The sequence below is a fragment of the Streptomyces sp. NPDC058295 genome (assembly GCF_042880655.1).
Lineage (GTDB): Bacteria > Actinomycetota > Actinomycetes > Streptomycetales > Streptomycetaceae > Streptomyces > Streptomyces coriariae.
In genome coordinates, this window is sequence record NZ_JBHVYO010000004.1 from 57,672 (window position 1) to 113,572 (window position 55,901).

A 55,901-nucleotide genomic window follows, 5' to 3' on the forward strand; every position below is an offset into this window, starting at 1 on the left:
GCCTCCTGCCGTTCCTTCAGGAGGCGCCGACCTTCCAAGCGGCGCTCGCGCATGCAGGTACGGCAGCACCGCACAGTCCAGCAGCCCCGACGCCGACCGGTCGCATGCCCCACCTCGGCTACAACCGTCCGGACTTCACCAGTCCCGACTTCTCAAGCCCGGCCTTCGAGGAGCCCGAACGCCGACCGGAGTAGCGGGGGTCGGTGGGCGTGACAACCTCCAAGGCACACGCCTCCGACGGAACGAGGTCGGCGTTAGCAGTGATCTGGGCCGGCGAACGTCGGCCGACCGACGCAGTCCTCGGGCCCAGTACGGGCGCGCAGGCCTTGGAGGGGGCTGCGGGCGGCTGCTCGGAACTGGTTGGTGACGTCAGCCACCAAGTCGCGGTCCGGGAGCTCCAGCAGTCGCATGAAACGTGAAGGCGCCGGGGTCCTCGAGGGCGTCCTCGGCGAGCCGGGTGAAGGCGAAGCCGATCGGTGTACGGGCGAGGACCTGGTACCGCGGCCCTGGACAACAGCGCGCTCGCGGAGCGTCGGCCTCGACCGGTTTGCGCGCGTCTTTCCCCTCGAGGCACTCCTCAATGAGATCGGGCGCAGCGCAAACGGGACCAAGCAGGCGTACACCGACGACGTGCTCGCCGTCATCGACGATATCGCCGCTCGCCTGGCGCCCGCCGATCCGCGCTCGGTGCACACGATGGCCCTCGGCGTGGCCGGTCATGCGGGCTCCGGGGCAGTCGGGGGCGAGAGCGGCGGCCGTCGGGGGCGCGGCCGATCTGGCGGGCGACGGTCTGGATCTCGCTGCTCGTGTAGGCGGTGCGGATCCCGGAGGGTGTCATGCCGCTGGCCTGGGCGAGGGGTTCGAGCTTGTAGGGGCGGTCTCCTCGTCGATGAGTCCGTTGAGGTATTCGACGTATCCGGCCGGGGCGGTGAGGGAGCTGGAGCGGCTCGCGGCTGCAACGGCCACATCGCTTTCCTCAGCGAAGGCACCGCCGGAGATCCGGTTCCGGCGCTGCGTGCGCTGTCGCCGTAGAGGATGAGCGAGCCGAGCTTCGGGCCGGTTCGTCGCCAAGTGGGATGCCACCGACACCTGAACGCGAATATGGGGCCATGGCCGGGCTCAGCCACCCGGGGAGTCAGCCGAGCCAGGCGAGTGGGTCTTCCTCGTCGTCCCCGGATTCCCGGACCGTCGTAAAGGTGACAGGCACTCCCAACTCTGCAAGACCTGCAAGAACGGCCGGCGAGATGTGGAGTCCCGTACCTGACTCGGCGATGCCTGAAACATCGACCTTCACCGTTTTGCCCGCCTCCTTCAGCGCGTCGAGCGCCGGTTTGCGGGGGCTGAGGAGTCCGATGAGTTCCACGGCCTGTTCGTCGGCGCTTTCTGAGTGCCGCTCGTCAACGGTGAGCGTAGCCCAGCCGGGGCCGGAATAGATGTCCACACCGTCGGACGAAGAGAACTCTTCACTGGCGGCGAGTTGCAACTCGGCACGCAGAAAGGCGGAATCCACTTCCCGACCTCAGACAACCAGGGACGTGCTCAAGTTAGCCCACGGCTTCAAATTCGCTCCAGTTTCCATGACCGTTCTTTCAGCGTTCGTTCATATTGGCCGCGACCCGGAGAGGGAATCCCAGGAGTGCGATTCGCTTGAGTTCTTCCGGCTGGAGGGCGAGAGTGCAAGCGTTCCCGGCGAATCCATACACTTCGACGGTCACCTCATACCCCCGTCCGGCCAGTTGCGCGAGCTCGGTCCGCTTGCTTTCCATGATGGAAAGGATGTTGTTCATCTGCTCGTGAAAGTCCCGGCTGACGTGCTCGTCGCAGCTGATACTCCACAGTCCGTCGACGTCGCCCGGCCGAGCCCATTTGCTGGGACCCGGGTTGCGCACGCCAGTGGGCTCCAGCCCGAGAAGGGACGTCATCTCCCCGGGCTGGAGATTCCCTCCACTGATCATGACTGTCACATCTGTCAATACCCAGTCGCGCTTCTTTACTACATCCATGTATGGTTCCTCACAGGTCGAGACATCCTACGTAATCTCGCGGCACGCCGCCCAGTGAACATTTCCCATGCCTGGCTCCAATAGATCTTGCAGCGTGGCTCGTTGGCCGACGGTCGTCGAATTCTCAAACACACTGAAACATCCGGTCCCGGGGCAGGTGCGGCTCCTCGTTCACCACCTGGCAGCGAACACCTCAGGGCCTTCAGGTAGTTTCTGGGCGCCGCCTGCTGTCCCAGCGGATACCTGCGACGCCACGCCCTGTTGTACCGATCCAGAGCGTCCTGGGTGTTCCTCTCGGCGTCAGCCAGACGGACAAGCGCCGCAGCACGTTCAGCCGGATCGCTTGCGTTCAGCCCGAACGCCCACCCCAGCCGCTCGTGCCACACGTCGGCACCATCGACACCCACGCCCGTATCCGCGTCCCTCTTCGCCCGGCAGATCATGCTCTACCTCAAGCCACCATCGCCTTCATTTATCCCAGTCATGCACAGCGCCGTCCGACGCGCGGCCGCGAGGCGGGCCTGCGTGATGCCGGCGGCATCACGCAGCCAGGCGCGCTCCGCCAGGGGCGGGAGCTGCGGCTCCTCCTGGAGCACGGCGTCCACCGACGCGAACAGGTCTTGGTGGCCGTCGTGAACTACGAGGTAGAGATAGCCGGGCTTTGTGGGGTCTGTGCCGCGCTCTGCGCAGGTGGCGCATCCTCCCTGCGAACCACGGATGTTGTGCAGTGTCGGACCTGGATCCAGGACCGTCTCGCACTTCATGCAGCGAGTTTTCCAGGAGAGATCTGTGCTGCCGGGATAAGGCACAAGCGGATCGAGACGCCGAGCCACACCCCGGCTCATGACAGTAGGGCTTGGTCAGCTTCACTCGGGGGTGGCGTGTGGGCATTGCCGGTAGCGTGATCGTCTGCCGCATGGAGGGTCCATGTGTCCGGCCGGCCCGTGCGAGGGGTTCCGGTGGCGAGCGATGGGACCGTGATGAGCGAACTGACGAAGCCCAGAATCGAGGTTCCGGAGGGTGGTGCGCCCACCGAGCTGACGATCCGGGACCTCGTGGTCGGGGATGGAGCCGAGGCACAGCCGGGCCGGGTCGTCCGGGTTCACTATGTGGGTGTCACGTTCGCGTCCGGTAGAGAGTTCGACTCTTCCTGGGAGGAGGACCGGCCGTTCGAGTTCGCTGTGGGCGGTGGCAGGGCCATCAAAGGCTGGGACCGGGGTGTGAGGGGAATGAAGGTCGGCGGCCGACGCGAGATCATCGTTCCCCCGCGTCTCGGATACGGCAGGCAGTCGCCGTCTCCGTTGATCCCGGCGGGCTCGACACTGATCTTCGTCGTGGACCTGCTTTCGGTCGTGGGCGGGCCCGCCGGAGCGAGCCCGGGCTCGACCGGCTCGGCCTGAGCCTGGCGCCTCTGAGGAAGACGGGACACCCCGTCGCTGCCATGTACTTGTTGCCAGGGGACTCGCGGGCCGTCACGAGAGCTCTTGGAACGGACCGAAACCCGTTCAGGTCGCCCCCACGGAGCAGCCCGGCCCGGCCCGGCCTGTCGATCGACCACACCGCCGTGGACGACGTTCGGATGGTCCCTCTGCGCGGCGAGACCGATCACGCCGTCACGAAAAAAAATGAGCTCACCGAGGCCCTGCTGTCCTACGGCAGCGTGACGCGGCCGCGGACCGTGGTGGACCTCAGCGGCGTGACCTTCATGGACTCCAGCGGCATCAACGCCCTCACCGCATGATCGGACAGCTCTACCACTGCCTCCAGAAGCACGAACTCTTCGACGAACAGTCCGCGTTCCCCACGCTGCCCACGTCCTTGGAGGCAGCAGCTGCCTGAGCCAGGGCCAGGCGAGCTCCTACCAACCCATGTCTGAACTTCCACAAGACGACGTTCTCCGACAGCTAGGTGACCTTCGGCGCGACGTTCACAGGCGGCACGGTGGACTTCCATGATGTGACGGGTCCGAGGGCGAGCGCGCAGAAGCGCCGCGCTTCGGCGGCCGTGCCGTCGCAGGTCCAGTACCCGACGTCCGGAGTGCGCCCGAGCAGGTAGACCAGGGCTTCGACTACCTCTTGGCGCTGCAGATGGGTGGCGACGCCGCTGCCGCCGGGCGGGCGGAATCGGACCTGGAGCTAGCGTTCATCCTGCTGCGGCTTGCCGAGGACATCGTCTGGCCCGTGACGACCGTGGACGGAGAGGCAGACCCGTGCGCGGACTCGTTCGCACTGGACGAGATCGGATGAGTACTGGTGTCCGCACTGCGGGAATGGGCGCGGGGCTTCCCCACCACGGCGGCGTTGGGCATTGCCCGCAGCATCATCCGGTTCACGGTGAACGTCATGTGAGCCGTGGAGCTTCGCGGTTCGGAGCCTCCGAAGCTCAGGGGAACCGGGCCTGGGCTCTTCCCGGCGTCGGGGGATGCGCATGCGCACCCCTGCGCACGGTCGGGTGGCCGTTGATCGCCTATCTTGGCGCCTATGCAGTCCTACACGATCGGCCAGGCGGCGCGTCTGCTCGGGGTGAGTCCGGATACCGCGCGACGGTGGGCGGACGCGGGCCGGGTGGCCACGCACCGGGACGAGGGCGGACGGCGCCTCATCGACGGCCGGGATCTGGCTGCCTTCTCCGTGGAGCTGGCCAAGAGCGGTGGCGGCGAGGAGGGTGCCTCGTACACCTCGGTCCGCAACGCGTTTCCCGGCATTGTCACGGCCGTGAAGCTCGGTGATGTCGCCGCCCAGGTGGAGATCCAGGCCGGGCCGCACCGGCTGGTGTCGTTGCTGACGCGGGAGGCCGTGGAGGAACTGGGGCTGGAGGTCGGGGTGGAGGCCACCGCCCGGGTGAAGTCGACGAACGTGCACATCGACCGGACCTGAGAGCGCGGAGCAGCCGTGGCCGCCACCGTTCGCGCAACGTGGCGGTGACCGAACGGACGTCGGCCGCCGGGCCCGTGCCGGGCACACCCCGGCGCCGCCCGTCGCAGCTTGCTCGGCCAGTGCCTCGATTTCGTCGCGATGCTCGACTTCGCCACGATCTTCGGCTTCATCGCGATTCTCGGCTTCGTCGCGATTCTCGGCTTCGTCGTAATCGTCGCCGTCCTTGTCCCCGTCGCCGCGGCGCTGGTATCGCTCGGTGTCCCGCCCATGTGGTGTAGCCGCCGTCCACGCTGATCGTGCTGACGCCGCTGATGTGTCGGGCCCCGCAGCGGTCCTGCGGAAGGACGAGCTGCGGTCCGGAGCCGTCGAGCGGAGAGTCGTCGGTGGTGACCGTGAGGAGGACCGGCGCGCGCCCGAAGTCGGGGGCGATCCGCCCAGGACAGCAGGGCGCGGTGACCATCCGCGCCGGACACCGCGATCAGGAAGCGCAGACGGTCCTGCGCCGGACCGGGTCGAAGCCGGGGCCGGCGTCCACGAGGATCTCGTGCAGCAGCGGTCCGGTGAAGCGGTGGTGCCGGACGCCGCTGGTGGCGCATTCGAAGGTCACCTCGGCCTGATGCTGCGGCGGCCGGCCGAGCAGATCGGGCACGGTGAGTGTGGCCGGCCGGGTCAGATCGCCGGCGAGGACGAGTTCCGCCACCGGGCCGACAGCCGTACCGACGGCTGTTTCAGCAACGGTTTCAGCGATGGTTTCAGCGGCTGCTTCAGCAACAGTTTCGTCGGCTGTTTCAGCAACCGCTTCAGCATCTGCTTCACCGGCCGTACTTGGCGGTCGTACCGGCGGCTGCGAGGGACCGGGTCACGGGCTACCACCTCCTGGATGACCGTACCCGGACCCGTCTGCCGTGCAAACGCACATGCCACCCCTGCCGATCCTGGTTCCAGCTCATGCGAAGCCACAGGAGACTTTCACCTTGCATCTGCGGCAGTATCATCAGCGCATGCACACCTACCGGATCGGGGACGCTGCTGCCTTACTCGGTGTCAGCGCCGACACCGTGAGGCGCTTGGCGGGAAACCCACCGCCGAACGCGACGAGCTGGGCCGCCGGATCATCCCGGGGCCGGCCCTCGCGGCCTACGCCCGGCAGGTGCACCGTGCGGGAGGGGGGTCCACCGGCTCCTCGGCCCGCAACCGCCTTTCCGGCATCGTCACCGACGTGCTCTCGGCGACGTGTCGGCGCAGGTGGAGATCCAGGCCGGACCGTTCCGGGTGGTGGCGCTGGTCAGCCGCGAGTCGGCCGACGAACTGGAGCCGGAGCCCGGTGTTCCGGCGGTTGCCGTGATCAAGTCGACCGACGTGGTCGTCGAGAGACCGTGAATGGTCCGTCAGGACCAGGACGTGATTGTGTCCGTCAGGACCAGAGGGAGTGGACCCGTGATGACCCGTACCGTCCGCCGGACCGGCCGAACGATGCAGGTGGCCGCCCTGGGAGTCACCGCGCTGCTGGCCCTGAGTGCCTGCTCGTCGTCCGACGACTCCTCGTCGACCGACTCGGGCTCCTCCGCGTCCGCGTCGGACCAGCTGTCCGGCACGGTCACCGTGTTCGCCGCGGCCTCCCTCAAGGAGAGCTTCACGACGCTGGGCAAGGAGTTCGAGAAGGCGCACGCCGGCACGAGGGTCACCTTCAGCTTCGGCGGCAGCGACTCCCTCGCCGCGAGCATCACCGGCGGTGCCCCGGCGGACGTGTTCGCGTCCGCCAGCCCCAAGACGATGAAGATCGTCACAGATGCGGGGGACGCCTCGGGGACGCCCGCCACGTTCGTCCGCAACCAGCTGGAGATCGCCACCCTGCCGGGCAACCCCGACAAGATCGCCACCCTCGAGGACCTCACCAAGTCGAGCCTGAAGGTCGTGCTCTGCGACAAGACGGTGCCCTGTGGCGCCGCCGCCCAGAAGGCCCTCGACGCGAGCAAGCTGAAGCTGACCCCCGTCTCCTACGAGCAGGACGTCAAGGCCGCCCTGACCAAGGTGGAGCTGAAGGAGGCCGACGCGGCCGTCGTCTACAAGACGGATGTGCACGCCGCGGGTGACAAGGTGGAGGGCGTGGAGTTCCCCGAGTCTGCCGACGCCATCAACGACTACCCGATCGTCCAGCTCAAGGACGCGCGGAACACCGACGCGGCCAAGGCGTTCATCGCGCTGGTGCAGTCCGCCGAGGGCCAGAAGGTCCTGACCGAGGCCGGGTTCCTCCAGCCGTGACCCTCCCGACCGACAGGTCCGACGTCGCGGCCGACACCGTCCGGGGTGGGCCGCGGCGCCGGCGTGTCAGGGCCCAGGTGCGCGGCGTGCCGCTGCCCCTGCTGGTGCCCGCGCTGATCGGCGTGGCGTTTCTGGTCGTGCCGCTGATCGCCCTGCTGGTACGGGCCCCGTGGCGCAGCCTGCCCGAGCTGCTGACCAGCGCCGAGGTGTGGCAGGCACTCCAGCTGTCGCTGGTCTGCGCCACCGCCGCCACCGCCGTGAGTCTGGTCGTCGGCGTGCCGCTGGCCTGGTTGCTGGCCCGGGTCGAGTTCCCCGGGCGCGGCCTCGTCCGGGCCCTCGTCACCCTGCCGCTCGTCCTGCCGCCGGTGGTCGGCGGTGTGGCGCTGCTGATGGCGCTGGGCCGCAACGGCATCGTCGGCAAGACACTGGACTCCTGGTTCGGCGTCACGCTGCCGTTCACCACCGCCGGGGTCGTGGTCGCCGAGGCGTTCGTCGCCATGCCGTTCCTCGTCATCAGCGTCGAAGGCACGCTGCGCGCCGCCGACCCGCGCTACGAGGAGGCGGCCGCCACCCTCGGCGCCTCCCGTTTCACCGCGTTCCGCCGGGTCACGCTGCCGTTGATCGCGCCGGGCATCGCGGCCGGCGCGGTCCTGGCGTGGGCCCGGGCGCTCGGCGAGTTCGGCGCGACGATCACCTTCGCCGGCAACTTCCCCGGCCGCACCCAGACCATGCCGTTGGCCGTGTATCTGGCCCTTCAGAGCGACCCGGAGGCCGCCATCGCCCTCAGCCTGGTCCTGCTGGCCGTGTCCGTCGCGGTGCTGGCGGGCCTGCGCGACCGTTGGATGACGGCCGGATGACCGATCCCGAGCCCGAGGAGACCGCGGCCGGCTCCCGGGCCGTCACCGACGTCCACGGCGTCCACGGCGTCCGCCGTGCCGGCATGCTCCCGGACGGGCTCGATGTCCGCCGCGCCGGTGACCCCGCGGACGGGCTCGACGCCCACCTGGTCGTGGAGCGCGGCGCGTTCCGGCTCGACGTGGCGCTGAGCGTGGCGCCGGGTGAGGTGGTCGCCCTGCTCGGTCCGAACGGCGCGGGGAAGACCACCGCGCTGCGCGCCCTCGCCGGTCTGACGCCGCTCACCGACGGTCGGCTACGGCTGGACGGCCGCACGTTGGACGGTACGCCGCCGGAGTCCCGCCCGGTCGGTGTCGTCTTCCAGGACTACCTGCTCTTCCCGCATCTGACCGCCCTGGACAACGTGGCCTTCGGGCCGCGCTGCCAGGGCGCGACGAAGGCGGAGGCCCGCGCCCAGGCCGCCGAGTGGCTGGACCGCCTGGGTCTGGCGGCGCACGCCGGCGCCAAGCCGCGCAGGCTGTCCGGGGGCCAGGCCCAGCGGGTCGCCCTGGCCCGCGCGCTGGCGACCCGACCGCGGCTGCTGCTCCTCGACGAGCCGCTGGCGGCCCTGGACGCCCGCACCCGGCTGGAGGTCCGCGCCCAACTCCGCCGCCACCTGGCGGAGTTCGAGGCCGTCGCCGTCCTGGTCACGCACGATCCGCTGGACGCCATGGTGCTCGCCGACCGACTCGTCGTCGTCGAGCACGGGCGGGTCGTCCAGGAGGGCGTGCCGTCCGACATCGCCCGCCATCCCCGTACGGACTACATCGCCCAGCTCGTCGGCCTGAACCTCTACCGGGGGGACGCCGACGGTCACACCGTCCGCCTCGACGCCGGCCCGCCCATCACCACCACCGAGGTCCTGTCCGGCCCCGTGTTCGTAGCGTTCCCGCCGAGCGCGGTCACCCTCTACCGCGACCGCCCGACCGGCGCCAGCGCCCGCAACCTCTGGCAGTGCGAGGTCGCCGGCCTGGAGACCCACGGCGACCAGATCCGCACCGACCTCACCGGCGAACTCCCGCTCGCCGCGGACCTCACGACGGCCGCCGCGGCCGAACTCGATCTGCACCCGGGGGCACGGGTCTGGGCCGCGGTGAAGGCCACACAGACCCACGCTTACCCGGTCTGAGACGACGCCGGGAGCGGGCCCTCCCGAGCCGGGAGCGGTAGGGAGCGGGCCCTCCCGAGCCGGGTGCGATTGGGCGGGCCGGGAGCGGTCGGAGTCGGTCGTGAGCGGTCAGTTGTCGGTCGCGAGCGGTCGGGGATCCGGTCGGGGATCCGGTCCGGCATCGCCTCGGCGAGCGGCCTCCGCGGGCCTACGACGCCAGAAGCGGCGAGCCCCGTGACGGGCCCGCCGCTCAAAACGCGGTCCCCGTCAGGGGGCCCGCCACCCAGGACCTGCCACTCAGCCGGCGGTCAGCGTGATGTCCCGCTCCTGCGCCGCGTGGAAGCGGGGCAGCGGCAGGCTGCCCTGGGGGCGGAGCTCCATCAGCGTGGCCTCGACGTGGGCCGCACCGGGTTCGAGGTCGGCCGGACTGGCCTTGCCGGTGTTCTTCCAGGCGTGCACGGCGCCGTCGCACACGGCACGGGTGCCGCCGATGCCGTGCCGGACCTTGCCGGAACCCTGACCGACGGAGGAGCTGACGAAGACGGGACCCGTGCTGCCGAGACAGCGGTAGGTGCCCGAGAGGGTGACGGTGCCGTCCGAGGCGATGCTGCCGACCTGGTCGACGGTGACGGACTCCGACGGATCGGCGGTGGCCGTGACCGTCGGGGCGGCGAGCAGGAGCAGTACGGCACCGACGGCCGCGGAGAGGGCGGGACGCAACGACATGGGAGAACCTCCTGTTGTGGGGGCCTCCACAGGTACCGGGCGGGCGCGCCCGGGGCGGTGATCGTCACTCCTTCGGTGGCGAGTCCGCACCTGTCGTCGACGAACGGTCCCGGAGTTGTCCTGGTGCTGTCACGCTTGCGGGCACCCTCTGGAGATGCGGGCGGGACGGGCGCATGGTCTGTCCATGGGGGCCGACCGGACGGCCGACCCCACCGACGTGGAGGTACTCCATGTGTTCCCATCAGCTTCCCAGCGCTTCTGCCGACGCCCGGCCGGTCCACCTCGCGCACATCGTCGCCGCCCACCCCGAGCAGGGCTGGAACCTGCTGTGCGACGGCACCATCGTCTTCGACGACTCCGGCGAACTGCTGCCCGACGGCCGGGTCGTGGACCCGCACCGGGTGACCGCCGGAGCGCTGGCCGTCGCCGCCTGACCTTGATCATCGAGGCGGGCCCGACGACCCCCTCCACCGAAGCCGGTTGCTGATACCGGTTACCGATGCCGGTTACCGAACCTGGTTGCTGATACCGGTTACAGAAACGCGTCGCGATACCCGTTACGGAAACGGGTCGCTGATACCGCTCACGGAAACACGTCACGGAATCGGGTTGCTGTTACCGGTTACGGAAACACGTCGCGACACCGGTCACGGAAACGCGTCGCTGGCACCGATCACGAAGTCGGGTTGCTGATACCGGTCACGAAATCGGGTTGCTGATACCGGTTACTGGCCCGGTTCACTCGAGTACCGCGAACCCGTCCAGTTCGACGAGTGCCTGCTCGTCCCATAGGCGCACGATCCCGACGACCGCCATCGCGGGATAGTCGCGACCCGCCAACTCCCGCCAGATCGCGCCCAGCGCAGAGGCCGCCTCCCGATACGCGGCGACATCCGTGACGTAGACGGTGACGCGCGCCAGGTCCGACGCCGTACCGCCCGCTGCCCTCAGCGCTGCCAGCAGATTCGTCAACGCGCGGGTGAACTGCTCCGGCAGCGACTCCCCCACGATCTTTCCGTCGGCGTCGAGCGCGGTCTGGCCGGCCAGGAAGACGATCCGCTGACCGGCGGCGACGACGGCATGGGAGAAGCCGAGGGGCGGGGAGAGTTCGGGCGGGTTGACGCGATCGATGGTCACCTTGCCTCCAGGTCGGCGAGTTCGGCGTACAACTCCCTCGCGATGATGCCGCGTTGGACCTCACTGGCACCCTCGTAGATCCGCGGCGCGCGCACCTCCCGGTAGAGATGCTCGAGCAGGTGGCCGCGACACAGGGCCCGTGCGCCATGGAGTTGGACGGCCGTGTCGACGACGTACTGCGCGGTCTCGGTGGCGAACAGCTTGGCCATCGCCGCACGCTTCGGGACGTCCGGGGCGCCACTGTCGTACGCCGACGCCGCGGCGTGGACCATCAGACGCGCGGCCTCCGTGCGCAGGGCCATCTCCGCGACCTGGTGGGCCACCGTCTGAAGGTCGCGCAACTTGCCGCCGAAGGCGTCCCGTCGCGCGGTGTGGTCCAGGGTCGCGTCGAGGGCGGCCCGCGCCATACCGACGGCGAAGGCTCCGACGCTGGGGCGGAACAAGTTGAGCGTGCCCATGGCGACCCGGAAACCGCCGTCGGGTTCGCCGAGCACGTCGTCCACCGTCACCGGGACCGCATCGAAGCGGAGAGCGCCGATGGGATGCGGGGAGAGCATCTCGAGGGCGGAGCCGGTGAGGCCGGCGCGGTCGGCGGGAACGAGGAAAGCGGTTACGCCCCGGGCACCTGCTCCCGGGGTGGTGCGGGCGAAGACGGTGTAGAAGTCTGCCTCGGGAGCATTGGAGATCCAGCACTTCTCCCCGGTGAGCCGCCAGCCGTCCGGTCCGTCCCGCTCGGCGGCCAGGGCCAGGGCCGCCGCGTCCGAGCCCGCGCCCGGCTCGCTCAGAGCGAAGGCGGCTATCGCGGTGCCGTCGGTGACGCGGGGCAGCCAGTACTGCCGCTGGGCCGGGCTGCCGTGGGCGTGGACCGGATGCGCGCCCAGCCCTTGCAGCGCGAGCGCGGTTTCCGCCTCCGTGCAGGCGTAGGCGAGGGACTCGCGCATCAGGCAGAGGTCGACGGCACCGGACGTGAACAGTCGCGGCAGCAGGCCGAGCCGGCCGAGTTCGGCGACGAGCGGGCGGTTGACCCGACCCTGCTCGCTCTTCTCGGCGAGTGGGCGCAGCCGTTCGGCGGCGAGGGCACGCAGTTCGGCGCACCAGGCGGCCTGTGCTGGTTCGAGCGAGAATGCGGGCATCGCCTGTCCCCTCTGCCGTACGTAACCTGCTGTTCCTGTTTCCGCTGTTCCAGATTCTGCTGTTGCTGTTTCCGCTGTTCCTGTTCCTATTTCTGCTGTTCTTGCCGTGACTGTTTCCGCTGCGCCTATCTCTGCCGTTGCCGTTTCCGGTTGACTGTTTCCGCTGCGACTTTCCCTGCCGTTCGTGTTTCTGCTCTACCTGTTTCTGCACTCCCTGTTTCCGCTCTGCCTGTTTCCGCTCCGCCTGTTTCCACCCTGTTTCCGCTGTGCCCTGCTTGCCGCAACGGCGTCGACTTTCCGCAACCGTTTCCGCCGGGCCGGGCCGGGCCGAACTAGACCAGGCAGGGCCAAGCCGGGCCGGGCCGGTCGCGTCTGGTCCTGCCGTGTTCGTGCCCCGCATGTCCTGCCCGGCCGGCTACCTCTCCTCTCGACGGTATCGCGTACCGTTGACTGTCGTCACCAACGCGCTACGCTCCTTGCGCGACCCCAAGACGACGCCCGCCCGGGCAGCCCAGCCGGACAGTCCATCCAGGCAAGGGGGCGAACGCCCATGAACGTCTCGGCCCACGTCGACACCTTCGCGCGCGACCACCTTCCGCCGCCCGGCCACTGGCCCGACCTCCGTTTCGAGCTGCCCGAACTGGACTACCCCGATCGGGTGAACTGCGCCGCCGAGCTGCTCGACCACACCACCCCGGACCGACCCGTGTTCCACACCAGCTCCGGGCCGTCCTGGACGTATGGCGAGCTGCGGGCCCGCGTCGACCGGATCGCGCATCTGCTCAGCGGGGATCTCGGAGTCGTCCCCGGCAACCGTGTGCTGCTGCGCGGTCCCACCACGCCCTGGCTCGCGGCCTGCTGGCTGGCGGTGCTGAAGGCGGGCGCGATCGCGGTCACCGTTCTGGCCCAGCAGCGGCCGAACGAGCTGCGCACCATGTGCGAGATCGCGCGGGTGGAGCACGCGCTCTGCGACATCAGAGCCGTGGACGACCTCGCCAAGGTTGAGATACCCGGGCTCCGGATCACGACGTACGGCGGTGACGCCCCCGACGACCTGCTGAACCGGTCGGCGCCGAACGAGCGGTATCAGGCTGTCGAAACCGCTTCCGACGACGTGGCGTTGATCGCCTTCACCTCCGGCACCACCGGCCGGCCGAAGGGCTGTCTGCACTTTCACCGGGACGTACTGGCGATCGCCGACACCTTCTCGCGGCACATACTGAAACCGCTTCCGGACGATGTCTTCGCCGGCAGTCCCCCGCTCGGCTTCACCTTCGGCCTCGGCGGGCTGGTCGTCTTCCCGATGCGGGCCGGCGCCAGCTCGCTGCTGCTCGAACAGGCGGGCCCCCGGCAGCTGTTGCCCGCGATCTCCGCACATCGGGTGACCGTGCTCTTCACAGCCCCCACCGCCTACCGCGCGATGCTCGACGACCTGAACGGCGGAAACGGCCTGAACAGCGGGAACGGCCTGAGCGGCCAGCCCCGCCCCGACGCGCACGACGTCTCCTCGCTGCGCCGTTGCGTCTCCGCCGGCGAGAACCTCCCCGCCGCCACCTGGCGGGCCTGGCACGAGCGGACCGGGCTCCGGCTGATCAACGGCATCGGCGCCACCGAGCTGCTGCACATCTTCATCTCGGCCGCCGACGAACACATCCGACCCGGCACGACCGGTGTCCCCGTCCCCGGCTGGCACGCGCGCGTGCAGGGCCCCGGCGGCAGGCCGGTGCCCGACGGCGAGCCCGGACTGCTCGCCGTGCGCGGCCCGGTCGGCTGCCGCTACCTCGCCGACCCGCGTCAGCAGCAGTATGTGCGCGACGGCTGGAACGTCACCGGCGACACCTACGTCCGTGAGGCCGACGGCTACTTCCGGTACGTAGCCCGCGCCGACGACATGATCATCTCGGCCGGGTACAACATCGCGGGGCCCGAGGTCGAGGAGGCGCTGCTGCGACACCCGGAGGTGGTCGAGGCTGCGGTCGTGGGACGGCCCGACGAGCAACGGGGGCAGGTGGTCGTCGCGTTCGCCGTCCTGCGGGCAGGCGCCCGGCGCGACGCGGAGGCACTGCGCGCCTTCCTCAAGGCGGAGTTGGCCCCGTACAAGTGTCCGCGCGAGTTCGTCTTCCTGGACGCGCTGCCGCGCACGGCGACCGGGAAGCTCCAGAGATTCAGACTGCGCACCGAAGGCCACCTCGCAGGCCGCCTCGCGGGCCACGCCGAAGCCCACGACCACCGCCACGACGAGGGCCGCACCGAGGACCGCACCGACGACCGAGGCGGAGACAGCACCAAAGACCTCACCGAAGACCGAAGCGACGACCACAGCGAAGATCACGTAGGTGATCACACCAATAGTGACCAGCGCTGATACCGAAGACCTAAGATGATCAACGTGTCCGACCAGCCCGCACCCCGGTCTCTCATCGTCACGCTCTACGGCGCGTACGGCCGCTTCGCACCGGGCCCGGTGCCCGTCGCCGAGCTGATCCGGCTGCTAGCCGCGGTCGGTGTCGACGCGCCCTCCGTACGCTCCTCGGTGTCCCGGCTGAAGCGGCGCGGACTGCTGCTGCCGGCCCGCACGGCGCAGGGCGCGGCCGGGTACGAACTGTCCGACGAGGCAAGACAGCTGCTCGACGACGGCGACCGGCGCATCTACGCCACGGCCCCGCCGGCGGACGAGGGCTGGGTGCTGGCGGTGTTCTCCGTGCCGGAGTCGGAGCGGCAGAAGCGGCACGTGCTGCGGTCACGGCTCGCGGGCCTGGGGTTCGGTACCGCCGCACCGGGGGTGTGGATCGCGCCGGCGCGGCTGCACGACGAGACACGGCACACCCTGCGACGGTTGCGCCTCGATCCGTACGTCGACCTCTTCCGCGGTGAGCATCTCGGCTTCTCGCCGACCGTCGACTCCGTCGCCCGCTGGTGGGACCTGGCGGCCATCGCCAAGGAGCACGAGACGTTTCTCGACGGCCACGCGCGCGTGCTGAACGCCTGGCGGCAGCGTCCGGACACGCCGCCGGAGGAGGCCTACCGGGACTACCTCCTCGCCCTGGACTCCTGGCGTCACCTGCCCTACACCGACCCCGGCCTGCCCGCCCACCTGCTGCCCGAGGACTGGCCGGGGACCCGTTCGGCGGCCGTGTTCCGGGGACTGCACGAGCGGCTGCGGGACGCGGGGGCGCAGTTCGCGGGACTGACCCCGCCCGCGCCATGAGTCACTCAGTCGAACCTCAGCTTCTTTGACCGGTCCTCTCAGATTCCTTACCTACCGTTCCACGGGTGGGACGACGGCAGGAAAGAGGACTGTTGCGCATGACCGACAAGCCCAGGACACGGGGGGCCACGGTCTGGCTCACGGGGCTGCCGAGCGCGGCAGGACGACGATCGCCCGTTTCCTGGGCGATCGACTGAGGGCGGAGTGGCATCGGGTGGAGGTCCTCGACGGTGACGAGATACGCCGTTTCCTCTCCGCGGGCCTCGGCTTCTCGCGGGCCGACCGGCACGTCAACGTGCAGCGCGTCGGTCTTGTCTCGGAGGTCCTCGCCCGTAACGGCGTCCTGTCCGTCGTCCCTGTGATCGCGCCCTACGCCGACAGTCGCGAGGCGGTGCGGCTCCGGCACGTGAGGAGCGGCACACCGTACGTCGAGGTGCATGTCGCGACCCCGGCCGAGGTGTGCCGGGAGCGGGACGTGAAGGGGCTGTACGCCCGGCAGGCCGCGGGCGCGCTGACCGGACTGACGGGGCTGACGGGGCTGACGGGGCTGACGGGCGTCGACGACCTGTACGAGGCCCCGGTCGACCCCGAGCCGGCGCTCACGACGCAGGACCGGACCCCGCCGGACTCGGCGGACGCGGTGTTGGCAGGTCGGGGGCTGGTGTGAGCGCGGCGGTCCCAGCTCCCGGACCGGCTCCTGTGCCGGTTCCCAGGCCGATTCCGGAGCCGGCTCCCCTGCCGGCGCACATCCCGGCTCCCGGGGCAGCCCTCCAGGCACCCCAGGCCCCCAGCTCCCCAGGCCCTCGGGCCCCCGAGCCCTCAGACCCCCAACTCGACCTCAACTCGACCTCAACTCATAAGCGTCAGGCGGGGTTTGGGAGCATCCGCGCGTCCGGTGCGCGGTGGTCTGCTACCCGCTCGATAGGGGGCCGGCCAGTCGGCGCCCGGGCCGGTGTAGCCCTGCTCGGCGGCCGCGTGCAGGGTCCAGTTCGGGTCGTAGAGGTGCGGGCGGGCGAGAGCGCAGAGGTCCGTTCGGCCTGCCAGGATCAGTGAGTTGACGTCGTCCCAGGAGGAGATCGCGCCGACCGCGATCACGGGCACCCTCACCTCGTGCCGGATCCGGTCCGCGAACGGTGTCTGGTACGAGCGGCCGAACTCGGGCCGTTCCTCGGCCACCACCTGGCCGGTCGACACATCGATCGCATCGACGCCGTGCGCGGCGAAGGCTCGGGCGATCTCGACGGCGTCGTCGGCCGAAGTGCCGCCCTCGGCCCAGTCGGTGGCGGAGATCCGGACGGTCATCGGGCGTTCCGCGGGCCATGCCGCGCGGACCGCGTCGAAGACCTCCAGCGGGAAGCGCAGCCGCTTGGCGAGCGAGCCTCCGTAGGCGTCGGTCCGGCGGTTGGTCAGCGGGGAGAGGAAGCCGGACAGCAAGTAGCCGTGGGCGCAGTGCAGTTCGAGCAGGTCGAAGCCGGACCGGGCCGCGCGCGCGGCGGCTGCGGCGAACTCCTGCCGGAGGTCGGTGAGTTGGGCTCGGGTGAGTTCGCGGGGCTGTTGGCCGGCCGGCTTGTACGGCAGTGGGGAGGCGGCCACGAGCGGCCAGTTGCCCTCGGGCAGCGGCTCGTCCATCCCCTCCCACATCAGCCTCGTCGACCCCTTCCGCCCGGAGTGGCCGAGTTGGACGCCGATCGCGGTGCCGGGCGCCCGGTCGTGCACGAAGTCGGTGACGCGGCGCCAGGCGTCGGCCTGGCGGCCGGTGTAGAGGCCGGTGCAGCCGGGCGTGATGCGTCCCTCGGGTGACACGCACACCATCTCGGTCATCACCAGTCCGGCGCCGCCGAGGGCGCGGGCGCCGAGGTGGACGAGGTGGAAGTCCCCGGGGAGGCCGTCGGTGGCCGAGTACATGTCCATGGGCGAGACGACGACCCGGTTGCGCAGGGTCAGGCCGCGCAGCCGGAACGGGGTGAACATCGGGGGCGTGCCGGGCGGACAGCCGAACTCGCGCTCCACGGCGTCGGTGAAGTGGGGGTCGCGCAGACGCAGGTTGTCGTGGGTGACGCGGCGGCTGCGGGTGAGCAGGTTGAAGGCGAACCGGCGGGGCGGCTGGTCGAGGTAGAAGCCGATGTTCTCGAACCACTCCAGGCTGGCACGAGCGGCCCGCTGGGTAGAGGCGACGACGGGCCTGCGCTCCTCCTCGTAGGCGGTCAACGCGGAGTGCAGATCGGGGTGTTCGCGCAGGCAGGCCGCGAGCGCCAGGGCGTCCTCGACGGCGAGCTTGGTGCCGGAGCCGATGGAGAAGTGGGCGGTGTGGGCGGCGTCGCCCAGCAGGACGATGTTGCCGTGCGACCAGCGCTCGTTGACGACGGTCCGGAACGTGGTCCAGGTGGAGTTGTTGGATGTGAGCGGGCGTCCGCCGAGGGCGTCCGCGAAGATCTTGGCGCAGCGCTCGACCGACCCCTGTTCGTCGAGTTCGTCGAAACCGGTTGCCCGCCATACCTCCTCGCGCATCTCGACTATCACGGTCGAGGAGCCGGGCGCGTAGGGGTATCCGTGCAGTTGCATCACGCCGAGCGGGGTCTCGGCCACCTCGAAGCGGAAGGCGTCGAAGGCGAAGTCCGCGGCGAGCCAGATGTAGCGGCAGTGGTGGCCGGCCACCCGGGGGCGGAACACCTGGGCGTACGTCTCGCGGGTGGTGCTGTGCACGCCGTCGGCGGCGATGACGAGGTCGTACTCCGTCGCCAGCCGGGCCGGGTGCGGCGCCTCGGCGCGGAAGCGCAGGTCGACGCCGAGGGAGCGGCAGCGTTCGTGCAGGATCTCCAGGAGTCGGCGCCGGCCGAGGGCGGCGAAGCCGTGTCCGGTGGAGGTGTGCCGGGTGTCGCGGCGCACGATGTCGATGTCGTCCCAGCGGACGAAGTCCTGTTGGAGGGCGGCGTAGACCTGCGGGTCGGCGTGTTCGATGCCGCCGAGGGTCTCGTCGGAGAGGACGACCCCGAAGCCGAAGGTGTCGTCGGGGGCGTTGCGTTCCCAGAGGGTGATCTCGCGGGCGGGGTCGAGGCGTTTCAGCAGGGCCGCGGCGTAGAGACCGCCGGGGCCGCCGCCGATGACCGCGATGCGCCGGGGGTGGCCGGTGCCGTCGTGCGGCGGTGGGCCGCCCGCTGCCGGTCGCGGCCCGCCGTGGAGCCGCGGTTCGGCGCCGCCCGGTTCCGTGGACGCGGGTGTCCGCCCGTCGGTCGTCATGGTCACCGCCCCCGCCACTTCGGCGGTCGCTTCTGTGTGAACGCCTCGTGGAACTCGGCGTAGTCCTCGCCGTTCATGAGCAGGGCCTGGGTGGAGGCGTCCAGTTCGACGGACGCGGCGAGCGGCATGTCCAGTTCGGCGGTGAGGAGCGCCTTGGTCTGGGCGTACGCCAGTGCGGGTCCGTCGGCCAGGCGGCGGGCGAGCGCCTGGGCGGCCTCGTCGGATCGGCCCTCGTCCGTCAGTTCGCTGATCAGACCGATGCGCTCGGCCTCGGGGGCGCGGACCGGCTCTCCGAGCATGAGCAGCCGGGTGGCATGGCCGAGGCCGACGACCCGGGGCAGCAGATAGGCGGCACCCATGTCGCCGCCGGAGAGGCCGACGCGGGTGAAGAGGAACGCGAAGCGGGCGCTGGGGTCGGCGATCCGGAAGTCCGCGGCCAGGGCGAGGACCGCGCCGGCGCCGGCGGCCACGCCGTGCACGGCCGCGATGACCGGGAACGGGCACTCCCGTACGGCGCGTACGACCTGGCCGGTCATCCGGTTGAAGTCGAGAAGCCGGGCGGTGTCCATGCCGAGGGTGGCGCCGATGATCTCGTCGACGTCTCCGCCGGAGCAGAAGCCGCGGCCCTCGCCGGCCAGCACCAGGGCGCGGACCGACCGCTCCCGGGACAGCTCGGCGAGCAGATCGCGCAGGTCGGCGTAGGCGCCGAAGGTGAGGGCGTTGAGTTTCTCGGGTCGGGCCAGGGTGACGGTGGCGATGCCGTCGGTGTGTTCGACGCGCAGGTGGTGCCAGTCGGAGGTGCGGGCGGCGGAGCCGGTGAAGGGACTCATGAGGGCGGCCTCCTCGACAGTCACTCCCGAAGTTATCACCTTCTCGTGACTGTCGTCACGAGTACGCGATAGGGGTCCCGGGAAGAATCGCTGTGTCACCGCACGGCATGTTCTCGTCACACACGTCACCGGTCGTCGATAAGGCGGTAACAACGGGATCAGGTGCGCGAGAGGGACCGTTGACCCGGGTAAGTCGCCGGGCAGGGGCCGAAGGTCCCGTACGGCGCCCGACGAGCGCCTCTGCCGGAGGCCGCCGTACCATTCCTAAAGTTGAAAGCAGGACCGCCTGATGTCGATCATCGGAACCTGCGCCATGAACGGACTCGCCTTGTACGAACGCCCCTCCGAGCCGGCCGCCTCCTGGCGTATCGCGCTGCCGCACTCCGCCGCGGCCGTGCCGGTGGCCCGCGCGCTGGTCCGCACGGCGCTGGCCGAGCTGAAGCACGGGGCGGACAGCGACACCGCGGAGCTGCTCACCGCCGAGCTGGTGGCCAACGCCGTGGAACACACCGCCGGGGACGCCCCGATAGAGCTGGTGGTGGAGCTGCAGCCGACCGGCTGCCAGGTCGAGGTGCACGACCCCGACCCGGTGCCGCCCGGCGATCTCACCCGGCCTTCCGGGGAGGAGCCCGACCCCTGGCAGGAGCACGGGCGCGGGCTGCTGCTCATCCGCACCCTCAGCTCGTCCTGTGGACACCGGCCCACCGAGCAGGGCAAGGCGGTGTGGTTCAGGCTGGCCGCCGTTCCGGCGCAGTGGCGCCCGCACCCGGCGTGACGTCGGCCGCCCGCGGCCGCGACGGGCGCGCCTCGCGTCGACCGTGAGCCGTCGACCGTGCCGTCGTCCATGAGTCGCGGCGCCTGTGGCGGGCGTGGCGCGTGAGTCCGGGCCGCCCGCTCAGGCGAGTGTCGCCACCAGTACGGCCTTGATCGTGTGCAGGCGGTTCTCCGCCTCGTCGAAGACGACCGAGTGGGCCGACTCGAACACCTCGTCCGTCACCTCGAGGGAGTCCAGGCCGTGGGCCTCGTGGATCTCGCGGCCGACCTTGGTGCCGAGGTCGTGGAAGGCCGGGAGGCAGTGCAGGAACTTGACGTCCGGGTTTCCGGTGGCGCGCAGGACGTCCATGGTCACGGCGTACGGGCCGAGGGCGGCGATCCGCTCGTCCCAGACCTCCTTGGGCTCCCCCATGGAGACCCACACGTCGGTGGCGACGAAGTCGGCGCCCGCGACGCCCTCGGCGAGGTCCTCGGTGAGCAGGATCGCGGCGCCGGAGTCCTCGGCCAGCTTGCGGGCCTGTGCGATCACCTCGTCGGCGGGCCAGTACGCCTCGGGCGCGACGATACGGACGTCCATGCCGAGCAGGGCGCCGGTGACCAGGTAGGAGTTGCCCATGTTGAAGCGGGCGTCGCCGAGGTAGGCAAGGACGAAACGATCGTCGCCGAGGTTCTTGGCGCAGTGCTCGGTCATCGTGAGCACGTCGGCGAGCATCTGGGTGGGGTGCCAGTCGTCGGTGAGGCCGTTGAAGACGGGCACGCCCGCGTGGGCGGCGAGCTCCTCGACCTTCTGCTGGCTGGACCCGCGGTACTCGATGCCGTCGTACATCCGGCCCAGCACCCGGGCGGTGTCCTTCACCGACTCCTTGTGGCCGATCTGGGAGCCGGAGGGGTCGAGGTAGGTGGTGGAGGCGCCCTGGTCGGCGGCGGCGACCTCGAACGCGCAACGGGTGCGCGTCGAGGTCTTCTCGAAGATCAGGGCGATGTTCTTGCCGCGCAGGTGCTGGACCTCGGTCCCGGCCTTCTTGGCGGCCTTCAGCTCGGCGGCCAGCTCGATCAGGCCGCGGAACTCCTCCTCGGTGAAGTCCAGCTCCTTGAGGAAGTGGCGGCCGGCGAGGGCGGTCGGGACTGTCGCCATGGGGGTCGCTCCAGAAGTGCGGTGAAGAGATGCAGTGCACGGACTGCGGTGGCAAGGACCCTCGGAAGTCTATACGACACCCGGCATTTTTATACAGACGCCCGAGCGACACCCGTATGCCCATACGCCACACCCGCACGACATGCCCGTACGGCGCGCCCGTACGACACGCCCGTAAGGCACAGCCGTAGAGCGCACCCGTACGGCACGCCTCTACAGCACGCCTATACGGCACTCCGTTCGACCGGGCAGCTCATACAGCGCGGTCCGCCCCTCCCCCGGCCCAGCTCGCTGCCGGGGATCTCGATCACTTCGATGCCCTGTTTGCGAAGGTGGGTGTTGGTGGTGACGTTGCGTTCGTAGGCGACGACGACGCCGGGCTCCACGGCGAGCACGTTGCAGCCGTCGTCCCACTGCTCACGCTCGGCCGCGTGGACGTCCTGGGTGGCGGTGAGCACCCGGATCTCGCTCAGCCCGAGGGCGGCGGCGATCGCGCGGTGCATGTGCTCCGGAGGATGGTCGGTGACCTTGAGTTCCTTCTCGCCGACGCCCGGTTCGATGGTGTACGAGCGGAGCATGCCGAGGCCCGCGTACTGGGTGAAGGTGTCGCCGTCGACCATCGTCATCACGGTGTCGAGGTGCATGAAGGCGCGCCGTTTCGGCATGTCGAGGGCCACGATGGTCTCGGCCGAGCCCGCAGCGAACAGCTTGTGGGCGAGCATCTCGACGGCCTGCGGAGTGGTGCGCTCGCTCATGCCGATCAGTACGGCGCCGTTGCCGATGACGAGGACGTCACCGCCCTCGATGGTGGACGGATAGTCCGCCTGGCCCTCGGACCAGACGCGGAAGGTCTCGCCGCGGAACAGGGGGTGGTGCCGGTAGATCGCCTCGAAGTGGACGGTCTCGCGCTGCCGGGCCGGCCAGCGCATGGCGTTGATCGCGACACCGTCGTAGATCCAGGCGGAGGTGTCCCGGGTGAAGAGGTGGTTGGGGAGCGGGTCGAGGAGGAAGTCGTCGAGGTCCATGACGTGGAAGCGCACGGAGGTCGGTTCGGGATGCGCTTCCAGAAACTCCCTCTTGGTCATGCCGCCGACGAGGGCCTCCACCAGTTCCGGGGCGGGAAGTGTCTCGAAGGCGGCGCGGAGGTGGTCGGTGGCGAGCACCCCGTACTCCTTCTCGTCGAAGACACGGTCCAGGACGAGCGCTCGGGCCGCCGGGATCTCCAGGGCCTCGGTGAGCAGGTCGCCGAAGAGGTGTACGGCGACACCGCGGTCGCGCAGTACGTCGGCGAACCCGTCGTGCTCGGCGCGCGCCCGGCGCACCCACAGCACGTCGTCGAAGAGAAGTGCGTCCTTGTTGCTGGGGGTGAGCCTTTTGAGCTCGAGATCCGGCCGGTGAAGGATGACGCGGCGCAGCCGCCCGGCCTCGGAGTCGACTTGGAATCCCATGCCTCCATCCTGACCATCGGGGACCGCCTTCACCCCCTACTGGACCGTTTCCGCACGAGCTTGTTCCCGCCCTCGTCACTCTCCGCCGCCCTCTCCCTCCTTCTCGTCCCCTTGACGACAAAAGGAATCCGCGACTATCGTTTTCTTATCGTCGCACTGACGAGAAACGGAACGAGGGGGGCCACTCATGGCCGACATCACCCGGCGCCTGGGCTGGCGCCATCTGCGCGGCGCCCCGACGGCGCATGTGCGCCACCACCGCTCGGGCAAGCTGGCGCACGACGGTCCCGGGCTCAGCTTCTGGTTCCGCTCGCTGAGCGCGGCGCTCTCCGAAGTGCCGGTGGACGACCGCGAGTTGGCGATGACCTTCCACGCCCGTACGGTCGACTTCCAGGACGTGGCGGTGCAGGCGACCGTGACCTACCGGATCAGCGATCCGGCCGTCGCCGCCGCCCGCCTCGACTTCTCCATCGACCCGGACACCGGGGTCTGGCGCAGTGCGCCCCTGGAGCAGCTCGGCACTCTGCTGACGGAGACGGCGCAACAGCACGCACTGGACGTCCTCGCGCGTACGTCACTGGCGTCGGCGCTGGTGGACGGCGTGAAGTCGGTACGGGAGCGGGTCGCGGCGGGGCTGGCGGCGGAGCCGCGACTGCCGGCGACGGGCATCGAGATCGTGGCCGTGCGGGTCGTCTCGCTGCGTCCGGAACCGGAGGTGGAGCGGGCGCTGCGCACCCCGGCGCGCGAGCAGATCCAGCAGGAGGCCGACCGGGCGACCTACGAACGGCGGGCGGTGGCCGTCGAGCGGGAGCGGACGATCGCCGAGAACGAACTGGCCAGCAAGATCGAACTGGCCCGCCGTGAGGAGCAGTTGGTCGAGCAGCGCGGCACGAACACCCGTCGTGAGGCGGAGGAGAACGCGGCGGCGGACAAGGTGCGGGCGGAGGCGGAAGCCTCCCGGTCCGTGCGGCTCGCGGAGGCGGAGGCGGCGCGGTCGGTCAAGCTGGCGGAGGCGGAGGCCGACACGCAGGTGCGGCTGGCGGACGCCGAGGCGCAGCGCTCGGAGCGGCTGACCCTGGCGGAGGCGGCGCGCACGGTCCGGCTCGCGGAGGCGGAGGCGGCCCGCTCGGTCCAGCTCGCCCACGCCGAGGCCCAGGCGGCGCGTGAGGTCGGCGAGGCGCGCGCCCAGACGCAGGCGGCCTGGCTGCGCGTGCACGCGGACGTCGACGTGTCGACCCTGCACGCCCTCACCGGGACGCGTCTGGCCGAGAACCTGCCGCACATCGACAGCGTGACGATCTCGCCGGACGTCCTCACCGGGCTCCTGTCGAGGCTCGGCGCCGGGGAACGGGAATGAGTCTCGCCCCGCGGGCCGTGCTGGTCCATCGCACCACGGAATACGAGGAGTTGGTGGCCCGGCACGGCACCCACGGCCAGGCCGCCTTCTTCCTCTCCTCGCGGGGCCGGGACATCGAGGAGGTCGCCGAACGCCACCGGCGCACCAGGCGGGCCATGGCGGAGGTGACAGCGGCGATTCCTCTGACCTGGCGTCAGACCCGGGTGGAACGGGCGGACTTGGACCGCTTCCTCTTCGCACCCGAGGATGTGGTGGTCGTGGTCGGCCAGGACGGACTGGTGGCGAACGTCGCCAAATACCTGGCCGGTCAGCCGGTGGTGGGCATCGACACCGATCCCGGCCGCAACCCGGGCGTCCTGGTCCGCCACCGCCCGGCTGACGCCCGGCTGCTCCTGCCCTCCGTGTTCGCCGCGGGCACCGGCACGGACGGGCTGACCATGGTCGAGGCGGTGGCCGACGACACCCAGCGGCTGCTGGCCCTGAACGAGATCTATCTGGGCGCCGCGGGCCACCAGACCGCCCGCTACCGCCTGGGCCTCGACGACGACGGGGGTGCCGCCGAGGCCCAGGCCTCCTCGGGGGTGCTGGTGGGCACCGGCACCGGGGCGACCGGCTGGATCCGGTCGGTGTGGCAGGAGCGGGGCGGCGACGGGGGCGCCACGGGCCCGCGGCTGCCGGGCCCGACGGAGGACCGGCTGGTGTGGTTCGTGCGGGAGGCGTGGCCGTCGCCCGCGACCGGCACCTCGCTGGTCGCGGGCGAACTCGCGGCCGGCGGCCGCCTGACGCTCACCGTCGAGTCGGAACGGCTCATCGCCTTCGGTGACGGAATCGAGAGCGATGCGGTGGAGCTGACGTGGGGGCAGCGGGTACGGGTGGGGCGGGCGGAGACGGCGCTGCGGCTCGTCGGATGAGCCACAGCGTCGACTCCTGCCCGGCGGTGGCGGGTTGACCGTCCCGCCGGCTCCCGCCCGCCGGTGCTGCCCAGGGACGGCAGCCGGTCGGTCGTAGCGGTGGGACGGTCCGGCCGGGTGACGAGCACCGGCTGCGCCCCGTCCAGCCGGACGAACGCGGCGCGGCACAGTTCTTCGCCCGGCGCGTGGCAACCACGCCCCGCTCACAACCGCGGGTCCACCGGCTCCGACTCCAGGGCCAGCACGCCGAAGACCGCCTCGTGGACGCGCCACAGGGGCTCGCCCTCGGCGAGGCGGGCCAGGGCCTCCAGGCCGAGGGCGTACTCGCGGATCGCCAACGACCGCTTGTGGTTGAGGAAGCGCCCGCGCAGTCGGGTGAGGTTGTCGGGACGGGTGTACTCCGGGCCGTAGATGATCCGGAGGTACTCGCGGCCCCGGCACTTGATGCCGGGCTGGACCAGTCGGCCCTCGCCGCCGCGGACCAGGGCCCCCAGCGGCTTGACGACCATGCCCTCGCCGCCTCGGCCCGTCATCTCCAGCCACCAGTCGACACCGGCCCGGACCGACTCGGGGTCGGCCGTGTCGACGTACAGGCGCCGGGTCGTCTGGAGCAGACCCGTGTTGTCGTGTTCCACCAGCCGGTCGAGGAGCGACAGCTGCACGTCGTGGGGCAGGTCGGCGAGGCTGCGGCCCTGGACCGCGAGGATCTGGAACGGGGCCAGCCGTACGCCCTCCAAGCCGTCCGTCGTCCAGCAGTAGCGTCGGTACGCCTCGGTGAACGCGGCCGCGTCCGAGGCGCGTTCACGCTGGCGGGAGAGGAGGTCTCCGACGTCGACACCGCGTGCCGCCGCGCCTTCCAGGGCGGACAGGGTGCCCGGGAAGACCGCGCGGGACGCGGCGCCCACGGCCGCGTACTGCGAGCGGAGCAGCCCCGAGGCCTTCAGCGACCAGGGCATCAGCTCGGCGTCCAGCAGCAGCCAGTCCACCGTGCCGGAGGCGCTGTCGGGTGCGGCCAGCTCCGACCAGAGGCCCGCCTCGTCCACCGCCGTCCGTATCCGGCCGAGGATCTCCTCCGTCACGCTCTCGTCGTCGAAGAACGGCCGGCCCGTGCGGGTGTAGAGGGATCCGGTGGGGCCGTCCACGCCGAAACGCTTGCGCGCTGTTTCCGCGTCCCGGCACACCAGCGCCACCGCCCTCGAGCCCATGTGCTTCTCCTCGCACACGACCCGCGCGACACCGTCCTGCGCGTACTGCGCGAACGCCTCCGCCGGGTGCTCCAGGTAGCCCTCGACGTGCGAGGTGGCCGTGGGGGCCATCGTCGGCGGCAGGTACGGCAGCAGCCGCGGGTCCACCGCGAAGCGGCTCATGACCTCCAGGGCCGCGGCCGCGTTCTCCTCGCGGATCGAGACACGGTTCTGACCCTCGTAACGGGTTTCGACAATGCGTCGGCCGTGCACGTCCGCCAGGTCCAGCGGGCGGCCGTCGTGCCCGCCGGGCGCCTCGGAGCGCAGCGGCTTCGTCGGCTCGTACCAGACCTGCTCCGCCGGTACGTCGACCAGCTCGCGCTCCGGCCAGCGCAGCGCGGTCAGCTTGCCGCCGAACACGGCGCCGGTGTCCAGGCAGATGGTGTTGTTCAGCCAGGTGGCCTCCGGGACGGGCGTGTGGCCGTAGACCACCGCCGCGCGGCCCCGGTAGTCCTCCGCCCACGGGTAGCGCACCGGCAGGCCGAACTCGTCGGTCTCGCCGGTGGTGTCGCCGTACAGCGCGTGCGAGCGGACGCGCCCGGAGGTGCGGCCGTGGTACTTCTCCGGCAGACCGGCGTGGCAGACCACGAGCCTGCCGCCGTCGAGGACGTAGTGGCTGACGAGGCCGTCGATGAACTCCCGTACCTCGGTGCGGAACTCCTCGCTCTCGCTCTCCATCTGCTCGATGGTCTCGGCCAGACCGTGGGTGTGCTGGACCTTGCGGCCGCGCAGGTGACGGCCGTACTTGTTCTCGTGGTTGCCGGGCACGCAGAGGGCGTTGCCCGACCCGACCATCGCCATCACGCGACGCAGCACGCCGGGGCTGTCCGGGCCCCGGTCGACCAGGTCGCCGACGAACACGGCCTGCCGGCCCTCCGGGTGGACGCCGTCCACATAGCCCAACTTGCCCAGGAGACATTCGAGTTCGAAGGCGCAGCCGTGGACGTCGCCGATGATGTCGAACGGGCCGGTGAGGTGGGTCAGGTCGTTGTAGCGCTTCTCGGTGACGACCGAGGCGTTCTCGACGTCCTCGACGCCCCGCAGGACGTGTACCTTGCGGAAGCCCTCGCGCTCCAGGTGGCGCAGCGAGCGGCGGAGTTCGCGGGTGTGGCGCTGGATGACCCGGCGGGGCATGTCGGCGCGGTCGGTGCGGGCCGCGTTGCGTTCGGCGCACACCTCCTCCGGGACGTCCAGCACGATGGCGATGGGCAGCACGTCGTACTGCTTCGCCAGTTCGATCAGCTGACGGCGGGCGTCCTGCTGCACGCTGGTGGCGTCGACCACCGTGCGGCGGCCGGCCGCGAGCCGCTTGCCCGCGATGTAGTGCAGGACGTCGAAGGCGTCCCGTGTCGCGCTCTGGTCGTTCTCGTCGTCGGAGACCAGACCTCGGCAGAAGTCGGAGGAGATGACCTCGGTGGGCTTGAAGTTGCGGTGGGCGAAGGTGGACTTGCCGGAGCCGGACGCACCGATCAGCACGACCAGGGAGAGGTCGGTGACGGGCAGTACACGGCCCTGCTTCGTGGAAACCTGAGTCTCGGTCATGCTGCCTTCGCCTCCTTCTCGTGCACGCTGCTCATGGTGAAAACGGCCATCTGGGTGGGCGGGCCGACCTCCGGGTCGTCCAGGCCGACCGGGACGAACTCGACGCCGTAGCCGTGTCGTTCGGCGACGGCGGCCGCCCAGCCGCGGAACTCCGCACGGGTCCACTCGAAGCGGTGGTCGCCGTGCCGGACGTGTCCTGCCGGAAGGCTCTCCCAGCGGACGTTGTACTCGACGTTCGGGGTGGTCACCAGGACCGTGCGCGGGCGGGCCGCACCGAACACCGCGTACTCCAGGGCGGGCAGCCTGGGCAGGTCGAGGTGCTCGATCACCTCGCTGAGCACGGCGGCGTCGTAGCCCTTGAGGCGGGTGTCGGTGTAGGCGAGCGAGCTCTGGAGGAGCTGGACACGGGAGGCCTGCCGCTCGCCCATGCGGTCCAGCTTGAGCCGCCGGGAGGCGATGGTGAGCGCGCGCATCGACACGTCGACACCGACGATCTCGGTGAAGCGCGGGTCCTTCAGCAGCGCCTGCACCAACTGGCCCTGTCCACAGCCGAGGTCGAGGACCCGGGCGGCCCCGGACGCCGTCAGCGCCGTGACGATGGCCTCGCGGCGCAGCACGGCCAGCGGGGTCGGACGCTCCTCCGTCTCGGCCTCCGCCTCGACCGCGTTGTCGATCTCCTCGACCTCGCTGTCGTCGGCCTCGGCGAGCCGGACCAGCTCCAGCCGTTCCATCGCCTGGCGGGTCAGCGACCAGCGGCGGGAGAGGTAACGGCTGGTGATCAGTTTCTGCTGGGGGTGATCCGACAGCCAGCCCTCACCGGCGCGCAGCAGCTTGTCGACCTCGTCGGAGGAGACCCAGTAGTGCTTGGCGTCGTCGAGGACGGGCAGCAGGACGTACAGGTGACGCAGGGCCTCGGCGACGGTGAGCGTCTCCGCCTCCAGGACCAGGCTCACATACCGCGAGTCTCCCCACTCCTCGAACTCCGTGTCGAGGGCCACCGGTTCGGCGCTCACGGCCCAGCCGAGCGGCTCGAAGAGACCACGCACGAGGTCGACGCCGCCACGGGCGGGCAGTGCGGGTACCTCGATACGCAACGGCCTTTTCTGCGACGGGAGTTCGGGCTTCGCCGTGCACACACCGCGCATCGCGCTGGAGAACACGCCGCTCAGGGCGACCGCGAGCAGCGAGGAGGCCGCGTAGGGGCGGTCGTTGACGTACTGGGCGAGGGCCGCGTCCGGAGCACCGCCCCGGCCCTTGCCCTTGCCGCGCCGGACCAGCGCCACGGCGTCCACCTCCAGCAGCAGCGCCGCCGTGCAGCGCTCGGCATCGGCCTCGGGATAGAGGACGTGGGCCTTGCCGTAGGAGGTGGAGAACGCCTGCGCCTTGTCGGGATGCTTGTGCAGCAGGAAGCCCAGATCGGTGGCGGGACGTTCAGGGGTGCCGGTAGTGCTGATCGTCAGGAACACGTGGGTGCCTCGGTGGGTTCGGAAGAAGGAGCGAAAGCGCTGATCCCGCGCTCACGCACCCCTACAACGTACAGAGAACGCTTCCGCGCCACTCGCGATTTTCCCGGCCGACCGTCGGCCGTCCGCGCTGGTCAGGCACCGGGCGCCGGGGGCGGAGGCGGAGGTGGGCCGTCCCGAAGCGCTACTCCGGGGTGCTTCGCCACGGGCTGACGCCCAGCTTTCCGGTGGTGCCGAGGTCCAGGTGGGGGGTCACCATCACCGGCTCGGCGTCGGACTTGGCTCGTACCCGGACGTACGGGACGTCGACGGCGGTGCCGAAGCCGGTGGTGTTGCGCCACATCAGACCGGCGTTCGCCCGTTCTCCGGGCTTCAGGGTGACCGGCCGGGGCGGGTCGTCGAACCCGGTGACGGTGGAGATGCCGCCGCTGCCCTCGAAGATCTTGACGCCGTCGATCGGCTCGTGGTCCTCGTCCAGGAGGGTCACCTGGGGGTAGCCGTCCACCGTGTAGTCCCGATCGCCGCAGTTCTCCAGGATGAGTCCCACGACGCGCAGCCCCATCGCGGCGTCGCCGTCGTCGGCGGAGACGCGGATCCCGGAGGGCGGGCAGCCCCCGGCCTCGCTCGGCGCCTCGTCCGCCGGGACCTTGGTCACCTCGCCGACCTTCACCGTCGTCACCGCCGACGCTCCCGGCACGAGCGCCCCCGGTCGTACGGTGCCCCGTACCGTCCGGCCTGCCCCCACCGAGCGCACGGTCACCCGCTCGTTGCCCATGACCTCGCCCGCGCTCGTCGTGAAGTCGAAACGGACGGTGTACGTCAGCGCTTCGGTACCGGAGTTGGTGACCTCGTACGCGGCCGAGACGCCGGAATCGGCGGCGAGTCCGGTCGGGAGGCGTTCGGCCTTGACGAGGCCGCCGTCGGATGCGCTGGGGCTCGCGAAGGCGGCGGGGAGGGTCACCGAGGTGATCCGGACCCCGTCCACGGCGGGCTGGGTGACCTGTGTCCGCGGCGTCGAGCCGCTCGCGCCGACGCCGCCGTTCCGGGTGCCGGCCTGTTCCGATCCGCACCCGGTGAGGAGCAGCAGGGCGGCCAGGGCCGGGAGGAGCGGGAGGGGTCTGCGCATCCGGCCACCTCATCAGGGCCGGACCATGCCGACCGTGACGGAAGCCACACCTCCGGTCACAGCCGTGTCACAGATGATCGGCGACGCGTCCCGGCCGTCCGGATAATGGAGACAACGAAGACAACGATGTCCAAGCCGGGCCGGGCGCGCCGCCGTTCACGTCCTCGATCGCCGTACTAGGTCAGCTGCGCCTGCACCTGCGCGGAGATCAGCTCCAGGTGGTCCAGGTCGTGCAGGTCGAGGACCTGGAGGTAGAACCGCCGGGAGCCGGCCTCGGCATAACGGCCGATCTTGTCGACGACCTCGGCCGGAGAACCGGCCAGGCCGTTGGCCTTCAGCTCGTCGACCTCGCGGCCGATCGCGGCGGCACGACGGGCGAGCTCCTGGTCGTCCTTGCCCACGCAGACGACGAGGGCGTTGGAGAAGGTGATCGCGTCGGCCGCGCGGCCCGCCTCCTGCGCCGCGGCCCGCACCCGGCCGAACTGGCGCTCACTGTCCTCGATCGAGCCGAACGGCATGTTGAACTCGTCGGCGAACCGGGCGGCCAGCCGCGGCGTGCGGGTCGCGCCGGTGCCGCCGATCAGCACCGGGATCTTCGCCTGCGCGGGCTTGGGCAGCGCGGGCGAGTCGGTCAGGTCGTAGTACGTGCCGTGGAAGTCGTACGTCTTGCCGAGCTCCGTCGCCCACAGGCCCGTGACGATCTCCAGCTGCTCCTCCAGCCGGCCGATCTTCTCCTTCGGGAAGGGGATCCCGTACGCCGTGTGCTCCTCCTCGAACCAGCCCGCGCCCAGGCCCAGTTCGACCCGCCCGCCGGACATCTGGTCCACCTGCGCGACCTGGATGGCGAGGACACCCGGCAGCCGGAACGTGCCGGCGGTCATCAGCGTGCCGAGGCGGATGCGCTTGGTCTCGCGGGCGAGTCCGGCGAGGGTGATCCAGGCGTCCGTGGGGCCCGGGAGGCCGCTCACGTCGCCCATCTTCAGATAGTGGTCGGACCGGAAAAAGGCGTCGAACCCGAGGTCCTCGGTGGCCTTCGCCACGGCGAGGAGGGTGTCGTAGGTCGCCCCCTGCTGGGGCTCGGTGAAGATACGCAGATCCATACCTCCATCCTGCACTCCGGCTTCCCCGTCAACGCCACCGGTCCCGTCTCCCCCGGCCGTCCCCGGCCGGGTGAACATCGCCCGTGCCGTGCGTGGGGGGTTGCCCGGGCCAGTGACCCGCCCCTCCGGTGATCGTTGGGCGGGCGGAGCCGGACCGGCCGGCGCCCGTGCCGGGCTGGTCAGCGCCGGGACGCCACCCGCAACGGCCCTCCTCACGGGGGGCCAGGGCCGAGGAGGCCGTTATGTCCGAAGAGAGCGTGCCGCAGCAGGGCGGGGCCCCCGCCGCAGCCCAGCCGAAGGGGTTGTTGCAGCAGATGGAGGAGCTGATGGCGGCCCTGAACGCGGATCTTTCCGCGCTGGATGCGGATTTCCAGTCGACCGGGGGTGTGCGGCGGGGGCCGAGAGAAGAAGGTGGCACGGCGGGCTGAGCCTCCGCCCCAGTCTCTCCCCCCTCCCCCCCACCCACCCTCCCGCCCCTCCTCCGCTTCTGCCGCTTCACCGGCCGCCGGGCGCCCAGCGCGGGACGTCGAACGCCGGACGTCGAACCCCGAACGCCGGACGCCGGACAGGGCGGCTTTCCTCACCTCTCCGGCAACGCGCCCTCTCTCTCCTCCCGTTCCTCTCTCGCCGCCAGCTTGCGCAGCATCTCCAGGACCCGGTCCCTGGACTCGTCCGCCGCGTCGATGGCCTCCATGCACTTCCAGTACGTGCCCTGGTCGTCCGCCGAGCTCGCAAGGCCGACCAGGGCTATGCCGACCTCGCCCAGCAGGCCGCTCAGGTCGAGCAGCGCCCGGCGGGCGTCGTCCAGTTCGGTGAGCCGGGCGGCGAGCAGGTCCCCGGGATCGAGGTCCGGCGCGCCCAGCACACCGCAGCCTCTGCCCGCCAGCTCGGTCAGTCCCAGTGCCTCACCGCGCAGTTCGGGCGGGCCCGAGACGGCGAGGCGACTGCCGATCGCCTGCGCCAGGGCCTGCGCCTGCCACACCTCCTCGAGGATCCTTGCTCCCTCGCCGCTGCCCGCGAGCGCGCGCCTGCTCGTCAGGATGAGCCGCACCGCGTCCATGCGCTGCCCCCGTCTGCCCGACGTGCTGCCCGCACGTCCGCCCGAACACCCGTGTCCACCAGTCCACTACCCAGAGTGAGGGTCTGTGGGGCGAAAAGCCAGAGGAAGACCGAAATCTGTGGACAACAAATCGATTTCGGTCCGCCCACTGACTGCGGAGAGTGAAAACGGACTGTTCGGCTCCCTCCGGAAGCCGCCCCGGCGCCGCTATGTCACTGCCGGGTCACCGCTGGGCCGTCTCCGGGCCTCTGCCGGGCCACTGCCGTCCCGCCCCGGGCCGCCCCGGGCCGCCGCTACGGCGCCGGGAACCTGTGCTCGTTGCGGTCGATCTTCGCGTTCAGCGCCGCCAGCGGATCGACACCGAGCACTTCGCAGAGCTGGAGCAGGTAGGCGAGCACGTCGGCGACCTCGTCCGTCACCCGGTGAGCGGTCTCCGGGTCCTCCATCACGTCCGCCGACTCCTCCGGCGTCAACCACTGGAAGATCTCGACCAGTTCTGACGCCTCCACACTGAGCGCGGCGACGAGGTTCTTGGGGGTGTGGAAGGGCTGCCAGTTCCGCGCGGCCGCGAACTCGGCGAGTCTGCGCTGGAGCTTCGCCACGTCGAGGTGTTGTTCTGTCACGGACCCAGGTGTACCACCGTCACTCCCTCGGTCCGGGCGGCCCCGTACCCGTCGCCGACCGCGCCGACGCAGCGGATGTGCCCGCGCTCGGCCATCCGCACCGCCAGCCGCAGCAGTTCGGCGCGCTGTCGGACGTCGAGACCACGGTCGAGACCGTCCGCGAGCAGGGTGAGGGTCTGCATCGCGGCGGGCACCTCGCCGACCGGGTCCACATCGAGGACGCCCGGTCCGGTGAGCAGCACCAGCGCGAGGGCGACGTAGCGCAGTTCGCCGTACCCCAGCCGGGCGAGCTCCGTGCGGCTGCCGTCGGCGCGGTGGAGCAGTGCGCGGACCGTCCCGTCGGTCAGCGGTTCGGCGCGCAGGTCCACGACCGGTCCCGTGGACCCGGCGGACAGCGCGGCCACCAGTTGCGCGTGCCGCCGTCCGCACTCCTCGCGGGTGCGCCAGAGCACGTCGGCGAGGTTGTCGCAGCCGGCGAGCAGTCGGCCGGAGCCGGTGGGGACGGGGACGCCCATCCAGTCGGGTTGTGGATCGCAGGCGAAGACGGACCGCAGGGCGACGACCATCTGTTCCGCGGCGGCGAGCACCTGCCGCTGTCCGTCGGTCTTGCCGGCCACGCGCAGCGGCAGCAGTGCGGTGCCGAGCCGGTCGTCGGGCAGGGGGGCGCGGGTCACCGGTGCGGAGCCACCGGTGTGCCAGGCCGCCTGGACCGCGCGGCGCCCGGGATCGCGCAGCGCCGTCTCCAGCAGCACGACGCCCGCCGCGCTCAGCCGCTCCCCCACGATGCGCAGTTCGGGTTCGGCCTGCACGGCGACATCGAGCAGAACCGGGCCGCCGGGTCCGTCGGCCGTGCATCCGATACGGAACCCCCGACGACGCTGGGCATCGGGTTGCGCCCCCTGCGGCACACACGCGGCCGGATCGGCGAACACCTCGCCCAGCGCGGCCCCGCCCCCCAGCCTGGCCAGCGCCTCGTAGGCCCGCAGCGCACTGCTCTTGCCACTCCCGCTGGCCCCGGCGAACAACGTGACCGGCCCCAGTGGAAACCGGGCCCGACGATGCCCCGCGAAGGCGGAGAGCCGCAACTCGGTGACACAGGGCCGGACGTACCGCACCTGGGCGGACGCCGTACGGAGACCCGGCGCGGGAGACGGACCATGTCGCTCCGCCACGGACGGCGCCTGCGCGGGCACGGTACGGGAGACGTCCCCGGACGGCGGCTGGTCGGACACCGGTTGAGGTAAGGCCGAGTGAGGTAAGGGCGTGGAGGAAGCGGTGGAGGAGCCGACGGAAGCGACGAAGCCGGAGGACGCGGAGGAGCCGGAGGACGCGGAGGAGCCGGAGGACGCGGAGGAGCCGGAGGACGCGGAGGAGCCGGAGGACGCGGAGGAGCCGGAGGAGGAGGCAAACGGCGAGGACATATCCGGACCGTAGGACTCCGCCACCAGACGAACCGTTCCGCCCCGCAGAGCTTCCTACGATCGAGCGACCCGCCAATCACTCCGAGCTGCCGACCACGCCAACCACCCCGACCTGCCGACCACCCCGACCCGGCGATCTTGAGGGCCCGGCGATCTTGAAGACCCGGAAAGCCTGGAGGCCCTCGATGATCGGGTACGACTCCGACGATCGTCGCGAGGAAGACAGCGGCGGGGGCGACGCGGGTGGCGAGTCGGCGCGCCCGGGTGTCGCCGAGCGCCGCGCTGGGTGCGGGCGCTCGACACCCGAGGGCCGCTCAGACTCCGGGGACCCCCGCCCCCTCCATGATCCCGCTGACCTCGGTGCCCGGCGGGGTCAGCAGGAAGACGTTGCGGTCGACCCGGTGCATGCCGCTGGCCAGGCCGAAGACGACTCCCGTGGAGAAGTCCAGGACACGCTTGGCGGTGTCGGTCTCCGCGCCCGTCAGGTCGAGCAGCACCGGGATGCCCGCCATCAGCGTCTCGGCGACCTCGCGGGCGTCCGCGAAGACGTTGACCCGCAGCACGACGAAACGGCGCCGGGTCTCCGTCTCCGCGTCGGGGAGCGAACGGTGGCTCACCGCCGACGGCCACGCGTCCCGGCCCCGCAGCGGAACAACCTGAGCGAGCCCTTCCCACTGTTCATCGGTGACGTCGTAACGGTTCACCGGCACCCCCCGAACTGACTCGCCTTCAATGCCTGCACCAGCCATTCTTACGCCAAGTCACCCGTTCAGCCCAACAGCGACACGGTCCGCCACCTCCTCCGAGTGCCCCGCAGCGGCTTCCCCACGTGGCCGCACCGGAATCCTCACGTCCAGGCGCACCCCGCTCACCAGCCCCGATAACGTTGCGAAACGCCTTGCTCGGCAGAAACAGCGCTGGTAACACTCGCGAAACGGGGATCCTGCGACATCCGCCGGACAGGAGCGAGCGGCGCGCGGTATGTGCACGCGAGCATTCTGACAGCGGCGGTGCCGGCGCTGTCAGTGCTGTCGGCATCGCTGTTCGTGCGGCGCTTGGTCCGACCGGAACCGGTCCACCCCGGTCGGTCCTCTTCGTGGCGATGTGACCCCACGGCCGCTACAGCCTGTTGATGACACCGGCTCGGCTTACTGCCACGTTCACCGCGCTCCCGTCGGAGCAGGACCGTGCCTGCCTGCCGCGCCCCGGCCCGCCGACGGGAGCGCACCGGCGGCCGGTGCGGTCGGCCGACCGGACCGGCCGACCTGGATTCCCGCGTCGGGTCCCCGCGTCGGATCCCGGCGGCCACAACTGATAGTCGGCCCGCCGCTCATGAGGGATCACTGACGTCGCGTCAGGCAATATTCACTGGTGGTACCTCAGGCGACCGTGCGCGTGAAGCGGAGCGTGGTGGTGATCGTTGTCAGGCCGCCCATCATGCCGAGCTGGTTCATGGTGATCCCGAACTCGTTCCGGTCCACGGTGAATGTGGCGTCCAGGGTGACCGCGTCGGCGTCCGCCTGGCTCAGGCGGGCGTTGAAGTTCTGCGGCCGGCTGATGCCGTGCACCGTCAGCTGGCCGGACACCTTCACGGCCCCGTCGGCGCCGAGTTCGGCGGCGCGCACCGCGAAGGTGATCTCGGGGTACTTCTCGACGTCGAAGAAGTCCGCGCTGCGCAGGTGCGTGTCCCGCTTGGCGTTCTTGGTGTCGATGGAGGCCGCGTCCAGGACCAGGGTGCCGGTGACGGTTCCGTCGGCGGCCACCTCACCCCCGCCGCTGACGATGCCGAAGGCGCCCTTGGCGGCGACCAGGCCCCACATCGCCTTGTGCTTCAGGGCGACGGTGGAGGCGCCCCTGTCGAGCTGCCACTGTCCGGTTTCCACGGCGACGGTCATGACCGTTCTCCTTGATAATCCAAATTTGGATGAAGCTGGGACGACCCACGCTAGCCGGTAATCCAAACCTGAACAACCTGGTCGTGCAAATTTGGACCACAGATACACTCGTAGCTATGGCAGATCCCGCTGAGCACCCCACCAACCTGCCCTCATGCCCGTCCGAGCAGGGCCCCGGTCTGCTGCCGGCCGAACTGCGCGGCTGGATGCTCCTGCTGGCCGCGACCGGGGCGGTCGAGCAACGGCTGCGCTCGGTGGTCAAGGAGCGGCTCGACGTATCGCACGACGAGTTCCTGGTCCTGTGTCTGCTGGCGGAGCAGCCCCGGGAGGGCCTCCGCATGACCCGCATCGCGGAGTTGCTGGGGCGGCCCAAGACGCGGCTGACCTATCAGATCGCCTGCCTTCAGCACGCCGGCCTCGTGACCCGCAAGTCGGTCTGCGGCGACAAGCGCGGCGTTGAGGTGGCCCTCACCGACAAGGCCCGGGGCATGCTCCGGGAGGCGTCCGGTGCCCTGGCCGAAACGGTGACGGGGGCGCTGGCCCATGTCATGGGCCCGGAGCAGTGCGCCGCGATGAGCGGACTGATACCGAAGACTGCAGCTGCCACCGCCACCGCTACCGCCACTGCCACGGCTCCGGAGCCGGCGCCAGAGGGAGAGGGACAGGGAGAGGGAGAGGAAGAGGGAGAGCCGAAACCGGCTCCGGCGGCGGAGCCGGAGCCGGAGCACTCCACCGTCTCCGACTGAAGTCCGGACGCCGGACGCCCCGCCGGCGGGGTTCCGAGGAACACCACGGCAGGGCGGGGCGAGCGGGCAGCAGGGCAGCGGGGCGAGTCGTCCTACCGGGAAGCGTCGGAGTACTTCTCCGCGGACGCGGCCTCCTCCGACCCCGTCGGCTCCTCCGCCCTCTCCGACCCCTCCGACCCGTCCGCCCCGTCCGCGTCCCCTGCGGCCTTACGGCCGGGCAGGACCGCGAAGACGATCAGCGTGCCGACGGCCATGATGATCCCGCCGACCATGCTGGTCTGGGCGACTCCGTGCGCGAAGGCCTCGTGCACCGCCTCGACCAGGGCCTGCGCCTGCTGCGCCCCGCCGGCGGGGTCCTTCGCGACCTGCTCGGCGACCGCCAGGCCACCGCCCACCGAGTCCTTGGCGGTCTCCAGCGCGGCGGCCGGAAGGTTGCCGCCGACCAGGTCGGTCAGCTCGTCGCGGTACGCGGTGCCGAGGAGTGAGCCGAGGATCGCGATGCCGAGCGAACCGCCCAGCTCCAGCGCGGTGTCGTTGGCGCCGCCGCCGACACCCAGCTCGTTCTCCGGGAACGACCCCATGATCGTGTCGGTGGCCGGGGACACGCTCAGGCCGATCGCGAAGCCGAGCATCATCATCGGCGCGAGGAAGTCCGTGTACGTCGAACCCGTGTCGACCCGGGTGAGCAGGAAGACGCCCGCCGTGCCGATCACCATGCCGGACACGACCATCGCCCGCACGCCCAGCTTCGGGGTCAGCTGCCCGGTCACCGCGGCGCCGACGAAGACCGCACCGGCCAGCGGCAGCAGCCGTACACCGGTCTCCAGCGCGTCGTAGTTCAGCACGAACTGGAGGAACTGGGTGGAGTAGTAGATCGCGCCGAAGGTGCCGAAGAAGAAGAACAGCACCGCCAGCATCGAGCCGCTGAAGGGCCGCAGCCGGAACTTGCGGACGTCCAGCATCGGGTGCGGATGACGCAGCTCCCAGGCCACGAACCCCGCCAGACCGACCCCGGCGACCACGGCCGCGGCGATCGGGCCGGTGCCCCAGCCGAAGTGCGGGCCCTCGATGGTCGCGTACACCAGCGAGCCGACGGAGACGATCGACAGCAGTCCACCGACGTAGTCGATCCGGCCCATGCCCGCCGCCTTGGACGGCGGGACCAGTGCGAGCGCGCCGACGACGGCGATGACCGCGATGGGGACGTTGATCAGGAAGGTCGAGCCCCACGCATGGTCCTTGAGCAGCCAGCCCGCGACCAGCGGACCGACGGCGATGGCCAGCCCCGAGGTGGCCGTCCAGGCCGTGATGGCCTTGGCCCGCTCGCGCCGCGGGAAGATCGCGACCAGCAGCGACAGCGTGGCCGGCATGACGACCGCGGCACCGACACCCATGATCGCGCGGGCCGTGATGACCAACTCGGTCCGGTCCACCAGGCTGCCCATCACCGAACCGCCCGCGAAGACCAACAGCCCGGTGACGAGCGCGCCACGACGGCTGTACTTGTCGCCGATCGAACCCAGCACGAGCATCAACGCCGCATACGGGACCGTGTAGCCGTCGATGACCCACTGGAGGTCACTGCTGCTCAGGCCCAGGTCCGTGGTCATGTCCGGCGCGGCCACGATCAGCGAGGTGTTCGCCATGACCACGATCAACAGGCTCAGGCAGAGCACGATCAGCGCCGACCAGCGCTTGGCGTACGGCCCGGTCATCTTCTCGACGGGTGTGTTGACGGGGAAGGGCATGGGGGGCTCCTAAGAGGACGAGTTAATTGCCCGCTGATGTGCAGACTAGTTTATTGCTCACTGGTGTGCAAATATTCCGATGACCACTGCTCCGAGGCACGAGCCCTGAGCCCTTGAACCCTTCAGCCCCTGAGCCCTTGAGCCCCTGAGCCCCTGAGCCGCGAGCCCGAGCCCCGAGGAGGCGAAGTGACCGGCCCACCGCCCCGGGCGAACCGCAGCACCACACCTCCACACGCGCCACCCCCGATCCGCCCGCCCCCCATTGCCCGCGCCCGGGAGACGGCCGGCGGAACCGAGCCGCGCCCCGATGCCACCGGCCTCACCGAGATCACCGGCCTCACCGGGGTCGCCGGGGTCGCCGGGATCGCCGGGATCGCCGGGATCGCCGGGATCGCCGACGCCACGAGTGCCCTGGCCCGCTCGGTCCTCACCTTGTGCACGGTGGAGGACCGGTTTCGCACGCTCGTCGGGCTCGCTCATCCGGGCTCGTCCACCGTGCTCGTCCACCGTGCTCGTTCACCGTGCTCGGTCACCGGGTTCGCTCATCGGGCTCGCTCATCGGGCTCAGGACCTCGACGCCGACCGGCTCGGCGAACTCCTCACCGCCGCCCGGGACATGACCGTCCCGTACCGGCGTCGAAGGCGACACCAAGGTCTCGACCGTCCGTCGCCTGCGGCCCGCCCGGCAGGCGAAGCCGCCTTCCACGAAGGAGAGTTGATGTACCAGTCCACGTACGAGACCGGCGCGTCCCACGACACGACCGAAGCACCCCGCACCCGACGCAGGTGGTGGCCGGCCGCCACCACCGTCGCCCTCGCCGCCCTGCTCACGCTGACCCTGGTCCCCGTCGCGGTCGACCGGCTGGTGACGGCACGGGTGGAATCGCGAACGGCGGAGGCGTTCCAGGAGGGCATGAACACCCCGGCCAGGCCCGAGGTCCACGTGCGCGGGTTCCCCGTCCTGACGCAGGTGGCCTCCGGCACCCTGAGGCGGGTGGACATCACCGCCCACGACATCCCCGCCGACGGGTCGGCCCGCCCGCTGCCGCTGTCCGAACTCGACCTACGGCTGGACGGCCTGACCAGGTCCGACGACGGCAGCGAGGCGCGGGCCCGTTCGGCGGAGGCGACCGCCCGTCTGTCCTACCCGGACGTGTCCGAGGCCCTCGGTCTGGAGGTGTCGCAGGGCAACGGGCGGGGCCGGATCAGGGCGGACATCCTGCTGCCCCTCGGCGGAGGACGGGTCACTGTGACGACGACCGTCTCGGCGGCGTCCGGCAACCGGATCGCGTTCGCCGACTTCCAGGTCGAGGGCGGCGCGCTGCCCTCGGCGGCGGAAGCACTGCTCGACCAGGTCTTCGACCAACCGATCCAGCTGCGGAACATCCCCGACGGCCTGAACCTGCGCTCCGTGACCACCACCGCCACCGGCCTCGACGCCCGGTTCACGGGAAGGTCGGTCACCTTCCGACCGGACGAAGCACCGTCGGACCAGGACCAGGACCAGGACCTGTGAGCGCAGAACGGAGATGCGGGGGAACTGAGGAACCAGGGACCGAGCCAGGGAACCAAGGAATTAGCGAATGAGGAGCTGAGTAACTGCGGAACCGCGCAACTGGGGCACCATGGTGATCCGGACGCCTCAGGCCCCCGGCTCAGCACCCGCTACCGCCGCCGCTGCCTCTGCCGCCGACACGACCTCGCCGACCACGGCCCGGGCCCGTTCCTCCGGCACCCCCGCCGCGACGAGCGTCACGACGGCCGTCCGGGTCCCGTCGTCCTCCAGCGCCCCGGTGTTGACCTCCTCCAGCAGCGCGACCTGCATCGCCTCGAGCCCCGCGCTCAGCACGGCGGGCGGCAGCTGCGTGTGGAAGACACCGTCGCGCTGCCCGCGCGTCAGGATGGCGGTGACCTCGTCGCGGGCGGGGGCGAGGATCTCGGCGACGCGCTCGTCGCCCAGGTCACGCCGGGCCAGCGCCAGGAGCAGCCGGTAGCGGTCGCCCACCGGCCAGATCGTGTGCACGAAGTGCGCGAGCGCCCGCTCGGCCGGCTCCTGCGGGGCCGTCGCGACCGCCAGCGCGCCGCACAGCGCCTCGGACGCCTCCTCCGCGAGCGCCTCCAACAACGCCGCCCGCCCGGGAAAGTGGCCGAAGAGCGTCCGTCGTACGACGCCGGAGGCCCGCGCGATCTCTTCCAGGGTGACGTCCGGGTTCCGGCCGAGCTCCTGCCGGGCCGTGGCCAGAATGCGCGCCCGGTTGGACCGCGAATTACGCCGCTGCGGCTCGCGGGCCACGGAGTGGGTCACGGGAAACCTCGGGTGGTTCGGTACGGACGAACGGACGAACGGACGACGGGCGCCCATTGTGGCCGATCTCCGCCGCGGGGGCGACTCGACTGCGACACTCGTCTACCCCTGCTGTTCCCGAGCCGCGCCCCGGCTGCTCCCCAGCCACGCCCCGGCCGCTCCCCGGCCGCTCCGCGAAACGAGGGCAGCGTCCCACCCAGAGCAGCGTCAGGCCCACGACACCGTCACGCCGACGGACGGCATCGCAGCGACAACGGCTCCAGCACCAGCACCAGCACCGACGACACCCTCACGCCGACACCCCCGTCAGACCGAGGCGGTCGGTTCCCCGTGTCCCTGCCACGGCCGGGCCAGCCCGACGAGGGCGAGGCCGGCCCCCGCGGCCGCGACCAGCATGATGAGGGCCATCGGCAGGGAGCTGTCCTCCCCGAACAGCCCCACCAGCGGTGAGGCGACCGCTCCGAAGAGGAACTGGAGGCCGCCCAGCAGCGCGGACGCCGCTCCCGGCGCCATCCGGCCCACCGCCTGTCCGATGCTCATGCCGCCCGGAAAGACCAGCCCGATACCGCTCGCGGTGACGAACAGCGTGACCCACGTGCCCACGAGGCTCTCCCCCACGGACAGGACGAGCAGGACCTGCGCCAGCGCGCCCGCCAGCACCAGGCCGACACCGGCCGTGAGCAGGGTGTTCAGCCGCACGCCCCGCCCGGCGAGCCGGGAGAAGACCGTGCCGGCGAGCAGCATGCCGACCGCGTTGGTGGCGAAGATGAGGGAGTACGTCGTCGAGGAGACGCCGTGGAGGTTCTCGAAGACGAAGCTGGAACCGCTGATGTAGGTGAACAGGGCCGCCGCGACGAAGGCGACGACCAGGACGTATCCCATGAACGCCCGGCGGCCGAGCAGCGTTCCCATGGCACGGAACGTGTTCACGAAGCCGCCGCTCTGACGCCGCTCGGGCGGCAGGGACTCCGGCACCCGGCGCATCACGGCGAGCAGCAGCAGTCCGCCCAGCACGGCCAGCACGGCGAACACCGCACGCCAGGTGGAGACGCTCAGGATCACCCCGCCGAGCACCGGCGCGGCGATCGGCGCCACGCCCATGACCTGGGAGAGCACCGCGAAGTGGCGCGGCAGATCGGCGCCGTGGAAGCGGTCGGTGAGCACAGCCCTGGCGAGCACCATGCCCGCCGCGCCGGCCACGCCCTGGAGGAAGCGGGCGCCGGTCAGCAGACCGACGTTCGGGGCGACGGCGCACAGCAGGGAGAAGAGGACGAACCCGGCCGACCCGGATATCAGCAGCCGGCGCCGCCCGAGCCCGTCGCTGAGCGGCCCGATCAGCAACTGCCCGACGACCAGCCCGGCCAGGAACGCGGTCATCGTCAGCTGCACGGCCGAGCTGCTCGCCCCGAGCGTGTCCCCCATGGCCGGGAAGCCGGGAACGTACATGTCGGTCGCGAGCGGGGCGACCGCCGTCAGGGCCCCGAGGACGGCGACCAGGGCGACGGCCGAACGTTCCTTGGGGCCGGGGGAGGGAACATCGGCGGTCGGCAGAGCGGCGGCACGGGAGGATGACGGAGGTACCATGAGAATAAAGATAACCAATAGTTCACTAGCTAACAAATAGCGTCAGGTCAGAAGGCGAGCCGCATGCCCACCTCCCCCGCCTCCCCCGCCGACGTCCGCGCCCAGTGGGCCGCGCACAACCCGGGCCTCGACACCTCCCCCATGGAAGTGGTCGGCCTGCTCAAGCGCGCCACCGGCCTGCTCGACCGCGCCGTCGAACCTCTCTACGCGGGCGCACCGCTCACCGCGCCCGAGGTCGACATGCTCATCCCCCTGCGCCACGCCACCGGGCCGGTCATCGCCCGCAGCCTCGCCGAACGCCTCGGCCTCTCCCGTGCGGGTGTCAGCAAGACCCTCGCCAGACTGGAGAAACGCGGCTTCATCACCCGCACCCCCAACCCCGCCGACCGCCGCGCCGCCCTGCTCACCATCACCGAGTCGGGCGCCAGGGCCGTCGACGACCTCTTCCCCCGCCAACTCGCCGCAGAGGTCGACCTGTTGGCGGGCCTGGGGGACGACCGGGACTGGGTCCTCAGGGCGTTGGGCCGGCTGGTGGAGGCGATGGAGGGCCAGGGACGGCACGGCTGAACCCGGGTTCGGCCGAGTGGTGGCCCGGCCTGGCTGACGGGGGAGGTCGGACCTTCCGTTTCCGGAAACCGGTGATCGCCCTGTTCCCAGGTCCGGCGGGAGCCCGTCCTCGGAATACGCCTGCCGGAGCGGCCGGGCCGGCCGCACCAGAACCGTCCGCTTCTTTGCGCGCGTCCTGCTCTACGGTGCCATCAGTCACCTACGACCGGGGAGGTACTGTGCAGCAGCCGAAGGCGGCGCTCGCCGAACGCATCGCCGAGCGGAGAAGCGGAGGCGACGACCCACGTGCTCTGGTCGGCGAGATGCGACGCTCGGTCCTCCTGGTGCCGATGGCCGACGGAGGTCTGTGGTCGGTGCGTTCGGGCGGGGTGCGATGGATCTGCGGGTTCACCGACGAGGCCGCCCTGGCCCGGTTCGCCCTGCGCCACACGCGCGGTGACCGGCCCATGGACTACGCGGCACTGTTGGGCGCGCGCATCGTCGACGAGCTCGTGCCCGCCCTGGGCGAGCCCGCAGGTCTCGCCGTCGACATCGCCACCGAGGACGGGTCGATGTTCTTCCCGCCGGTCGTCGGCATCGTGCCGGACGCGGTCGCCGTCGACGCCGGAGCGGCGGGAGAGGGGCCGCGGTCATGAGCGGTGACGGACCGGACCTGCGGCTCGACAAGGCGTCCGTCGCCAAGTTCACCCAGGGTGTGGGCGCGACCATCGACCAGCTCGGTGAACTCGGCGGCGCCACCGGGTCGGTGCTGGGAAAGGGTTTCTCGGAGCTGGCGATGACCGGGATGGAGGCCGGGCACCACGGTCTCGCGGTCGACTTCGAGGACTTCTGCGAGCGTTGGGAGTGGGGCGTGCGGGCCCTGGTGCACGACGCCAGTGCGCTCGCGAACCGCCTCGGCCTGGCAGCGGGCACCCAGTGGGAGCACGACCAGTACGTCGCGGCCACGCTCAAGGTGGGCGCCAACTCCCTGTTCGGCGGGAACCCGCACGCCGGTGAGGAGGAGATCGCCCAGCAGAACTGGGGCGACATCTTCACGCCGGACTACCTGAACCCGGACTGGAGCGCCGAGTCGTTCGACAAGGCAGGTCAGGACATGGAGCAGACCTGGAAGGACACCGGCCGCACCGTTCTCACCGAGGGCCACGGCGGTCAGCAGTCGCAGGTGCTCAACGACGCTCTCGGCATCTCGGACGACCAGTGGAACCAGGCGCTGGACGACACCTTCGGCCCGTCTCCGGAGGAACGTGCCCAGCAGGAGCAGCAGCAGGGTGAGCACGGGGGGAACTGACGGTGGGCATCGGCGACTTCATCAGTGACATCACGCCCGACTCGGTCGAGGACGCGGTCGAGGACGGCGTCGAGTGGGTGGGCAACCGGGTCGAGGACGCGGGCAACTGGACCGCCGACCGGTTGGAGGACGTCGGGTGGGAGTCCGGCGCGGACTGGGTGCGCGAACAGTCCCGTTCGGTCGCCAACCGGCTGGGCGCCGAGGTCGACGAGATGGACCTCGGGCAGACCGAGGACAAGACCAAACTGATCTACGGCAGCCCCAGCGAGATCACCTCCACCGCCACGAAGCTCCGCGCCTTCCAGTCGGCCTTCGACAACGCCGGCGACGGGCTCAAGGGCCTCGACTCGTCCCGGCTCAAGGGGGAGACGGCCGAGGCGCTGCGCACCGCGGTGAGCACCCAGCCGCCCAAGTGGTACGCCGCCGCCGACGCCTGTACGAAGGCGGTCGGTGCGCTGGAGGCGTTCGCCGGCACCGTCACCTGGGCGCAGGGACAGGCGCAGACGGCGATCGACCAGTGGAAGGAGGGCGTCAAGGCCTCCGAGGACGCCGCCGACGCCCACCGCAAGAAGGTCGACGACTACAACGGCGCCGTCGATCGCTACAACGCCCAGCCCGCGGACAAGCGCGATCCCTCCTCGCTGCCGCCCAGGCCCGCGGCGACGTTCGAAGATCCCGGCAAGAAGCTGATGCAGGACGCTCAGGACCTCCTCGCGGAGGCCCGCAAGCAGCGCAACTCGGCGGCGGAGACCGCGCGCACGGCGGTCCGCGCCGCCCGCGACATGGCTCCGCAGAAGCCGTCCTACGCCGAGCAGTTGGGCGACGGGATGCAGGAGCTGCAGCTCATGGGCGACCACGTCGGGGGCGGTGTCATCAAGGGCACGGCGGGGCTGCTGAACTTCGTGCGCAGCGTCAACCCGATGGACCCGTACAACATCACGCACCCGGCCGAGTACGCCACCTCCCTCAACAGCCTGGCCGCCGGCCTGGTGGTGGCCGCCAACGACCCGGTCGGCACCGGCAAGCAGATGGTCAGCGACTTCATGAAGGACCCGGCCGAGGGCTTCGGCCGGCTGCTGCCCGATGTCGCGCTGACCGTGGCCACCGGGGGCGGCGGCGCCGCGGTGAAGGGCGTGCGGATCGCCGAGGAGGCCGCCGACGCCGCGCGGCTGCGCCGGCTGATCGACGACGCCCCGGACGGCACCCACCGCCGTCCGGACGGCGAGCGCCCCACCGACGGCACCGACCCGGTGGACCTCGCCTCGGGCCGGATGTTCCTGCCCCAGACCGACCTCACGATCCCCGGCATCCTGCCGCTGGTCTTCACCCGCCGCACCGAGTCCGGCACCGCGACCGGCCGCTTCCTGGGGCCCGCCTGGACGTCCACCGTCGACGAGCGCCTGGTGATCGACGCGATCGGCGTCGTCCACGTCACCGCCGAGGGACTTCTGGTGCCGTACCCGCACCCGGTCCCGGGCTCGCCCACCCGGCCGGAGGCGGGCCGGGCCCGCACGCTCCTTGCCCGGGACGGTGACGGCGACTTCACGGTCACCGCCCTCGACAGCGGCCTGACCTTCCGGTTCACCGCCCCGGCCGGTGGCGAACCGGGGGCCGACGGCGTCGCCTGGCTGGCGGGCATCACCGAACGCAACGGCCACACCGTCGAGGTCGACCGCGGCGAGGACGGACTGCCGCGGGCCCTGGTCCACTCGGCGGGTCACCGGGTGAACCTGTCCGTCGCCGACGGCCTGGTCACCGGCCTGTCCCTGGCCGGCGGGGGCGAGGGCGGGGCGGATCTGCCGCTGATGAGCTACGGCTACCAGGACCGCGACCTCACCACGGTCACCAAGCCGTCGGGCGCCGTCACCACCTTCGTCTACGACGACCGCCGCCGCGTCATCGCCTGGATCGACTCCAACTCGAGCCGCTACGACTACGTCTACGACGACCGCGACCGCGTCGTGGCGGAGGGCGGCGAGGCCGGCCACGTCCAGATCACCCTGTCCTACACCGAACCGGACGCCGAGACCGGTCACCGCACGACGGTCCTGACCACCGCGGACGGGCGGGCCACCCGGCATCTGATCGGCCCCGGCTGCCGCGTCCTGGCCACCACCGACCCGCTCGGCCACACCACGCGGTTCCGCTACGACACGAGCGGCAACCTGCTGTCCCGCACGGACCCCCTGGGCAGCACCACCGCGTTCTCCTACGACGATGAAGGCCGGCTCGGCACGGTCACCCGACCCGACGGCACCGAACTCCGTGTCGTACGCGGCCCGTCCGGCCTGCCCACGGAGCGATACGACCCGGACGGCGCCCGGTGGCTGCAGGAGTTCGACGAGCGGGGGAACCGCACCACGGTCACCGATCCGGCCGGCCGCACCACCCGTTACACCTACGACGACGCCGGCCTGCTGACGTCCGTCACCGACGCCCTGGGGGCCACCACCGTCGTGCGCTGCGACGCGGTGGGCCGGCCGGCGGAGGTGGTCGACCCGGCCGGCGGCGCCACCCGCCTGGAGCGCGACGCCCTCGGCCGTCCGGTCCGCATCACCGACCCGGTGGGCGCCGTCACCCGACTGGACTGGCACGCCGACGGCCAGCTCGCCCGGCGCACGGGTCCCGACGGCGCCACCGAGTCATGGACCTATGACGGCGAGGGCAACTGCCTCACCCACATCGACGCGGCGGGCGGTGTGTCCCGCTTCGAGTACACCCACTTCGACCTCCTCGCCGCCCGCACCCGACCCGACGGGTCCCGGTACGAGTTCGAGCACGACGCCGGCCTCCGGCTCAACCGGGTCACCGACCCGCAGGGGCTCGTGTGGACGTACGGGTACGACCGGGCCGGCCGGCTCGTCTCCGAGACCGACTTCGACGGCCGTGCCGTCACCTACGGCCTCGATGCCGCCGGCCGGCTCACCACCCGGACCGATCACCTCGGCGGCGTGGCCGCGTACGCGTACGACGAGCTCGGCCGGGTGATCCGCAAGGAGGTCGCGGGCCGGGTCACCGTCCACGCCTACGACCGTGCCGGACGTCTGATCCAGGCGTCGGATCCGGACAGCGAACTGGTGCGCCGCTACGACCGGTGCGGCCGGCTCAAGACCGAACTCGTCGACGGCCGCGCCCTCGACCACGCCTACGACGCCGTGGGCCGCCGCATCCGTCGCACCACCCCCACGGGACTGGTCACGAGCTACGCCTACGACGCCGCGGGCCGCCCCACCCGGGTTACCTCCGGTGGCCACGACATCACCTTCACGCACGACGCGGCCGGACGCGAAGTGGAGCGCGTCTTCGATGACATCATCACCCAAACCTCCGCCTGGGACGAGGCCGGCCGGCTGTCAGCCCAGCACCTCACCGCCGGTTCCCGCACCCTCAACGAGCGCACGTACGCCTACCGCGCCGACGGCCGTCTCACCGCGATGTCCGACCGGGCGTCGGGGGCGCGCACCTTCGACCTCGACCCGGTCGGCCGGGTCACCGCCGTCCACGCGCACGGCTGGAGCGAGCGGTACGCCTACGACGCGAGCGGCAACCAGACCGCGGCCGCCTGGCCCGGCTCACACCCGGGCCACGAGGCCACCGGCCCCCGTACCTACACCGGCACCACCGTCACGCGCGCGGGTGACATCCGCTTCGAGCACGACGCCCTCGGCCGCGTCACCCTGCGACAGAAGGCCCGGCTCTCCCGCAAACCGGACAACTGGCGCTACATATGGGACGCCGAGGACCGCCTCACCTCCGTGGTCACCCCCGACGGCACCCGCTGGCGCTACCGCTACGACCCTCTGGGCCGCCGCACCGCCAAGCAGCGACTGGCGGCGGACGGCGAGAGCGTGACGGAGGAAATCTCTTTCAGCTGGGACGGCCTGACCCTCTGCGAACAGACCACCGTCTCCGGCGACCTCCCCCGTCCGGTGGCGCTGACCTGGGAACACCGCGGCCTGGTGCCCCTGGCGCAGACCGAGCGCATCCTTACCCCGGACGCCCGTCAGGAGGAGATCGACCGGCGCTTCTTCGCCGTGGCCACCGACCTGATCGGCGCCCCCACCGAATTGGTCGACGAGTCCGGGCGCATCGCCTGGAGCACCCGCACCACGCTGTGGGGAACCACCGCCTGGTCCCGCTCCAGCACGGCCTACACCCCGCTCCGCTTCCCCGGCCAGTACTACGACCCGGAGACCGGCCTCCATTACAACCTCTTCCGTCACTACGACCCGGAGACCGCCCGGTACGCGTCTCCGGACCCGCTGGGGCTGTCGCCGGCGCCGAACCCGGTCGCCTACGTGGACAACCCGCACACCGTCTGCGACCCCTTCGGCCTGTCGCCGTACAAGGACGGCGAAGGCCCGACCATCGGCGAGTACACCTCCAAGGGCGAGGGGCAGGATCTCAAACGGTCCGCCATGGTGGGCGACGACGCCTGGCACTTCAACACCGGCCACGGCTACGACCGCGCCCACACCGGACCGGGCGGAACCACGAACGATCTGCGCACCACCCAGTTGAAGCCCGACCAGATCGAACAGGCGATCGTCTCCGACGTGTACGGATACATGAGGGACGGCGGGGCCGTCCCCCGCGCCGGAACGCCCGGTTTCGCAGGCCCGCTCGACAGGTCGGTGACGATAGACGGGCACGACGTCGGCTACCGGGTCATCCAACGGCCCGATGGTGCCTACCAACTGTCCACATACTGGCTCAACCCGTAGCGTCGCCCCGGCTGTTAAGGTCTCGCCCGGCCCCCTGCCTGCGAGATGCCCCTCAGGAGAACCGAAGAAGATGCCCGATCCGACCCCCGCGGCCAGAAGCCTCAGCCAGGCGATCGACGGCGCCGACAGCCGTCAGGTCACCGAAGCGACGCGTGACTTCGTCGAGAAGCTCACCTTCGCGACGGCCGACGAGATCCTCACCATGCTCCGGGACGTCCTCACCGAGGACTGGATGGCCCTCCCGCCCTGGGCCCGCAACCTCGCCTACCGCCTGGCCTGCCTGCAACGCCCCGACGACCCGCAACTGCTCCGAGAGGCAGCCGCGGACCTGCTGTCCTTCGGCCCCGACTGGGACCCGTTCGCCGAGGATCTGAAGAGACGCGCGGCGGAACTGGAGTAGGGCCCGGCTTCGGTGATCCTGACGTTCGACGGCGACCGGCGCGCAACGGTGACGGACGATCCGCTGCCCATCGCCCCCGTTATCTTCTTCGCGGTCCTGCAAGAGGGCCGCTGGCCTCCGGACCCGGCATGACTGTTCCCCCCTGTCGAACCGATGACCTGGGGGGTGGTGTCACCGGGCCTGAGAGGTGCCGTTGGAGACGCTGTCGGCAACCCTGCTCACACCGCTGATTGGACAGTCGTCGGACCAAGCAGAGTCCCGCAGGACCATCCGCACCGTGATCACCCTGCCTGGACTCTCGTCCTGCGGGACCACGGGGAGCGGGAAGGGCGGTGCGTGTGGAGGACGAGCAGGGCCAGGGCGCCGGTCGCTGCGGACCAGGTGAGGGAGAGCAGCCCGTGGGACCAGGGGATTTGCGGGGTCAAAGCTGAACTCAGCGCCAGCTGGTTCACGCCGTACAGAGGAAGCGCGGACACGCCCGCCACATCCATGAGTGTGTTGAAGACGGGATTCTGCAGGCCGGTGTCGACCAGGCTGAGCATGATGATGAGGAAGAAGCCCTCCAGCTCGCCGCGGACCAGAGAACCGAGCAGAAGACCGATGCCGCCGTAGGCGAGGCCGGCACCCGCAAGGGCCAGCGCCAGGGGTGCTGCGTGGCGGACGGGCAGAGAGATCCACAGCAGGATCGTGGTGTAGAGGGCCAGTAGGGCGGCAGTGAGGGTGACGGCAGCAAGCTTCGCCAGCAGTATCGGCAGCCGAGGGTACCCGGCCAGCAGCAGACGGCGGTCGATTTCCCGCGATTGGAAGGTCTCGGTGAAGGTGATGAAGCCGGCGACCATGGTGATGGCGCCCAGCGCGCTGGCCACCTGGCCCACCTGGCTGGCCGGGGCGGAGACGGGGCCGCTGATGGCGTCCAGCCAGATACGCACCACTTGGTCGGAGGTGCACAAGCGCGCCACGAAAATCCAGATGGGGATGAACGCGACCGCCAGAACCAGGGCCAGCCGGTTGCGCAGGTGGCCCCGAAGAGTGCAGCGCAGCAGTTCGGTGAATGCCGTCCAGGAGAGCCTCAACGCTTCGACTCCTCGAAGTGCAGACGCCCTTGGCGCAGGTGAGCGATCGCGTCGAAGTGGTGCAGGTCGTGCAGCAGGTGCGAGACCACGACGATCGACCGGCCCTGATCACGCAGATCGGCGGCCAGGGCCCAGAACCGTTGATGAGTGTCCCAGTCGAACCCCTGGTAGGGCTCGTCCAGGACCAGCAACTGCGGATCGTGCATGAGAGCGATCAGCAGGTTCAGCTTCTGTCGCGTGCCACCACTGAGTTCACCGGCCTGTTGTCGCTGGCAGCCGGTCAACGCCAGCAGCTCCATCAGCTCGCCGGCGCGCTCCAGTGTCGGCAGCCGATAGGCCATCTGGAACAACCGCAGATGCTGTCCGACGGTGAACGCATCGTTGAGCACCGCCTGTTGTGGGCAGTACCCGACCGCCCCGGTCCGTGTCACCGTTCCGCGGTCGGGTGCGAGGTGTCCCACGGCGATCTGCAACAGAGTGCTCTTTCCCGCCCCGTTCTCGCCGACGACTCCCACCAGCGTCCCGGCAGACACATCGAGATCCACATCGCGCAGGACCTGCCTGCCGCCGAACGACTTGCAGACTCCGCTGATCCGCAGCCGTGGCCGGTGGCGCGTCGTTACTGCCTGCACAAGAGCCCCTCGAAAGATCGGACAGGTGTAGTGAGCCGACCCGGAGCCCGCCGCAGGGGCCGGGGCCGCGCAGGCTCATGTCCCCTGGCCTGCCCGGCTCATGACCGCTCAGCCGCGCCCGGCCCGGACAGTCCCGACGGTCCGGCCCTGGGCGGACCGATCCCCCGCGCAACGGCTGCTGCCCGGTGTCCAACGAGTCCGTACCGCTGCTGTAACGGCGGTCACCCGCTCTTCCACACCTGCCAGTTGGGCGTGACGTGTGCCGCGGTCTGCCGTTGTAGGAGGCGATGCCCCCGACACCACAACGAGACCTCAGCGCTCCCACGATCGTCATCGGAGCCGGCCCCCACGGCCTGGCGGCCGCCGCGCTACTGAACCGCTCCGGAGAGCCGACCGTGATCCTGGAACGGTCGGACCGCGTGGGAGCGAGCTGGGCGCAGCGCTATGACCACCTACGCCTGCACACCACTCCCAGCACGTCGAAACTCCCCGGCCTGTCGGTGCCTCGCCAGGCGGGCCCGTGGGTGAGCCGGGACGACTACGTGCGCTACCTGGAGCGCTACGTTGCCCATCACCGACTGGACATCCGGGTGACCACCCCGGTGGAGCGCATCGAACGGGCCGAGCCGGGTTCGGGAGCACAGTGGCTGGTCCACACCCCCGACGGTCCGGTGCCCGCTGGCGCGGTCGTGGTGGCCACCGGCCGCTGCCATACCCCGAACCTCCCCCGCTGGCCCGGGCGTTCGACGTTCACCGGCACCCTGCTGCACTCGGCCCACTACCGCTCTCCGGCCCCCTACCGCGGGCGGGACGTCCTGGTGGTCGGCGCCGGTAACAGCGGTACCGAGATCGCCAGTGTCCTCGCCGGGGCCGGAGCCGGGCAGGTATGGATCGCAGTCCGTACCCCACCCAACATCCTGCCCCGCTCCAGCGCCCGATGGCATGCAGTCGGCCGGCTGACGGAGGCCCTCCCCCTTGCGTGGCGCGATCGCACCTCCCTGCTCACGCAACGTCTCGCGGTGCCTGACCTGACCTCACGGGGACTGCCCCGGCCCCGCATCGGCCTGTACTCCCGCAATGCCCGTGAAGGGGTCAACCCCGTGCTCGACCACGGCTTCGTGGACGCCGTCCGGTCCGGTCGGGTCGAGCCGGTCGCGGCCGTCGAGGCGTTCGACGGCCCCGACGTGGTACTGGCCGACGGCACCCGACTGCGACCCGACACGGTCATCGCCGCCACCGGGTACCAGCCCAACCTGCACGACCTGGTCGGGTCCCTGGGCGTACTCAACGAGGACGGGCAACCCCTCGCCGTAGGCGCACTGACCCATCCCGAAGCCTCGCGCCTGTACTTCACCGGATACACCAATCCCCTCACGGGTGTCCTTCGCCAGGCCGGCATCGAAGCGCGCGCCGTCGCGCACGCGCTACGACGCGAGAAGGTGCGGGTCCCCCTTCCCTCGCCCCGCGTTGGCGACCGCACGGCCGACACACTCCACAGAGGGCACGCTTCGAGTTGACGGGGCCTTGGAAGCTCGGCCCTTCAGCGGCGTGCCCCGCAGAGCAAGTGGATGGCGACGCGCCTACGGCGACACAGTCCCTGTCCTCCTAGACCGCCGGCAGGGGCGGAACTAGCAGGTGCGGTGACCCATAAGGCTCCTCCAGGACCTGCCGGCTCCTTCTCGTCAGCTGACGGCGACTCGGTCTCGCGCGCGAGGACGGTCAGGATCAGCAGCGGGTCGATCATGTGGTGCGGGGCATGGTGGTCGAGGTCGACGTCCAGGACCGGGGTGTCCGCGATGAACAGCAGCTGGATCTTGCCGCGCTCGGCGGCCTGCGCGTAACGCACGAACTGGTCCATGTCCGTGTAGCTGTTCAGGTTCGCGCCCGGCAGCCGCCAGGCCCCGGGCGCGGCCCCGTATCCGCCGCTGAACTGCATGCCCAGGACCATCTGCCGGCTTGTCACGGTTACTTCTCCTGACTGAGCGATGAAAAGCGGAGAACACCTCCACTTGATTTCTCGAGGGCTGAGGCATCTTCGGGGTTGTCAAACGCCGTGCGGATGCTTGGGTCTGGGGCCGGCAAGTGTCGGCCCCGGACCCAGGCACGGCACCGGAAGGTTCCTGCGAGCGGAGGAACTACGGCCTGTCGAGGACCCCGGGTGTGTCGTGCAGGACCACGCTCCGCTGCAGCGGAACCCGCTCCGTGCGGAGCGTGTTCACCGGTGCCGCCGGGTCAGTCATGCCGAAGGAGATGCCGAACAGCAGCTTGAGCTCTGCGGGGACACCCAGGAACTCGCGGACGGTGTCGGCGTAGACGCCGAGTACGGTCTGCGGGATGCCGGCCAGCCCCCGGGCCGCCAGCGCGAGCAGGAAGTTCTGCGCGTACATGCCGATGTCGCCGGCCGTCCGTACCCCGTCGCCGAGTGCCGGCATGAACAGGAAGGCGGCGTGGGGAGCGCCGTAGAACTCCAGGTTCTCGCGGACCGCCGCCCTCCGGCCGTCCCGGTCCGAGCGCTCGACGCCCCGGGCCCGGTAGACATTCGCGCCCAGGGCCCGCGACCGCTCGACGTAGATGCCCTCCTCGCCGTAGCCATCGGTGAAATCCTGCGAGGTCCGCCCCTCCTCCTCGGCCCGGAGCAGCTCCTTGGCCAGGGCGTCCCGTGCCGCACCCGAGACGACGTGCACCGTCCATGGCTGGGTATTGCTGTTGGAGGGGGCCGTCTGTGCGTCTTCCAGCACGCCGCGGATGTCCGAAGGGGACAGGGCGGTGGGCAGGAACCGCCGGGGGGAGCGTCGGGAGCGTGCGAGGTCGGTGAAGGGTGATGCGGTGCCGGGCAAGGCGGTTCCTCTCCGCGGCGCGCAGTCACCGCCACGGCGGCCGCGGCACAGCGCGGTACGGCAGGCCGTGCGACGAGGCAGCTGACGTAGGGGCCGGGTGCGGGAGGCACCCTTCGCGGGTACCGGCGGGCATGCGGATGCTCGCAGGCAGCGGCGTGCCGAGGCCGCAGGTCGCAGCGTGGGGGACTGTGCGCTCTTCGTTTTCGTCGTGTGTGTTCGCGGCGTGCCGGCGCTGTCGCTCTCGTGCCGTTGGGCGCGCGAGAGTTGCGTCGGGTGTCTCAGCGGTGGGCGGCGCGGTTCATCTCGACGACGTCGTCGACGGTGGGGTTGGCACCGAGGGAGGCGATGCGTTCCGGGAGGCTGTCGCGGACGGCCGCGTCCTTGGCGCGGTCGGCCGCGGCCAGGGCCGCCGGCAGCTCGTTCAGGGTCAGCTCGGTGCAGTAGGCGGGGCTGTTGGGCTGCTGGCGCCAGGAGTCGGCCAGTGTGCCGGCGTCGTAGGGGTCGAAGCCGGTGTCGTCCACCAGGCTCATGGCCACCTTCCGCGCCTCCTCGGAGTCGCCGGCGACGGGGATGGCGAGGCGGCCGGGCGTTCCGGCCGGGACGCCCTTGGTCCGCTGGGTTTCGGCCAGCGCGGCGTTCCACGCCTTGACCACGGGGCGGCCGAGCAGCTCGGCGGTGTACACGCTCTCCACCTGGCCGTTGTCCACCGCCTCGATCGGCTCGCTGAGCATGCCGGGGTAGTAGTTCGAGGTGTCGATGACCACCGTCTCGTCGGGCACCGACGCGAACAGGTCCGCCAGCTGGCCCGCCACCCCGAACGGGATCGACAGGACGATGACGTCCCGGCCCTGGACGGCGTCGGCGAGGTCCGCCGCGCGGGCCCCGGACTCCAGGACCTCCGCCCGGATGGCCTCGCGGCCGCGGGCGTCGGCCACCTGGACGTCGTGACCGGCCGTGCTGAGCTTGGCTGCGAGATTCCCGCCGATGGCACCGGCGCCTATGACAGTAATTTTCATGATTTGTCCCTTGAGAGGTTGTGCTGCCCCTGGGGGCAGCGCGATGTGACGGATGGGTGGTAGTGCCGCCTGGCTTTGCGGGGGCGGAGCGGGGCTGGGTGCCTGGCGGATTACGCCTGGGTGTCCTGCTGGCGGTAGCCGCTCGCGATGAGCGTGCGGAGCCGGTCGAGCGGCTCCTCCTCGGTACCGGTGCCCTTGATCCAGGCGACGGAACAGGCCGCGAGGAACAGGTCGTGCCCCCGCACCGACGCGCGCACGCGCCCCGCGAGCTGCGCGGCTCGCACGTACTGATCGGTGGCGGAGATGAGGATGTCGCAGGGGATCGTGAGCGGGTTGTCCGGCTCCTGCGCCCGGGCCGCGGCCATGAGCGGGTCCGGCAGCCCGCTGAAGGCGCTGAAGTACTCCTCCATCGCCCGCAGCCACTGCTCCAGCGCCTCGGCCGGGTCGCCGAGCTGCTCGATCTCCGCC

The 55,901-nt window shown here is 70.9% G+C and carries 54 protein-coding genes and 4 pseudogenes (2 of these 58 cut by a window edge); 26 read left to right on the forward strand and 32 right to left on the reverse strand.

What is annotated here, in order from left to right; all coding sequences use genetic code 11:
• On the forward strand, positions 1-194 hold the 3' end of the coding sequence (locus ACFVYS_RS05705) for a hypothetical protein (protein ID WP_389499191.1). 631 nt of this gene lie to the left of the window's left edge; the window shows 194 of its 825 coding nt (coding positions 632-825); its start codon lies beyond the left edge, outside the window; the stop codon is at positions 192-194.
• A 175-nt stretch (positions 195-369) separates the two neighbouring features.
• Here the strand turns inward: ACFVYS_RS05705 and ACFVYS_RS05710 are convergent, their stop codons facing one another.
• The 5 genes from ACFVYS_RS05710 to ACFVYS_RS05730 all read right to left on the reverse strand — a co-directional run bounded on the left by ACFVYS_RS05710 (position 370) and on the right by ACFVYS_RS05730 (position 2,767).
• Positions 370-720: a hypothetical protein gene (locus ACFVYS_RS05710; protein ID WP_389499192.1), complete on the reverse strand. Its 351-nt coding sequence runs from the start codon at positions 718-720 to the stop codon at positions 370-372.
• A 415-nt stretch (positions 721-1,135) separates the two neighbouring features.
• Positions 1,136-1,510 carry a hypothetical protein gene (locus tag ACFVYS_RS05715; protein ID WP_389499194.1) on the reverse strand — a complete coding sequence of 125 codons (375 nt, stop codon included), beginning with the start codon at positions 1,508-1,510 and terminating at the stop codon, positions 1,136-1,138.
• A gap of 79 nt (positions 1,511-1,589) precedes the next feature.
• Entirely contained in the window at positions 1,590-2,003 is a 414-nt protein-coding gene (locus tag ACFVYS_RS05720; protein WP_389499195.1) for a DUF4279 domain-containing protein, read from the reverse strand.
• Between the two features lie 27 nt (positions 2,004-2,030).
• Positions 2,031-2,135: a putative adhesin gene (locus tag ACFVYS_RS05725; protein ID WP_389499197.1), complete on the reverse strand. Its 105-nt coding sequence runs from the start codon at positions 2,133-2,135 to the stop codon at positions 2,031-2,033.
• Between the two features lie 314 nt (positions 2,136-2,449).
• The gene (locus tag ACFVYS_RS05730; protein WP_389499512.1) at positions 2,450-2,767 is read right to left on the reverse strand and encodes a hypothetical protein; all 318 of its coding nucleotides are present in this window, start codon (positions 2,765-2,767) and stop codon (positions 2,450-2,452) included.
• A 216-nt stretch (positions 2,768-2,983) separates the two neighbouring features.
• Between ACFVYS_RS05730 and ACFVYS_RS05735 the strand changes: the two genes are divergently transcribed.
• The 4 genes from ACFVYS_RS05735 to ACFVYS_RS05750 all read left to right on the forward strand — a co-directional run bounded on the left by ACFVYS_RS05735 (position 2,984) and on the right by ACFVYS_RS05750 (position 4,879).
• Entirely contained in the window at positions 2,984-3,403 is a 420-nt protein-coding gene (locus tag ACFVYS_RS05735; protein ID WP_389499199.1) for an FKBP-type peptidyl-prolyl cis-trans isomerase, read from the forward strand.
• A gap of 164 nt (positions 3,404-3,567) precedes the next feature.
• Positions 3,568-3,744: an STAS domain-containing protein gene (locus ACFVYS_RS05740; protein ID WP_389499201.1), complete on the forward strand. Its 177-nt coding sequence runs from the start codon at positions 3,568-3,570 to the stop codon at positions 3,742-3,744.
• Positions 3,745-4,078: 334 nt separating this feature from the next.
• Positions 4,079-4,249, forward strand: coding sequence for a hypothetical protein (locus tag ACFVYS_RS05745; RefSeq protein WP_389499203.1), 171 nt, complete (start codon positions 4,079-4,081; stop codon positions 4,247-4,249).
• A 234-nt stretch (positions 4,250-4,483) separates the two neighbouring features.
• Positions 4,484-4,879, forward strand: a complete 396-nt coding sequence (locus tag ACFVYS_RS05750; RefSeq protein WP_389499205.1) for a molybdopterin-binding protein — start codon at positions 4,484-4,486, stop codon at positions 4,877-4,879.
• 166 nt (positions 4,880-5,045) lie between these two features.
• On the opposite strand, the pseudogene ACFVYS_RS05755 reads toward ACFVYS_RS05750, so the two are convergent.
• Positions 5,046-5,579 (reverse strand): annotated as a pseudogene (locus tag ACFVYS_RS05755) (hypothetical protein).
• Positions 5,549-5,695: a hypothetical protein gene (locus tag ACFVYS_RS05760; protein ID WP_389499207.1), complete on the reverse strand. Its 147-nt coding sequence runs from the start codon at positions 5,693-5,695 to the stop codon at positions 5,549-5,551. The pseudogene ACFVYS_RS05755 and the gene ACFVYS_RS05760 overlap by 31 nt, the downstream one beginning before the upstream one ends.
• 185 nt (positions 5,696-5,880) lie before the next feature.
• On the opposite strand from ACFVYS_RS05760, the pseudogene ACFVYS_RS05765 reads away from it, so the two are divergent.
• The 4 genes and pseudogenes from ACFVYS_RS05765 to ACFVYS_RS05780 all read left to right on the forward strand — a co-directional run bounded on the left by ACFVYS_RS05765 (position 5,881) and on the right by ACFVYS_RS05780 (position 9,164).
• Positions 5,881-6,259: pseudogene (locus ACFVYS_RS05765) on the forward strand (molybdopterin-binding protein).
• 60 nt (positions 6,260-6,319) lie between these two features.
• Positions 6,320-7,141 (forward strand): molybdate ABC transporter substrate-binding protein, encoded by an 822-nt coding sequence (gene modA, locus ACFVYS_RS05770; protein ID WP_389499209.1) that lies wholly within the window; start codon positions 6,320-6,322, stop codon positions 7,139-7,141.
• A complete protein-coding gene (gene modB / locus ACFVYS_RS05775) occupies positions 7,138-7,998 on the forward strand; it encodes a molybdate ABC transporter permease subunit (RefSeq protein WP_389499211.1) in 861 nt (286 codons plus the stop codon). The genes modA and modB overlap by 4 nt, the downstream gene beginning before the upstream one ends.
• Before the next feature lie 83 nt (positions 7,999-8,081).
• Entirely contained in the window at positions 8,082-9,164 is a 1,083-nt protein-coding gene (locus ACFVYS_RS05780) for an ABC transporter ATP-binding protein (protein WP_389499501.1), read from the forward strand.
• 276 nt (positions 9,165-9,440) lie between these two features.
• Here ACFVYS_RS05780 and ACFVYS_RS05785 read toward each other — a convergent pair whose 3' ends face one another.
• Complete coding sequence (locus ACFVYS_RS05785; protein WP_389499213.1) at positions 9,441-9,869, reverse strand: DUF6299 family protein; 429 nt, start codon at positions 9,867-9,869, stop codon at positions 9,441-9,443.
• A gap of 230 nt (positions 9,870-10,099) precedes the next feature.
• Between ACFVYS_RS05785 and ACFVYS_RS05790 the strand changes: the two genes are divergently transcribed.
• Positions 10,100-10,303: a DUF5999 family protein gene (locus ACFVYS_RS05790; RefSeq protein WP_327185555.1), complete on the forward strand. Its 204-nt coding sequence runs from the start codon at positions 10,100-10,102 to the stop codon at positions 10,301-10,303.
• A 304-nt stretch (positions 10,304-10,607) separates the two neighbouring features.
• On the opposite strand, the gene ACFVYS_RS05795 is transcribed toward ACFVYS_RS05790, so the two are convergent.
• Together ACFVYS_RS05795 and ACFVYS_RS05800 are read right to left on the reverse strand one after the other, a co-directional pair.
• Positions 10,608-11,006, reverse strand: coding sequence for a RidA family protein (locus ACFVYS_RS05795; protein WP_389499215.1), 399 nt, complete (start codon positions 11,004-11,006; stop codon positions 10,608-10,610).
• Positions 11,003-12,139, reverse strand: a complete 1,137-nt coding sequence (locus ACFVYS_RS05800) for an acyl-CoA dehydrogenase family protein (protein ID WP_389499217.1) — start codon at positions 12,137-12,139, stop codon at positions 11,003-11,005. Before ACFVYS_RS05800 ends, ACFVYS_RS05795 begins: the two co-directional genes overlap by 4 nt.
• Before the next feature lie 550 nt (positions 12,140-12,689).
• On the opposite strand from ACFVYS_RS05800, the gene ACFVYS_RS05805 reads away from it, so the two are divergent.
• The 3 genes and pseudogenes from ACFVYS_RS05805 (at position 12,690) to cysC (ending at position 16,014) form a co-directional block, all read left to right on the forward strand.
• Positions 12,690-14,504: an AMP-binding protein gene (locus ACFVYS_RS05805; protein ID WP_389499219.1), complete on the forward strand. Its 1,815-nt coding sequence runs from the start codon at positions 12,690-12,692 to the stop codon at positions 14,502-14,504.
• A gap of 15 nt (positions 14,505-14,519) precedes the next feature.
• The gene (locus tag ACFVYS_RS05810) at positions 14,520-15,347 is read left to right on the forward strand and encodes a PaaX family transcriptional regulator C-terminal domain-containing protein (RefSeq protein WP_389499221.1); all 828 of its coding nucleotides are present in this window, start codon (positions 14,520-14,522) and stop codon (positions 15,345-15,347) included.
• A gap of 98 nt (positions 15,348-15,445) precedes the next feature.
• A pseudogene (cysC, locus tag ACFVYS_RS05815) lies at positions 15,446-16,014 on the forward strand (adenylyl-sulfate kinase).
• Positions 16,015-16,196: 182 nt separating this feature from the next.
• Here cysC and ACFVYS_RS05820 read toward each other — a convergent pair.
• Both ACFVYS_RS05820 and ACFVYS_RS05825 read right to left on the reverse strand, forming a co-directional pair.
• Complete coding sequence (locus ACFVYS_RS05820; protein WP_389499223.1) at positions 16,197-18,584, reverse strand: bifunctional salicylyl-CoA 5-hydroxylase/oxidoreductase; 2,388 nt, start codon at positions 18,582-18,584, stop codon at positions 16,197-16,199.
• A gap of 2 nt (positions 18,585-18,586) precedes the next feature.
• On the reverse strand, positions 18,587-19,414 hold the full coding sequence (locus ACFVYS_RS05825; RefSeq protein ID WP_327185549.1) for an enoyl-CoA hydratase family protein: 828 nt from the start codon (positions 19,412-19,414) through the stop codon (positions 18,587-18,589).
• 313 nt (positions 19,415-19,727) lie between these two features.
• Between ACFVYS_RS05825 and ACFVYS_RS05830 the strand changes: the two genes are divergently transcribed.
• Positions 19,728-20,189, forward strand: coding sequence for an anti-sigma regulatory factor (locus ACFVYS_RS05830; RefSeq protein WP_054243760.1), 462 nt, complete (start codon positions 19,728-19,730; stop codon positions 20,187-20,189).
• A 120-nt stretch (positions 20,190-20,309) separates the two neighbouring features.
• Here the strand turns inward: ACFVYS_RS05830 and argF are convergent, their stop codons facing one another.
• Positions 20,310-21,323 (reverse strand): ornithine carbamoyltransferase, encoded by a 1,014-nt coding sequence (argF, locus tag ACFVYS_RS05835; protein WP_389499225.1) that lies wholly within the window; start codon positions 21,321-21,323, stop codon positions 20,310-20,312.
• Between the two features lie 224 nt (positions 21,324-21,547).
• Positions 21,548-22,771, reverse strand: a complete 1,224-nt coding sequence (locus ACFVYS_RS05840) for an arginine deiminase (protein WP_389499227.1) — start codon at positions 22,769-22,771, stop codon at positions 21,548-21,550.
• Positions 22,772-22,958: 187 nt separating this feature from the next.
• Here ACFVYS_RS05840 and ACFVYS_RS05845 point away from each other — a divergent pair, with 187 nt between their 5' ends.
• Together ACFVYS_RS05845 and ACFVYS_RS05850 are read left to right on the forward strand one after the other, a co-directional pair.
• Positions 22,959-24,128 (forward strand): SPFH domain-containing protein, encoded by a 1,170-nt coding sequence (locus ACFVYS_RS05845; protein WP_389499229.1) that lies wholly within the window; start codon positions 22,959-22,961, stop codon positions 24,126-24,128.
• On the forward strand, positions 24,125-25,039 hold the full coding sequence (locus tag ACFVYS_RS05850) for a hypothetical protein (RefSeq protein WP_389499231.1): 915 nt from the start codon (positions 24,125-24,127) through the stop codon (positions 25,037-25,039). The genes ACFVYS_RS05845 and ACFVYS_RS05850 overlap by 4 nt, the downstream gene beginning before the upstream one ends.
• 203 nt (positions 25,040-25,242) lie before the next feature.
• Here ACFVYS_RS05850 and ACFVYS_RS05855 read toward each other — a convergent pair whose 3' ends face one another.
• From ACFVYS_RS05855 to ACFVYS_RS05870, 4 genes are all read right to left on the reverse strand, one after another.
• Positions 25,243-27,825, reverse strand: a complete 2,583-nt coding sequence (locus ACFVYS_RS05855) for a polynucleotide kinase-phosphatase (protein ID WP_389499233.1) — start codon at positions 27,823-27,825, stop codon at positions 25,243-25,245.
• Entirely contained in the window at positions 27,822-29,291 is a 1,470-nt protein-coding gene (locus tag ACFVYS_RS05860) for a 3' terminal RNA ribose 2'-O-methyltransferase Hen1 (protein WP_389499235.1), read from the reverse strand. The genes ACFVYS_RS05855 and ACFVYS_RS05860 overlap by 4 nt, the downstream gene beginning before the upstream one ends.
• Before the next feature lie 181 nt (positions 29,292-29,472).
• Positions 29,473-30,414, reverse strand: a complete 942-nt coding sequence (locus ACFVYS_RS05865) for a DUF4232 domain-containing protein (protein ID WP_389499237.1) — start codon at positions 30,412-30,414, stop codon at positions 29,473-29,475.
• 176 nt (positions 30,415-30,590) lie between these two features.
• Positions 30,591-31,514 carry an LLM class F420-dependent oxidoreductase gene (locus ACFVYS_RS05870; protein WP_389499238.1) on the reverse strand — a complete coding sequence of 308 codons (924 nt, stop codon included), beginning with the start codon at positions 31,512-31,514 and terminating at the stop codon, positions 30,591-30,593.
• Positions 31,515-31,756: 242 nt separating this feature from the next.
• Between ACFVYS_RS05870 and ACFVYS_RS05875 the strand changes: the two genes are divergently transcribed.
• Positions 31,757-31,942: a hypothetical protein gene (locus tag ACFVYS_RS05875; protein ID WP_389499240.1), complete on the forward strand. Its 186-nt coding sequence runs from the start codon at positions 31,757-31,759 to the stop codon at positions 31,940-31,942.
• Positions 31,943-32,094: 152 nt separating this feature from the next.
• Here ACFVYS_RS05875 and ACFVYS_RS05880 read toward each other — a convergent pair whose 3' ends face one another.
• The 3 genes from ACFVYS_RS05880 to ACFVYS_RS05890 form a co-directional block, all read right to left on the reverse strand.
• Positions 32,095-32,574: a DUF6099 family protein gene (locus tag ACFVYS_RS05880; RefSeq protein WP_389499241.1), complete on the reverse strand. Its 480-nt coding sequence runs from the start codon at positions 32,572-32,574 to the stop codon at positions 32,095-32,097.
• 293 nt (positions 32,575-32,867) lie between these two features.
• Positions 32,868-33,197: a nucleotide pyrophosphohydrolase gene (locus ACFVYS_RS05885; protein ID WP_389499242.1), complete on the reverse strand. Its 330-nt coding sequence runs from the start codon at positions 33,195-33,197 to the stop codon at positions 32,868-32,870.
• Positions 33,194-34,312 (reverse strand): ATP-binding protein, encoded by a 1,119-nt coding sequence (locus ACFVYS_RS05890; RefSeq protein ID WP_389499503.1) that lies wholly within the window; start codon positions 34,310-34,312, stop codon positions 33,194-33,196. Before ACFVYS_RS05890 ends, ACFVYS_RS05885 begins: the two co-directional genes overlap by 4 nt.
• Before the next feature lie 148 nt (positions 34,313-34,460).
• Here ACFVYS_RS05890 and ACFVYS_RS05895 point away from each other — a divergent pair, with 148 nt between their 5' ends.
• A complete protein-coding gene (locus ACFVYS_RS05895) occupies positions 34,461-34,631 on the forward strand; it encodes a hypothetical protein (protein WP_389499244.1) in 171 nt (56 codons plus the stop codon).
• A 301-nt stretch (positions 34,632-34,932) separates the two neighbouring features.
• Here ACFVYS_RS05895 and ACFVYS_RS05900 read toward each other — a convergent pair whose 3' ends face one another.
• Complete coding sequence (locus tag ACFVYS_RS05900) at positions 34,933-35,322, reverse strand: cell division protein SepF (protein WP_028806047.1); 390 nt, start codon at positions 35,320-35,322, stop codon at positions 34,933-34,935.
• Between the two features lie 675 nt (positions 35,323-35,997).
• A complete protein-coding gene (locus ACFVYS_RS05905; protein WP_389499246.1) occupies positions 35,998-36,513 on the reverse strand; it encodes a YceI family protein in 516 nt (171 codons plus the stop codon).
• Between the two features lie 116 nt (positions 36,514-36,629).
• On the opposite strand from ACFVYS_RS05905, the pseudogene ACFVYS_RS05910 reads away from it, so the two are divergent.
• Positions 36,630-37,112, forward strand: a pseudogene (locus ACFVYS_RS05910) (MarR family winged helix-turn-helix transcriptional regulator); the annotation flags it as partial.
• Positions 37,113-37,351: 239 nt separating this feature from the next.
• Here ACFVYS_RS05910 and ACFVYS_RS05915 read toward each other — a convergent pair.
• Positions 37,352-39,007 carry an MFS transporter gene (locus ACFVYS_RS05915; RefSeq protein ID WP_389499248.1) on the reverse strand — a complete coding sequence of 552 codons (1,656 nt, stop codon included), beginning with the start codon at positions 39,005-39,007 and terminating at the stop codon, positions 37,352-37,354.
• 718 nt (positions 39,008-39,725) lie between these two features.
• Between ACFVYS_RS05915 and ACFVYS_RS05920 the strand changes: the two genes are divergently transcribed.
• Positions 39,726-40,523 (forward strand): DUF2993 domain-containing protein, encoded by a 798-nt coding sequence (locus ACFVYS_RS05920; protein WP_389499250.1) that lies wholly within the window; start codon positions 39,726-39,728, stop codon positions 40,521-40,523.
• 126 nt (positions 40,524-40,649) lie between these two features.
• On the opposite strand, the gene ACFVYS_RS05925 is transcribed toward ACFVYS_RS05920, so the two are convergent.
• The gene (locus ACFVYS_RS05925; RefSeq protein WP_389499252.1) at positions 40,650-41,312 is read right to left on the reverse strand and encodes a TetR/AcrR family transcriptional regulator; all 663 of its coding nucleotides are present in this window, start codon (positions 41,310-41,312) and stop codon (positions 40,650-40,652) included.
• Positions 41,313-41,618: 306 nt separating this feature from the next.
• The gene (locus ACFVYS_RS05930) at positions 41,619-42,896 is read right to left on the reverse strand and encodes a multidrug effflux MFS transporter (protein WP_389499254.1); all 1,278 of its coding nucleotides are present in this window, start codon (positions 42,894-42,896) and stop codon (positions 41,619-41,621) included.
• A gap of 63 nt (positions 42,897-42,959) precedes the next feature.
• Here ACFVYS_RS05930 and ACFVYS_RS05935 point away from each other — a divergent pair, with 63 nt between their 5' ends.
• The 5 genes from ACFVYS_RS05935 (at position 42,960) to ACFVYS_RS05955 (ending at position 49,875) form a co-directional block, all read left to right on the forward strand.
• Positions 42,960-43,463, forward strand: coding sequence for a MarR family winged helix-turn-helix transcriptional regulator (locus ACFVYS_RS05935; protein ID WP_389499256.1), 504 nt, complete (start codon positions 42,960-42,962; stop codon positions 43,461-43,463).
• A 218-nt stretch (positions 43,464-43,681) separates the two neighbouring features.
• Positions 43,682-44,098: a hypothetical protein gene (locus ACFVYS_RS05940; protein WP_389499258.1), complete on the forward strand. Its 417-nt coding sequence runs from the start codon at positions 43,682-43,684 to the stop codon at positions 44,096-44,098.
• A complete protein-coding gene (locus tag ACFVYS_RS05945; protein WP_389499260.1) occupies positions 44,095-44,751 on the forward strand; it encodes a hypothetical protein in 657 nt (218 codons plus the stop codon). The genes ACFVYS_RS05940 and ACFVYS_RS05945 overlap by 4 nt, the downstream gene beginning before the upstream one ends.
• Positions 44,752-44,753: 2 nt before the next feature.
• Complete coding sequence (locus ACFVYS_RS05950; protein WP_389499262.1) at positions 44,754-49,475, forward strand: putative T7SS-secreted protein; 4,722 nt, start codon at positions 44,754-44,756, stop codon at positions 49,473-49,475.
• A 70-nt stretch (positions 49,476-49,545) separates the two neighbouring features.
• Positions 49,546-49,875, forward strand: coding sequence for a hypothetical protein (locus ACFVYS_RS05955; protein WP_389499264.1), 330 nt, complete (start codon positions 49,546-49,548; stop codon positions 49,873-49,875).
• 281 nt (positions 49,876-50,156) lie between these two features.
• Here the strand turns inward: ACFVYS_RS05955 and ACFVYS_RS05960 are convergent, their stop codons facing one another.
• Together ACFVYS_RS05960 and ACFVYS_RS05965 are read right to left on the reverse strand one after the other, a co-directional pair.
• A complete protein-coding gene (locus ACFVYS_RS05960) occupies positions 50,157-50,948 on the reverse strand; it encodes a hypothetical protein (protein ID WP_389499266.1) in 792 nt (263 codons plus the stop codon).
• Complete coding sequence (locus ACFVYS_RS05965; protein ID WP_389499268.1) at positions 50,945-51,580, reverse strand: ABC transporter ATP-binding protein; 636 nt, start codon at positions 51,578-51,580, stop codon at positions 50,945-50,947. The genes ACFVYS_RS05960 and ACFVYS_RS05965 overlap by 4 nt, the downstream gene beginning before the upstream one ends.
• A 287-nt stretch (positions 51,581-51,867) precedes the next feature.
• On the opposite strand from ACFVYS_RS05965, the gene ACFVYS_RS05970 reads away from it, so the two are divergent.
• Complete coding sequence (locus tag ACFVYS_RS05970; protein WP_389499269.1) at positions 51,868-53,097, forward strand: flavin-containing monooxygenase; 1,230 nt, start codon at positions 51,868-51,870, stop codon at positions 53,095-53,097.
• A gap of 23 nt (positions 53,098-53,120) precedes the next feature.
• On the opposite strand, the gene ACFVYS_RS05975 is transcribed toward ACFVYS_RS05970, so the two are convergent.
• The 4 genes from ACFVYS_RS05975 to ACFVYS_RS05990 all read right to left on the reverse strand — a co-directional run.
• A complete protein-coding gene (locus ACFVYS_RS05975) occupies positions 53,121-53,543 on the reverse strand; it encodes a hypothetical protein (protein WP_389499271.1) in 423 nt (140 codons plus the stop codon).
• A gap of 172 nt (positions 53,544-53,715) precedes the next feature.
• On the reverse strand, positions 53,716-54,417 hold the full coding sequence (locus ACFVYS_RS05980; RefSeq protein WP_389499272.1) for a nitroreductase: 702 nt from the start codon (positions 54,415-54,417) through the stop codon (positions 53,716-53,718).
• A 278-nt stretch (positions 54,418-54,695) separates the two neighbouring features.
• Entirely contained in the window at positions 54,696-55,433 is a 738-nt protein-coding gene (locus tag ACFVYS_RS05985; protein ID WP_389499274.1) for an NADPH-dependent F420 reductase, read from the reverse strand.
• A 110-nt stretch (positions 55,434-55,543) separates the two neighbouring features.
• A protein-coding gene (locus ACFVYS_RS05990; protein ID WP_389499276.1) for a TetR/AcrR family transcriptional regulator crosses the window boundary here: on the reverse strand, positions 55,544-55,901 show its 3' portion. 236 nt of this gene lie beyond the right edge of the window; 358 of the gene's 594 nt are visible here — the last part of the coding sequence; the start codon falls outside the window, past its right edge; its stop codon occupies positions 55,544-55,546.

Coding starts and splice junctions, on each gene's coding strand:
- ACFVYS_RS05720 (WP_389499195.1), bottom strand. CDS start 2,003: ATGGATGTAGTAAAGAAGCGCGACTGGGTATTGACAGATGTGACAGTC.
- argF (WP_389499225.1), bottom strand. CDS start 21,323: ATGGCGACAGTCCCGACCGCCCTCGCCGGCCGCCACTTCCTCAAGGAG.
- ACFVYS_RS05730 (WP_389499512.1), bottom strand. CDS start 2,767: ATGAAGTGCGAGACGGTCCTGGATCCAGGTCCGACACTGCACAACATC.
- ACFVYS_RS05785 (WP_389499213.1), bottom strand. CDS start 9,869: ATGTCGTTGCGTCCCGCCCTCTCCGCGGCCGTCGGTGCCGTACTGCTC.
- ACFVYS_RS05710 (WP_389499192.1), bottom strand. CDS start 720: ATGACCGGCCACGCCGAGGGCCATCGTGTGCACCGAGCGCGGATCGGC.
- ACFVYS_RS05800 (WP_389499217.1), bottom strand. CDS start 12,139: ATGCCCGCATTCTCGCTCGAACCAGCACAGGCCGCCTGGTGCGCCGAA.
- ACFVYS_RS05875 (WP_389499240.1), top strand. CDS start 31,757: ATGTCCGAAGAGAGCGTGCCGCAGCAGGGCGGGGCCCCCGCCGCAGCC.
- ACFVYS_RS05820 (WP_389499223.1), bottom strand. CDS start 18,584: ATGACGACCGACGGGCGGACACCCGCGTCCACGGAACCGGGCGGCGCC.
- ACFVYS_RS05810 (WP_389499221.1), top strand. CDS start 14,520: ATGATCAACGTGTCCGACCAGCCCGCACCCCGGTCTCTCATCGTCACG.
- ACFVYS_RS05930 (WP_389499254.1), bottom strand. CDS start 42,896: ATGGTACCTCCGTCATCCTCCCGTGCCGCCGCTCTGCCGACCGCCGAT.
- ACFVYS_RS05790 (WP_327185555.1), top strand. CDS start 10,100: ATGTGTTCCCATCAGCTTCCCAGCGCTTCTGCCGACGCCCGGCCGGTC.
- ACFVYS_RS05825 (WP_327185549.1), bottom strand. CDS start 19,414: ATGAGTCCCTTCACCGGCTCCGCCGCCCGCACCTCCGACTGGCACCAC.
- ACFVYS_RS05985 (WP_389499274.1), bottom strand. CDS start 55,433: ATGAAAATTACTGTCATAGGCGCCGGTGCCATCGGCGGGAATCTCGCA.
- ACFVYS_RS05830 (WP_054243760.1), top strand. CDS start 19,728: ATGAACGGACTCGCCTTGTACGAACGCCCCTCCGAGCCGGCCGCCTCC.
- ACFVYS_RS05855 (WP_389499233.1), bottom strand. CDS start 27,825: ATGACCGAGACTCAGGTTTCCACGAAGCAGGGCCGTGTACTGCCCGTC.
- ACFVYS_RS05750 (WP_389499205.1), top strand. CDS start 4,484: ATGCAGTCCTACACGATCGGCCAGGCGGCGCGTCTGCTCGGGGTGAGT.
- ACFVYS_RS05945 (WP_389499260.1), top strand. CDS start 44,095: ATGAGCGGTGACGGACCGGACCTGCGGCTCGACAAGGCGTCCGTCGCC.
- ACFVYS_RS05735 (WP_389499199.1), top strand. CDS start 2,984: ATGAGCGAACTGACGAAGCCCAGAATCGAGGTTCCGGAGGGTGGTGCG.
- ACFVYS_RS05915 (WP_389499248.1), bottom strand. CDS start 39,007: ATGCCCTTCCCCGTCAACACACCCGTCGAGAAGATGACCGGGCCGTAC.
- ACFVYS_RS05880 (WP_389499241.1), bottom strand. CDS start 32,574: ATGGACGCGGTGCGGCTCATCCTGACGAGCAGGCGCGCGCTCGCGGGC.
- ACFVYS_RS05955 (WP_389499264.1), top strand. CDS start 49,546: ATGCCCGATCCGACCCCCGCGGCCAGAAGCCTCAGCCAGGCGATCGAC.
- ACFVYS_RS05905 (WP_389499246.1), bottom strand. CDS start 36,513: ATGACCGTCGCCGTGGAAACCGGACAGTGGCAGCTCGACAGGGGCGCC.
- ACFVYS_RS05845 (WP_389499229.1), top strand. CDS start 22,959: ATGGCCGACATCACCCGGCGCCTGGGCTGGCGCCATCTGCGCGGCGCC.
- ACFVYS_RS05850 (WP_389499231.1), top strand. CDS start 24,125: ATGAGTCTCGCCCCGCGGGCCGTGCTGGTCCATCGCACCACGGAATAC.
- ACFVYS_RS05805 (WP_389499219.1), top strand. CDS start 12,690: ATGAACGTCTCGGCCCACGTCGACACCTTCGCGCGCGACCACCTTCCG.
- ACFVYS_RS05780 (WP_389499501.1), top strand. CDS start 8,082: ATGCTCCCGGACGGGCTCGATGTCCGCCGCGCCGGTGACCCCGCGGAC.
- modA (WP_389499209.1), top strand. CDS start 6,320: ATGACCCGTACCGTCCGCCGGACCGGCCGAACGATGCAGGTGGCCGCC.
- ACFVYS_RS05920 (WP_389499250.1), top strand. CDS start 39,726: ATGTACCAGTCCACGTACGAGACCGGCGCGTCCCACGACACGACCGAA.
- ACFVYS_RS05840 (WP_389499227.1), bottom strand. CDS start 22,771: ATGGGATTCCAAGTCGACTCCGAGGCCGGGCGGCTGCGCCGCGTCATC.
- ACFVYS_RS05870 (WP_389499238.1), bottom strand. CDS start 31,514: ATGGATCTGCGTATCTTCACCGAGCCCCAGCAGGGGGCGACCTACGAC.
- ACFVYS_RS05865 (WP_389499237.1), bottom strand. CDS start 30,414: ATGCGCAGACCCCTCCCGCTCCTCCCGGCCCTGGCCGCCCTGCTGCTC.
- ACFVYS_RS05970 (WP_389499269.1), top strand. CDS start 51,868: ATGCCCCCGACACCACAACGAGACCTCAGCGCTCCCACGATCGTCATC.
- ACFVYS_RS05935 (WP_389499256.1), top strand. CDS start 42,960: ATGCCCACCTCCCCCGCCTCCCCCGCCGACGTCCGCGCCCAGTGGGCC.